The 57,671-nt window shown below is 69.0% G+C and carries 45 protein-coding genes and 1 pseudogene (1 of these 46 running past the window's edge); 21 read left to right on the plus strand and 25 right to left on the minus strand.

Annotated elements, in window-relative coordinates; all coding sequences use genetic code 11:
* Positions 1-37 precede the first annotated feature (37 nt).
* A complete protein-coding gene (locus OO63_RS29405; protein ID WP_078619433.1) occupies positions 38-2,341 on the plus strand; it encodes a glycosyltransferase in 2,304 nt (767 codons plus the stop codon).
* Complete coding sequence (locus OO63_RS29410) at positions 2,338-3,573, plus strand: acyltransferase family protein (protein WP_051811305.1); 1,236 nt, start codon at positions 2,338-2,340, stop codon at positions 3,571-3,573. Before OO63_RS29405 ends, OO63_RS29410 begins: the two co-directional genes overlap by 4 nt.
* Positions 3,574-3,829: 256 nt before the next feature.
* Here OO63_RS29410 and OO63_RS29415 read toward each other — a convergent pair whose 3' ends face one another.
* Positions 3,830-4,543, minus strand: coding sequence for a GntR family transcriptional regulator (locus tag OO63_RS29415; RefSeq protein WP_033264584.1), 714 nt, complete (start codon positions 4,541-4,543; stop codon positions 3,830-3,832).
* A gap of 548 nt (positions 4,544-5,091) precedes the next feature.
* Between OO63_RS29415 and OO63_RS45620 the strand changes: the two genes are divergently transcribed.
* Complete coding sequence (locus OO63_RS45620) at positions 5,092-5,622, plus strand: ATP-binding protein (protein WP_051811306.1); 531 nt, start codon at positions 5,092-5,094, stop codon at positions 5,620-5,622.
* Between the two features lie 18 nt (positions 5,623-5,640).
* Here the strand turns inward: OO63_RS45620 and OO63_RS47050 are convergent.
* Both OO63_RS47050 and OO63_RS29425 read right to left on the minus strand, forming a co-directional pair.
* Positions 5,641-5,752 (minus strand): annotated as a pseudogene (locus OO63_RS47050) (peptide ABC transporter ATP-binding protein); the annotation flags it as partial.
* 136 nt (positions 5,753-5,888) lie between these two features.
* Entirely contained in the window at positions 5,889-7,478 is a 1,590-nt protein-coding gene (locus OO63_RS29425) for a sigma-70 family RNA polymerase sigma factor (protein WP_346009342.1), read from the minus strand.
* Between the two features lie 705 nt (positions 7,479-8,183).
* Here OO63_RS29425 and OO63_RS29430 point away from each other — a divergent pair.
* From OO63_RS29430 to OO63_RS29470, 10 genes are all read left to right on the plus strand, one after another.
* Positions 8,184-10,151: a collagenase gene (locus tag OO63_RS29430; protein WP_234335488.1), complete on the plus strand. Its 1,968-nt coding sequence runs from the start codon at positions 8,184-8,186 to the stop codon at positions 10,149-10,151.
* A gap of 562 nt (positions 10,152-10,713) precedes the next feature.
* Positions 10,714-11,715, plus strand: a complete 1,002-nt coding sequence (locus OO63_RS29435; RefSeq protein WP_234311501.1) for a cation diffusion facilitator family transporter — start codon at positions 10,714-10,716, stop codon at positions 11,713-11,715.
* Positions 11,716-11,738: 23 nt separating this feature from the next.
* A complete protein-coding gene (locus tag OO63_RS29440) occupies positions 11,739-12,308 on the plus strand; it encodes a snapalysin family zinc-dependent metalloprotease (RefSeq protein ID WP_234335490.1) in 570 nt (189 codons plus the stop codon).
* A 61-nt stretch (positions 12,309-12,369) separates the two neighbouring features.
* Positions 12,370-14,091, plus strand: a complete 1,722-nt coding sequence (locus OO63_RS29445) for an HAL/PAL/TAL family ammonia-lyase (RefSeq protein ID WP_234311500.1) — start codon at positions 12,370-12,372, stop codon at positions 14,089-14,091.
* A gap of 55 nt (positions 14,092-14,146) precedes the next feature.
* Entirely contained in the window at positions 14,147-14,629 is a 483-nt protein-coding gene (locus OO63_RS47805) for a Rieske 2Fe-2S domain-containing protein (RefSeq protein WP_397622284.1), read from the plus strand.
* On the plus strand, positions 14,517-15,914 hold the full coding sequence (istA, locus tag OO63_RS29450; protein ID WP_234335491.1) for an IS21 family transposase: 1,398 nt from the start codon (positions 14,517-14,519) through the stop codon (positions 15,912-15,914). The genes OO63_RS47805 and istA overlap by 113 nt, the downstream gene beginning before the upstream one ends.
* Positions 15,911-16,678 (plus strand): IS21-like element helper ATPase IstB, encoded by a 768-nt coding sequence (istB, locus tag OO63_RS29455; protein ID WP_031192759.1) that lies wholly within the window; start codon positions 15,911-15,913, stop codon positions 16,676-16,678. Before istA ends, istB begins: the two co-directional genes overlap by 4 nt.
* A gap of 86 nt (positions 16,679-16,764) precedes the next feature.
* Positions 16,765-17,253 (plus strand): hypothetical protein, encoded by a 489-nt coding sequence (locus tag OO63_RS29460; protein WP_234311482.1) that lies wholly within the window; start codon positions 16,765-16,767, stop codon positions 17,251-17,253.
* Between the two features lie 183 nt (positions 17,254-17,436).
* Positions 17,437-18,354 (plus strand): RHO alpha subunit C-terminal catalytic domain-containing protein, encoded by a 918-nt coding sequence (locus OO63_RS29465; RefSeq protein ID WP_051811307.1) that lies wholly within the window; start codon positions 17,437-17,439, stop codon positions 18,352-18,354.
* Positions 18,355-18,595: 241 nt separating this feature from the next.
* Positions 18,596-20,158: an AMP-binding protein gene (locus OO63_RS29470; RefSeq protein WP_159025952.1), complete on the plus strand. Its 1,563-nt coding sequence runs from the start codon at positions 18,596-18,598 to the stop codon at positions 20,156-20,158.
* A gap of 170 nt (positions 20,159-20,328) precedes the next feature.
* Here OO63_RS29470 and OO63_RS29475 read toward each other — a convergent pair whose 3' ends face one another.
* Positions 20,329-21,741, minus strand: a complete 1,413-nt coding sequence (locus OO63_RS29475; protein WP_031192761.1) for an aminopeptidase P family protein — start codon at positions 21,739-21,741, stop codon at positions 20,329-20,331.
* A gap of 130 nt (positions 21,742-21,871) precedes the next feature.
* Between OO63_RS29475 and OO63_RS29480 the strand changes: the two genes are divergently transcribed.
* A complete protein-coding gene (locus OO63_RS29480) occupies positions 21,872-22,858 on the plus strand; it encodes a helix-turn-helix transcriptional regulator (RefSeq protein WP_031192762.1) in 987 nt (328 codons plus the stop codon).
* A 109-nt stretch (positions 22,859-22,967) separates the two neighbouring features.
* Here OO63_RS29480 and OO63_RS29485 read toward each other — a convergent pair whose 3' ends face one another.
* The 4 genes from OO63_RS29485 to OO63_RS45625 form a co-directional block, all read right to left on the minus strand.
* Complete coding sequence (locus tag OO63_RS29485; RefSeq protein WP_078619438.1) at positions 22,968-23,765, minus strand: S1 family peptidase; 798 nt, start codon at positions 23,763-23,765, stop codon at positions 22,968-22,970.
* 55 nt (positions 23,766-23,820) lie between these two features.
* Positions 23,821-26,277, minus strand: a complete 2,457-nt coding sequence (locus OO63_RS29490; RefSeq protein WP_031192764.1) for an RICIN domain-containing protein — start codon at positions 26,275-26,277, stop codon at positions 23,821-23,823.
* Positions 26,278-26,470: 193 nt separating this feature from the next.
* Entirely contained in the window at positions 26,471-27,424 is a 954-nt protein-coding gene (locus tag OO63_RS29495) for a helix-turn-helix domain-containing protein (protein ID WP_078619439.1), read from the minus strand.
* 13 nt (positions 27,425-27,437) lie between these two features.
* Positions 27,438-27,683, minus strand: coding sequence for a spore germination YkwD domain-containing protein (locus OO63_RS45625; RefSeq protein ID WP_157854071.1), 246 nt, complete (start codon positions 27,681-27,683; stop codon positions 27,438-27,440).
* Positions 27,684-28,523: 840 nt separating this feature from the next.
* Here OO63_RS45625 and OO63_RS29500 point away from each other — a divergent pair.
* A complete protein-coding gene (locus tag OO63_RS29500; protein WP_031192766.1) occupies positions 28,524-30,821 on the plus strand; it encodes a collagenase in 2,298 nt (765 codons plus the stop codon).
* A 920-nt stretch (positions 30,822-31,741) separates the two neighbouring features.
* Here the strand turns inward: OO63_RS29500 and OO63_RS29505 are convergent.
* From OO63_RS29505 to OO63_RS29520, 4 genes are all read right to left on the minus strand, one after another.
* Complete coding sequence (locus OO63_RS29505) at positions 31,742-32,458, minus strand: hypothetical protein (RefSeq protein WP_031192767.1); 717 nt, start codon at positions 32,456-32,458, stop codon at positions 31,742-31,744.
* A 63-nt stretch (positions 32,459-32,521) separates the two neighbouring features.
* Entirely contained in the window at positions 32,522-34,519 is a 1,998-nt protein-coding gene (locus tag OO63_RS29510) for a hypothetical protein (protein WP_031192768.1), read from the minus strand.
* Positions 34,520-34,608: 89 nt separating this feature from the next.
* Positions 34,609-35,040, minus strand: coding sequence for a hypothetical protein (locus OO63_RS29515; RefSeq protein WP_157854072.1), 432 nt, complete (start codon positions 35,038-35,040; stop codon positions 34,609-34,611).
* A gap of 634 nt (positions 35,041-35,674) precedes the next feature.
* Positions 35,675-36,055, minus strand: a complete 381-nt coding sequence (locus OO63_RS29520) for a hypothetical protein (RefSeq protein ID WP_157854073.1) — start codon at positions 36,053-36,055, stop codon at positions 35,675-35,677.
* Between the two features lie 467 nt (positions 36,056-36,522).
* Here OO63_RS29520 and OO63_RS45630 point away from each other — a divergent pair, with 467 nt between their 5' ends.
* The 3 genes from OO63_RS45630 to OO63_RS29530 all read left to right on the plus strand — a co-directional run bounded on the left by OO63_RS45630 (position 36,523) and on the right by OO63_RS29530 (position 38,488).
* Positions 36,523-36,690, plus strand: coding sequence for a hypothetical protein (locus OO63_RS45630; protein ID WP_157854074.1), 168 nt, complete (start codon positions 36,523-36,525; stop codon positions 36,688-36,690).
* 342 nt (positions 36,691-37,032) lie between these two features.
* Positions 37,033-37,233 (plus strand): hypothetical protein, encoded by a 201-nt coding sequence (locus tag OO63_RS45635; RefSeq protein ID WP_157854075.1) that lies wholly within the window; start codon positions 37,033-37,035, stop codon positions 37,231-37,233.
* Positions 37,234-37,681: 448 nt separating this feature from the next.
* Positions 37,682-38,488 carry a class I SAM-dependent methyltransferase gene (locus OO63_RS29530; protein WP_234335493.1) on the plus strand — a complete coding sequence of 269 codons (807 nt, stop codon included), beginning with the start codon at positions 37,682-37,684 and terminating at the stop codon, positions 38,486-38,488.
* A gap of 268 nt (positions 38,489-38,756) precedes the next feature.
* Here OO63_RS29530 and OO63_RS29535 read toward each other — a convergent pair whose 3' ends face one another.
* Entirely contained in the window at positions 38,757-39,830 is a 1,074-nt protein-coding gene (locus OO63_RS29535; RefSeq protein ID WP_346009343.1) for a hypothetical protein, read from the minus strand.
* Positions 39,831-40,110: 280 nt separating this feature from the next.
* On the minus strand, positions 40,111-40,491 hold the full coding sequence (locus OO63_RS29540; RefSeq protein ID WP_030363711.1) for a glyoxalase/bleomycin resistance/dioxygenase family protein: 381 nt from the start codon (positions 40,489-40,491) through the stop codon (positions 40,111-40,113).
* A 427-nt stretch (positions 40,492-40,918) separates the two neighbouring features.
* On the opposite strand from OO63_RS29540, the gene OO63_RS29545 reads away from it, so the two are divergent.
* Entirely contained in the window at positions 40,919-41,818 is a 900-nt protein-coding gene (locus OO63_RS29545; protein WP_031192773.1) for a GNAT family N-acetyltransferase, read from the plus strand.
* Between the two features lie 218 nt (positions 41,819-42,036).
* Positions 42,037-43,257 carry a metallophosphoesterase gene (locus tag OO63_RS29550; RefSeq protein ID WP_031192774.1) on the plus strand — a complete coding sequence of 407 codons (1,221 nt, stop codon included), beginning with the start codon at positions 42,037-42,039 and terminating at the stop codon, positions 43,255-43,257.
* 23 nt (positions 43,258-43,280) lie between these two features.
* On the opposite strand, the gene OO63_RS29555 is transcribed toward OO63_RS29550, so the two are convergent.
* From OO63_RS29555 to OO63_RS46115, 11 genes are all read right to left on the minus strand, one after another.
* On the minus strand, positions 43,281-44,513 hold the full coding sequence (locus OO63_RS29555; protein ID WP_033264586.1) for an alpha/beta hydrolase family protein: 1,233 nt from the start codon (positions 44,511-44,513) through the stop codon (positions 43,281-43,283).
* Positions 44,514-44,714: 201 nt separating this feature from the next.
* Positions 44,715-45,782 carry an alpha/beta hydrolase gene (locus OO63_RS29560; protein ID WP_051811312.1) on the minus strand — a complete coding sequence of 356 codons (1,068 nt, stop codon included), beginning with the start codon at positions 45,780-45,782 and terminating at the stop codon, positions 44,715-44,717.
* 343 nt (positions 45,783-46,125) lie between these two features.
* On the minus strand, positions 46,126-46,854 hold the full coding sequence (locus OO63_RS29565; RefSeq protein WP_078619441.1) for a thioredoxin-like domain-containing protein: 729 nt from the start codon (positions 46,852-46,854) through the stop codon (positions 46,126-46,128).
* Between the two features lie 106 nt (positions 46,855-46,960).
* The gene (locus OO63_RS42525; RefSeq protein ID WP_051811313.1) at positions 46,961-47,386 is read right to left on the minus strand and encodes a hypothetical protein; all 426 of its coding nucleotides are present in this window, start codon (positions 47,384-47,386) and stop codon (positions 46,961-46,963) included.
* 155 nt (positions 47,387-47,541) lie between these two features.
* Positions 47,542-48,006 (minus strand): SRPBCC family protein, encoded by a 465-nt coding sequence (locus OO63_RS29575; RefSeq protein WP_031192779.1) that lies wholly within the window; start codon positions 48,004-48,006, stop codon positions 47,542-47,544.
* A 36-nt stretch (positions 48,007-48,042) separates the two neighbouring features.
* Positions 48,043-48,372 carry a hypothetical protein gene (locus OO63_RS29580; RefSeq protein ID WP_030363799.1) on the minus strand — a complete coding sequence of 110 codons (330 nt, stop codon included), beginning with the start codon at positions 48,370-48,372 and terminating at the stop codon, positions 48,043-48,045.
* A gap of 104 nt (positions 48,373-48,476) precedes the next feature.
* Positions 48,477-49,820, minus strand: coding sequence for a tetratricopeptide repeat protein (locus OO63_RS29585; protein WP_234335494.1), 1,344 nt, complete (start codon positions 49,818-49,820; stop codon positions 48,477-48,479).
* Between the two features lie 201 nt (positions 49,821-50,021).
* Complete coding sequence (locus OO63_RS29590; RefSeq protein ID WP_031192781.1) at positions 50,022-52,142, minus strand: COG1361 S-layer family protein; 2,121 nt, start codon at positions 52,140-52,142, stop codon at positions 50,022-50,024.
* Positions 52,143-52,229: 87 nt separating this feature from the next.
* A complete protein-coding gene (locus tag OO63_RS29595) occupies positions 52,230-54,314 on the minus strand; it encodes a DUF11 domain-containing protein (protein ID WP_051811314.1) in 2,085 nt (694 codons plus the stop codon).
* Positions 54,311-55,174 (minus strand): DUF11 domain-containing protein, encoded by an 864-nt coding sequence (locus OO63_RS46110; RefSeq protein WP_031192783.1) that lies wholly within the window; start codon positions 55,172-55,174, stop codon positions 54,311-54,313. Before OO63_RS46110 ends, OO63_RS29595 begins: the two co-directional genes overlap by 4 nt.
* Before the next feature lie 211 nt (positions 55,175-55,385).
* A complete protein-coding gene (locus tag OO63_RS46115; RefSeq protein WP_031192784.1) occupies positions 55,386-55,928 on the minus strand; it encodes a hypothetical protein in 543 nt (180 codons plus the stop codon).
* Positions 55,929-56,228: 300 nt separating this feature from the next.
* Between OO63_RS46115 and OO63_RS29610 the strand changes: the two genes are divergently transcribed.
* Positions 56,229-57,671 carry the 5' portion of an InlB B-repeat-containing protein gene (locus OO63_RS29610; RefSeq protein ID WP_031192785.1) on the plus strand. 102 nt of this gene lie beyond the right edge of the window, so 1,443 of the gene's 1,545 nt are visible here — the first part of the coding sequence; the start codon lies at positions 56,229-56,231; its stop codon lies off the right edge, out of view.

Raw genomic sequence — 57,671 nt, forward strand, 5'->3', positions numbered from 1 at the left:
GAGATCTACACAAGGAGTATCGTCGGCAGCGTCAGATGTGTATAAGAGACAGACTCAGCTCACCACGGCGCTCCGCGCGACCGGCTACGAAGTCACCCACGCTGTGCCCCACGAGGTACGGCTGTATCTGAACCAAGCGGCTCCCGACGCGATCGTCGCGCTCGATGACGGGCCCCATGGTTGGCACGGAAGCGACGTCATCCGCGAAGTCCGGGCCGATCCGGTCGGTCAGGTCCTGCCCCTGGTCATGGTCACGGGTGCCGAAGCCGCCGTTCGCGGCCCCGCGACCACCACGGCCGACCTGCTGCGACACGGCGCCGACGACTGTCTGCCCCAGGGTTGTGATCCCGTCGAGCTTTCGGCGCGCATAGAGGCCAAGTTGAAGCGCGTCCCCGTACCGGTGGAGAGCCTGATGCGCGATCCGCGTACGGGGCTCTACTCGGCCGCGCACTTCCTGGACGAGCTCGATCGCGAGCTGCGGCGGCCGGTCTCCGCACGGCGCGGCGGCGTGCTGGCCGTCGTGGCAGTCGCCGAGATGAATGCCCTGGAGGCACGCCTCGGGCCCCGGGTACGCAGGGAGGTCGCCGAGCGCCTCGCCGGAGTCGCCGAGCGGCTCGGTGGCGCATGCGACCGGCTCGGCTGGGACGACGATGGGCACCTGCTCGTCCTGATGCCCGAGGTGGCCGAGGAGACGGCCACGCGCGGCCTGCGGGAGTTCGCTGAGTCGGTGGCCGGCACCCGCTTCGTCGTCGCCGACGAGAACGTCCGCCTCACACCCGCGATCGGCTGGACCTCCCTGGTGCCCTGTGACGGCCACGCACAGGCCGAGGCCCGCGCGCGCGACGCCACCGCCGAGGCCCTGCGCCACCGGGATCTGCGGCCGGTGCGGTACGAGCCGTGGATGCGGACGAGTGCACCTGCCCGTCATCGACGCGTCCGCGTCCGCCTGAGCTCGCTGAGGGCCGCACTCGTGCCCCTGCTGTCGTTGGTCCTACCCGTGGTGCTCGGCGTCGGGTTGCCGTTCGTGCTGTACCAACAGGCCTACGACACAGGCTGGGACGCCGCCGCGGTGGCGTACTGGGTGGTGGTCGCGGGACTCGTCCTGTCGGCGCTGCTCATCGTCCTTGAGTGCCTGTTCGCACTCGACGCGACACCGCGCCCTATGGAACCCGGCCAGCCGTACCCGGTGGCGAGCGCTGTCATCGCCGCGTATCTGCCGAATGAGGCGGCGACGATCGTCGACACCGTCGAGTCGTTCCTGTGCCTGGATTACCCGAACGAGCTCGAGATCGTCCTCGCGTACAACACCCCGCACCCGCTGCCGGTCGAGGACGCACTGCGGCAGATCGCCGAACGCGACCGGCGGCTCGTGCTGCTGCCCGTCGCCGGGTCGACATCCAAGGCGCAGAACATCAACGCGGCCTCGACGCGCGTGCGTGGCGAGTTCGTCGGCATCTTCGATGCCGACCACCACCCGGCACCCGACGCCTTCATGCGCGCCTGGGACTGGCTGTCCAACGGCTACGACGTGGTGCAGGGCCACTGCGTGATCCGCAACGGCGAGAGCTCCTGGGTCGCCAAGCTCGTCGGCGTCGAGTTCGAGGCGATCTACGCGGTCAGCCATCCCGGGCGGACCCGGATGTACGGCTTCGGGGTCTTCGGCGGCTCCAACGGCTTCTGGCGCACCGACCTGCTCGCGCGCACCCGCATGCACGGCTCGATGCTCACCGAGGACATCGACTCCACGATGCGTGCCCTGCACGCGGGCGCCCGCATCGCCATGGACCGCACGCTGATCTCACGGGAGCTCGCGCCCACAACGCTGCGGCCGCTGTGGAACCAGCGCTCCCGCTGGGCACAGGGCTGGCTCCAGGTGTCGCTCAAGCATCTGTGGGACGGACTGCGTTCACCGGCCTTCTCCCGGCGGCAGAAGGCCGGCCTCGTCGTGCTGCTGGGCTGGCGTGAGGTGCAGCCATGGCTGACCCTCCAGATCCTGCCCGTGCTCATGCACGCGGCCTGGCGCGCGGGCGGCGCCGATCAGCTCGACTGGGCGGTGCCGATGTGTCTCCTCGCCACGGCCCTTACATTGTCCGCCAGCCTGGTACAGGCCGCCTTCGCCTGGCGCCTCGCCGTACCCGAAATGAGCCGCCGCAAGGGCTGGTTCTGGCGCTACCTCGTCGTCACCACCGTCTTCTACACCCATTTCAAGAATCTCGTGGCCCGCCAGTCCCACCTCAAGGAGGCCCTGGGCGACCGGAAGTGGCGGGTGACGCCACGAACCAGGAAGGATGCCGCATCCAAGGCACAGCCGGACGCCACGAGTTCGGAAGGTCCGAAGTGAGTACGGCCTACCGGACGCCCTCCCGCAATGGCGCACGCCCTGGCGCGGCACCGAACAAGCGCCGAGGCAAAGCCCTTGAACTGCAGGGGCTTCGCGGGCTCGCCGCCCTGAGCACCGTCGTCTTCCACGTCTGGCAGCAGTACTACGTCTACGACGCGGCGGGCGCGCACCCGCCCGTGGACAATCCCTACCTGGGGGCGCTGATCTCCCTGGAGGTCATCGACCTCTTCTTCGTCATGTCCGCGTACCTGCTGACCCTGGCGTACGCGCGGGCGGCGATCGACCCGGACCGTCCTTCGTCCGTGCGGACAGGCCGCGACTTCCTCTTCCGCCGCGCCATCCGCATCCTGCCGCTGTACGTCCTCGCCGTGCTCATCGTGTGGGCAAGCCGTAACCCGACACTCCCCGGCGACTGGCGCGACCTGGTCGAGCACCTCACCTTCCTCCACATCTTCGACCGCGAACGGATCTTCTACACACTCGGCCCGACCTGGTCACTCCCGCTCGAAGTCGCCTTCTACCTGATCCTGATCGCGCTCGGCCCTCTGACGATCCGCGCGTGCCGAAGGCTGCACACGCGAGGAGCCCGCGTGGCTCTGTGCGCGTCGGGGTGCTCGGTCCTCTTCGTACTGCCTCTCTGCTGGATCGCCGTCGCCCACTACGTCCTTGAGATACCCCACACCAACTGGCCCGTGTACTTCGGCCCGCAGGCCCGGTTCAGCGGTTTCGCGGCGGGCATGGGCCTCGCGGTGCTGCTCGTGGCGCTGCGGGAGCGGGGCAGGATGAGCAGGCGCGTGGCCGTGACCGTGTCGCTGGCTTCGCCGGTGGGGCTGTACTACCTGTCGTATGCCTCGGCTCCGGAGAACTTCCTCTTCACCTACTTCCACCCGCTGGCCGCCCTCCTGTGGGTGGCGATCCTCTACGCCACGCTGCACACGCAGCCCCTGCAACGCGCCCGGCAGGGCCTGTTGCGTGCACGGTGGCTGACCTCGGTGGGCCTGATCAGCTACAGCCTCTACATCTGGCACGAGCCGGTCATGCTCCAGCTGGACAAGATGGGGTTGCTGCCGTCGGGCCAGGCGGGTTTCCCCCTCGCGGCACTGGTCGTCCTCGTGCTGGCCCTGGCGGTCGGGACGGCGAGCTACTGGCTCGTCGAGTATCCGGCGAGTCTCTTCGCGAAGACCAAGGACGGCCAAGGCGGGTCGCGGGACTTCTATCCGGGGGCGCGCTGAGCCACGGGGAGCCGGCCGGCGATGTTCCTTCCGCGGTTTCCGTAATCAAGGGACGCCCACTGACTCTCCTATGACGACCGGCGGAAGCGGAGCCGAGGAAGGGAGGTCGAGGATGGAGAAGGCAGTGGCAGATGCGGAGCTACTGGCGGCCACCCGAAACGGAGCTCGGGAGCCGCTGGGAGACCCCTGGGGTCAGCATCTGCCGCTGTTCCACCTCGTCGTCGTGCGAGTCCCACCGTGCACGGACCTATCCGGATCAGCCGCTTCGCCCCTTCCTCACCGAACGCCGGGCGGGCGCGCCCGCGTCACCCGCTGTGGCCCACAGCGAGCGGACATGCCCCAGGTGCCGGGTGATGCACTTCTCGGCACCCCTAGCGTCTCCCGCCAGCATCAGTTCGAGGAGTTCGACGTGCTCTTGCGCCGAGGGAACGAGCTGGTCTCGTTCGTCAAGGCCCCTCAGGCCATACAGACGAGAGCGCTTACGCAGGTCACCCACGGTCTCGACAAGTCGGTCATTGCCCCCCAGCTCCAACAGGGAGAGATGGAACCGACGGTCCGCCTCCAAGTAGCCGATCAAGTCGTGCTCACGGGCGGCCCGCACAATCTCCTCGGCAACCGCGCGCAGCGCCTCCAGATCGGCGCGGGCGGCGGTGCGCGTGATCCGCCGGATCATGGGCACCTCGATCAGCAGGCGGATCTCGGTGTATTCGTCGAGATCGCGCTCGTTCACCTCCGTGACGCGAAATCCCTTGTTGCGCAGGGGTTCAACGAGGCCCTCGCGGGCCAGGTCCAGGAGCGCCTCCCGCACCGGCGTCGGGGAGACGCCAAAGTCCTCCGCGAGGCCGGGAGCGGAGTAGATCTCGCCTGGGCGCAGTTCGCCGGAGATGAGAGCGGCGCGCAATGCGTGGGCGACCTGGTCGCGCAGCCGCTCACGTGGCGTGATCAGCGTGTGGTCCTTCAGGTGGCCCATGTGTTGCCCTCCGGTGCGCCGACGATGCCCCACCGTACGATGTCACGTTGTTTTAGCTGGTGACAGGGTGTAGTGCAGCTCTCTCCGCAGAGAACTCAAGGAGAGTGCGCCCCGGCTGAGTTCCGTCCACGGAGATCGTGTTCGCGGAAGCGGCAATCGTGTCCAGTGGTGCGGCCACGCCGAGCACAGTGCCCGAACACAAGGCCCAGCGCTGCGACGTGACAGGCGAGATGCCTCGATCTCCAGTTCCTTCACACTCCATGACCGATGAGCCACAAGTAATTCCGGGCCCTCGGCGGGAGTTTGCGCGTACGTCACGCGTGACATTGCACAAAGGGCTAAACTTCCACTCTGGAAACCAGCCACAGTCATCACCCGCGCTCTTCCGGTGGAGCCCCACCCTCCTCGTCCGACCTGCACCTACGCCCCACGCAGGAGCTCCTGATGGTCCAACGTGCCTTTCTGATCATGACGGCCGCCGCCGTTCGGGCGGCATCGTGCCGGGCCCCCGCCACCTCCCCACCCGGACGAAGGGCGGCGAGTTCGGAGTGAAACCCTCCTTCGCAGCGGTCGGCGTGCGGCTCGCGGCCACGCCCCGGGCGGTTGGCTCCGCGCGCACATTCGTGTCAAGTGCGCTGCGGGAGTGGGGACTCGACGACATCACCGACACGGCCGCGGTCGTCACCTCCGAATTGGTCACCAATGCCGTCCGTGCGGTACAGACTCAGATCCATTTCCTCCCGGTCCACGCTCCGCAGGCGTCACCGCTCGTCGAAGTGCAGCTTCAGGTGTCCGCTGGATCGCTGCTCATCGAGGTCTGGGACGACAGCTCCGAACAGCCCACCGTGCGGAGAACCGCGGACGACGCCGAGAGCGGGCGCGGTCTGGCCCTCGTCGAGGCGTTAAGTGATTGCTGGGGTGTATGCCAGTCCGAGACCCAGGGCAAGGTGGTGTACGCGGAGATATGCGTCGAGGACGCTCCAGCCGCGAAGTGGCCGGATTTCTATCATGCGCGGTCCGCTGAGGGAGCTCCTCCTCTGATGCCGGGTTCAGCGGCTCCGGAGGGATCACGGCACTGACGGGTCCGACTCGATGAAAATGAGGGTGAAAGGCACAGCCCGTCGGTGGGGCAGCCGGGCTCGGCGGATCGCCGGGCCGGACGATCCGCTCACGTCGGCGTTCGGCTGCCGGGGCAGGCAGATGAACAGCCCGGGCACCGCGACACCCGCTCAGCTTCGCGTACGAGGACTTCGGTATCGGAGTCAGCGTGAGCGCCCACGGTCCCTGGTGGGTGCAGGACTTCGGCACCAAGAGGTGACGGCGGTGCGAGCGGCGAAGGCGTGGGTCAGGATGAATTGGCCAGGTTCTGGACCCAGACCAGACCGTTCGGGCCGGACACGGCGGCAACCCCCGTGTCCCGGTACTCGCAGTTGAGCATGTTCTCCTGGTGAATCGAGCCGTCCATCCAGTGGTCGACGATCACCGCCGGGTCCGAGGTCCCGCGGTCCAGGTTCTCGGCCCATGCCCAGGTGGGGTAGCCCGCCTTGCTCATCCGCTCGTTGGGCTGGGTGCCCTCGGGACTGTCGTGATCGTAATAGCCGCGCTCCACCATGTCCTTGGCGTGGTCGCGCGCCGCTGCGCTGAGCCGTGGGTCGGTCCGCAGCGGCGCGCAACCTGCTTGGGCACGCCGCGAGTTCACCAGCTTGGTCAGCCGCTGCTCGCGCGTCAGGGGTTTCGGCGCGGGCGGTGACGGCTTCGTACTGCTCGGCTTCACCGTTCGCTGGGGAGTCGGAGGTGAAGTGGTCTTCGGCGGCCGGGAAGTGGGGGGTCGGGAGGTGGGGGGCGGGGTGGAGAAAGTGGGCGACGTGACGGGCCGAGTCGTGGGTGGCGGGGCTGCTGCCGGCGCCTCTGGAGCGTCGTGGCGGCCGAAGGGCCACAGCAGTGCCAGTAGGACCCCGCCCGCCGCCACGCCGCCACCAACCGTCAACGGCACGCGCCAGGGCCCTGCGGCTGTCGGGGCCGGGCCAGTGGCGGGGTGCGGAACTGTGACCGCCGAGCCGTCGGAGCCGCCCGGTCCGGTCGCACCCGCGGGGCCGGACGAGTCACCCGTGGCAGCGAAATGCCCCGTCTCACCGCGTGGTGTGGCCGCCGTGGCGTTCGCCGCGGTCGCAGTCGTGTCGGATAGCCAGGATGGGATGCCGAAGCCGTGCAGCGGGACGACCAGGGAGAGACCGACGAGCAGCCCCTCAGCGGGGACGAGGTTCGACCAGTGCCCCGAGCACGAGGGACAGGTCCGGACATGGCGGGCAATGCGCTTGCGCCAGACCGGTCGCGGATGGCCGTCCCACTCGGTGAGCAGCGAGGACAACGCGGTGCAGCGTGGCTCGGCGGTCAGTGCCCGCACAACCACCCGGCTGACCTCCAGTTGGTCCTTCATTCGCTTGATGCGGACGGCGGCATGTCTGGGGGTGATGGCAAGGACCGCGGCGAGCTCAGCACGCGTGAGCTCACCCGCAGCCTCTTGCCACCATAGGGCCAGCAGGTCCCGGTCGTCCTCGTCGAGCCACCGGGTGGCCTCGGCCACTTCGCGACGCTGTCCGGACAGGCCGAGGCGCAGGATGGTGAGGTCGACGAAGTCGCTCAGCGGGTCGGGGGTGTGTGCCACCCGGTCCAGGGAGGCGGCGGCCCTCTGTTGCTGGTCCTGCCAGCGGCGGCGTACGAGATTCATGGCGATGGCGACCAGCCAGGACCGAAACCGGGCGGGGTCGCGCAGACCGTCGAGCCCGTCAAGCGCCCGGAACATGGCCTCTTGCGTGACGTCGTCCACATCCGCATGACCGCCCAGAGCCCGGCCGACGACGTTGTAGATCAGAGGCAGATGCTCAGCGACAAGACGTTCCCGGGCCTGCGCGTCACCGGACTGAGCGGCGGTCACGAGAGCCGATATCCGCGTGTCATCATCCCTGTTCATACCGATTTTCCTCGTTCTATGCCCGTGAAGCCGTCATGGGGCCCGCCAGCGCCGACGGGATGGCGCAAATCCGGGCCCACTCCTGCGCGGAGCACGCGGACGACGCCCCGAGACCGCACGGCGCTGGCGGTAGGAATGCGCACCGCGGACCCGAGACGGGCCCGCGGAACCCTGTCCGAGCCTGTTGACATGTGCGCGAACCGGCTCCACAACATAGACACTCGACAATGCAATGTCACGCGTGATGGGTGGCAAAGCACCCTTCCGGTAGGCGAGTTCGGCACGAGTACGGTGCCGACGCCCCCGGCGGCGCACCCTGCTCCCGCGCCCCGGCCGGGCGTCGGCCGAATCCGCCACCTCCACCCGATGACCTGCACCCTTCCGTCCGTGCACATATTTTCCGTAATCCAGCGGACTCCAGCGGATCCCCCAGACGGGGCAGCCGATGGCACGGCGCCCCCGTACGGCCCGAAGTCCGCGGACCACAAGAAATGAGTTCACCCTTCCGCTGGCATGTGATGTGTGAAATGGTACATCACTGAATCGACGTGTTCATGACATGCCTGCGCTCGATTCGTGCACCTTGCTCCATCCATTCAACCCGCACGGTTCGCGCATCCCCCCACAGCCGAGCGCACACGCTCGGCTGCCGACCGACCGGAGGACACTTTGCATCACGAATCCCCCCCACCCACCACGCATCGCAAGTCCCGCAGGCTGCGAAGGGCCGTACCGGCCGTCACCGCCGCAGTCGCGGCCGCCTGTCTGGGATTCACCCTGCTCGCCCCCACCGGGGAAGCGGCACCGGCCGAGCGGCCCACGGCGAAGGCCGGCCAAGGGCCGCTGCCCGCCACCTCCGTCGCCGACGTCCTGGACCCCCATGCGGGACGTAACGACAGGTCCGTGGCGCCGATATCCGAGCGTGAGCCGCACGCCGCCACCCCAACTGAAGCTCAGCGCAAACGCCTTGCCGCTTCAGTCAAGCGCGAGGCAAAGGCGGCTGCGGACTGTGACGTCAACGACTTCATTTCGAAGACCGGTGACGAACTGGTCAAGCAGATCAAGTCGGTGGACAAGAACTGCATCAACTCGTTTTTCTCCCAAGTCGGCTCGAACGCCCAGGCTCTGTTCAAACAGGACCAGATGGTCACCGCGATGAACGCCTTGCGTGACCTCTCCGCCGACTACCCGGGCGACAACAGCACGTCGGCACTGCAGGTCGTCCTCTACCTGCGCGCCGGGTACTACGTGCAGTTCAACCACCCGGAGGACGTGGGCGAGTACGGGCCGGAGCTCAAGAGCGCCAGTCAGGCCGCGCAGGACGCGTGGTGGGCCTCGTCGCACGTCTTCGATGTCAGCGACGAGAACGGTGAGACCCTCAACGAGGCTGTCATCCTGATCGACAGCTCCAGCGAGAACGGCCGCTACCTGAACATCGTCAAGAAGCTGCTGACGTCGTACGACTCCTCGTACAACGAGTTCTACTGGATGCTGAGCTCGGTCAACAACGTCTTCAACGTAATGTTCCTCGGCCACGGCCAGGACGACTTCCTCGCCGCGGTGAAAGACGACCCGAGCGTCCTCAACAACATGCATGATTTCGCCGTCAAGCACGACGACGTGCTCGGGACCGAGAACGGCAACCTGGTGGCCAACGCGGGCCGGGAGACGGGTCGTTTCCTGCAGTACGACGAGCTGAAGTCCACCGTCAGCCCAATGGCCAAGGATCTCCTCGGACGCAGCGAGATCACCGGCCGCACCGCTCCGCTCTGGGTCAGCGTGGCCGAAATGACGGACGCGTACGACAAGGAGAACTGCACCGACTACGGCACCTGCGACCTCAAGGATCAGATTCGGGACGCCGTACAGACGGACAAGCACACCTGCAGCGACAGCCTGAAGATCGTCGCCCAGGAGCTCAGCGACGAGCAGCAGCAGGAGGCGTGCACCAGCCTCTCCGGGCAGGACGCGTTCTTCCACGGCGTGGTCAAGGACAACGGGCCGGTCAAGGACGATCACAACACCAGCCTGGAACTGAACATCTTCAATTCCGACCTTGACTACCGGACCTACGCCGGTGCCCTCTTCGGTATCGAGACGGACAACGGAGGCATGTACCTGGAGGGCGACCCGTCGAAGGAGGGCAACCAGGCTCGCTTCATCGCGTACGAGCAGGGCGGGGAGATCTGGAACCTCAACCACGAGTACACCCACTACCTCGACGGCCGCTACAACATGTACGGCGACTTCCAGGCCGGACAGACCACCCCCACCGTGATGTGGATCGAGGGCATCGCCGAGGTCATCGCGTACTCGTACCGCGATATCACCAACGAGGACGCGATCGCCGAGGCCGGCAAGAAGACGTACAGGCTCAGCACGCTCTTCGACACCACCTACGAGAACTCCGACACCACCCGCACCTACGACTGGGGCTACCTCGCGGTGCGCTACCTGCTCCAGTCGCACCCGGACGACGTCGCCACGCTGCTCGGGCACTACCGCGCGGGCGACTGGGACGCGGCCCGCACCCTGCTCACCGAGACCATCGGCACGCGCTACGACGCCGACTTCGACGCCTGGCTGGACAAGTGCTCCGCCGGCTACTGCGGCGAGCTGCCGAACGCGGCGCGCTGACACGCATGCGCCGTTGAACCAAGGCTCCAACTGGCGGTAACGGAAACGCGCACGGGATCCCGCGTCCAGGTCTGGACGCGGGATCTCCCGCTCTCCTCGGCCGCAGGTATCCGACCCCAAGTTCCGCGCTCCTCCCCCGTCCGGAAAGGGCGGCCGTGTGGGTTATCGAGGGCGGAGACGTACGATTTCCTTACGCCTCACTCCTGCTCCGATGCGGCGCTCATTGCCCGGCGATAGGCGCCAGCGAACCAGACAAGAAACCCCGTTGCTCAACTCGCCTGCTTTCTTTGGACTTTTACCTCGGCCTGCTTGTACTTCCAGCCCGCAACCGTCCATCGCCTGGACGCAATTGCAGGGTCGGCCCTTAAATGGATTCGGCACTTCGTAGCGCCGACAGCGGAGTTGCGTATCACTGCGACGAGGCGTGCCGATGCGACGAACGCCTCACAGATATCGTCCCCCCGTTTCCAACAGGTAGATGCGGCCGAGAGACCTTTACGTCTCATCGCATCCCTTACCAACGTCAGAGAATTCGACGCTCTCTCGAGCCAAGGAGATTCATGTGAGCCCAGGGCGGCACCAGCATGCGCACAGCCACGAGAGACAGGGGCACGGGAGCGCCGGGCACAGCCACGAGATATCTGCTGACGTGGACCGGCGTTGGCTCTTTCTCGCACTCCTGCTGCTCGGTGTCTTCACCGCGCTGGAGATCGGTATCGCCTTCGCCGCCGGCTCGCTCGCCCTGCTCTCAGACGCCGTGCACATGGTGACGGACGTCTTCTCGATCGTCCTCGCCCTGGTCGCGATGCGCCTGGCGGCACGACCCGCGCGCGGTGCCTTCACCTTCGGGTTCAAGCGCGCCGAGATACTGTCCGCTCTGCTCAACGGAATCACCCTCCTCCTCGCCGCCGTTTGGCTCGGCTATCACGCCGTGGAGCACCTCGTCGCCCCGCCGGAGGTCACCGGCCGGCTCGTCCTCGCCACCGCGCTTGTCGGCGTCTTCGTGAACCTGGCCGCCACGTGGTGTCTCTCCCGGGCGAACCGCTCCTCGCTGAACGTCGAGGGTGCCTACCAGCACATCCTCAACGACCTGTTCGCCTTCGTCGGAACCGTCGTCGCGGGCCTGGTCATGATGGCCACCGGCTTCGACCGTGCCGATGCCATCGCCACTCTCTTCGTCACCGCCCTCATGGTCAGGGCGAGCTACGGTCTGCTCCGCGACTCGGGCCGCGTCCTGATGGAGGCCGCACCCGCCGATCTGGACCCGGAGGACATCACCGGCCGACTCGCCCGCGCCGACGGGGTGTCGGCGATCCAGGACCTGCATATCTGGACCATCACCTCCGGCCGGCGCGCGCTCTCCGCGCACGTGCTGGTGGAGCCCGATGGCGACTGTCACGACGTGCTCCGTCGCCTCGACCGGCTGCTCGCCGAGGAGTACCAGATCACGCACACGACCCTCCAGGTCACATGTGTCCACGACGCGACGAGGGAAGTAGAGGGCGAACCCGTCGCGCAGTCACACATCACGCACGCCAACATGCCGACGTACACACCCCGATGATTGAAGGGAACACATCCGTGATCTTGCGACAGGCAACCATAGGCACCCTCGTCGGCGCGACCACGCTGGCACTTTCGATGGCCCTTGCTCCGGTCGCGTCCGCTGCCCCGGCCACACCCTCCGATCAGGACGAGCGCCAGGTCGTGCTCCATTACGACGACAGCAAGGCCGGGGAATTCAAGGGCACGATGGCCGCCGCTGCCGCGGCGTGGAACTCCAGCGTGCACAACGTCAAGGTCAAGAAGGCATCGCCCGGAGAGCACGCCGAGATCACCGTGCTCGCGTACGACGGATGGGCGCAGGCCGAGCTCGGGCCGGTGAAGCCGGGCGGGTCAGTGAAGCTGTGGATAGGCCGCGACACCGTGAACCAAGGCCATGACCAGCTCCGTGTCACAGCCCACGAACTCGGACACAGCCTCGGGCTGCGGGACAACTCACCGGGGCCGTGCTCATCGCTGATGGCCGGTGGCGGGGCGGGCGTGGACTGCAAGAACCCCTACCCCGACAGCGCGGAGCGGGCCGAGACCGAGTGGAACTATGCCTCCGGTGTCACGACACCGACCGACGGCCGGGTCCTCGTCGACGCACCGTAGCCACTCATGTGGTGGTGCTTCCCAGGAGCCGCGGAGTTCCCCCAACGGAACCGAGAGGACCATGCATGACCTGGAAAGAAACGGTGCGCAAACCCGGTCACCGCCCTGCCCTGCCGACGATCGGCAGGATGCCATGACGCAGCAGGCAGAGGATCAGGACGCGAAGCCCGCAACCGCTATCGCGCCGCCCGAACAACTGGTGGTCGGCTCGGACACCCTCACCGTCGAGGATGTCGCGCGGCATGCGCGCGACGGCCACGAGGCACGAGCGACGCTGGACGCAGCGGCGGTGGCACGCATGGATGATGCCGTCGCGCTCAAGCATCGGCTCATCGCCACTCGCCAACCCATATACGGCGTCACAACCGGCTTCGGTGACAGCTGCATCCGGCAGATCAGCCCGGACAAGGCAGCGCGGTTGCAGCGGAACCTGGTGACCTACCACCTGAATGGATCGGGTCCGCCCGCAGCGCCGGACGTGGTGCGGGCGACCATGCTCATACGCGCCAACTGCCTGGCGCGCGGGTATTCCAGCGTGCGGCCCGCTGTGGTCGAGTTGTTGTTGAGCTGCCTGAACGCAGACATCCTTCCGGTCATCCCGGAGCGAGGTTCGGTGGGGGCCAGCGGCGATCTCGTCCCGCTGTGCTACGTGGCCAACATGCTCACGGGGGACGGACAGGTCCACTTCCGGGGAGAGCTGTGCCCGGCGAGCCGCGCGCTGGCCGACGTCGGCCTGGAACCGGTGGCACTGGAGGCCAAGGAAGCCCTCGCCCTCATCAACGGCACCTCGTTCATGTCCGGGTTCGCCGCGCTCGCCATCGAGGCTTCCCGCGAGCTGGCAGCGGTCGCCGACATCTGCACCGCCCTCGCCGCCGAAGCGCTGCTCGGCAACCGCGGCCACTTCGACCCGGTGATCCACGAGCAGAAGCCGCATCCAGGACAGGTCCGCAGTGCGGCTCGGATCCGATTCCTCCTGGCAGGTTCGCAGCTGTCCCAGGACCATCCACAGGTGCTGCAGGCGAATCCCGAGATCGGTGACCGGGGCTACCTCCACCTCACCCATGCGATCCAGGACCGGTACTCACTACGCTGCGCTCCGCATGTCACCGGGGTGTTGCTCGACACCTTGGAGTGGGTCACCGACTGGCTCAACACCGAGATCAACTCCACGAACGACAACCCGCTGTTCGACGTGGACAGCCAGAACGTCTACTCCGGCGGCAACTTCTACGGCGGGCACGTAGGACAGGCGATGGACGCGCTCAAGGTCGCGGTGGCCAGCATCGGTGATCTACTCGACCGGCAGCTCGCCCTCGTCGTCGACGAGAAGTTCAACCACGGCCTCACGCCCAATCTCGTCGACCGTCACGCTGACGACGACCAGGAGATGGGTCTCCACCACGGCTTCAAGGGAATGCAGATCGCGTGCTCCGCGCTGACTGCCGAAGCACTCAAACTGGGGACGCCGGCGACGGCGTTCTCGCGTTCCACCGAAGCACACAATCAGGACAAGGTCAGCATGGGCACCATCGCCGCCCGCGACGCGCGCGACGTGGTGGACCTGGTGCGGCACATCGCGGCGATCCATCTCTCCGCGCTGTGCCAGGCCGCAGACCTGCGTGGCGCCGACCGACTCGGCCGAGGCACCGCGGCGGCCTATCGCCTCGTGCGCAAACATGTGGCGTTCGCGGACTCCGACCGGCGGATGGACTCCGACATAGCGGTGCTCACGGAGTTGATCCGATCCGGCGAGCTGCGCCGCTCGTGCCTCGAGGAGGCCTGACGTGCTCTCGGCCGAGCGAAACGAAACCCTCACCCGCTTCGAAGCAGGCACGCCGATGGGAGAGCTGCTCCGCCGGTACTGGTGGCCCGTGGCGATATCGGCGAACCTGCCCGGTCGCGACCGGCGCCGGGTCCGTCTCCTCGGCGAGGATCTGGTCCTCTACCGGCTGGCCGACACTAGCGTGCACCTGTTGGAGGACCGCTGTCCGCATCGGGGCACCGCGTTGTCCTACGGAATCGTGGAGGACATCGGGGTGCGCTGCGCCTACCACGGCTGGTGTCGGCGTACACCTGAACGTGCCCAGTCACGTACGGATGAACGTGCCCATTTCCTGACGTACCGAGGATTGATCGTGGGCAGTCTGCTGCCGGCCTGTGAAGGGTGGCGGAGGGCGGCTGACCGTGGTCTTGCACCCACAACGATGGATGGAGCTTCGACGCTTCCGAGGGCTGTTCGAGTCCGGGGCGATGAGCCTGTCGGAGATCGCGAAGGAGACCGGGCTCAACCGCCGCACGGTCCGCAAGTACCTGTCCTCTGAAGGCCCCGTTGCTCCGCCTCGACGGGCTGCGCCCGGACATGGCCGCCGGCGGAAGGTGGATGAGGTCGCGCCCCTGATCGACGCAATGCTGCGGTCGGAGATTCTGATCAAAGGAGCCGTGGTCCACGAGCGGTTGGTGGCCGAGTACGGCTTCACCGGCACCTACCAGCGGGTCAAGCTCTACATGCAGGAGGCCCGGCCTCGGATCGCGGAGGAACTGGGCATCAGCCCGGGCGAGCTGGCCGGCCTGCACCGCAGATTCGAGGTAGTGCCCGGGGCACAGGCCCAGGTCGACTGGGGCGACGAAGGGCAGATCCTCTCCCACGTCGGCATCCCGAAGGTCTACTCGTTCCACATGACCTTGTCCTACTCGCGAGATCCGTTCTGCTGCTTCACCACCAGCCAGGACCTGGCCACCTTCTTCGACTGCCACCGGCAGGCGTTCGCCCACTTCGGCGGGGTGCCGATGTCGATCGTCTACGACCGCACCAAGACCGTCGTCCGACGCCACGTCGCACCGGGCGAGGCCGTTCCGCTGCACCCGGAAGCGGTCGGATTCGCCGGGCACTACGACTTCGACATCGACGTCCTGGCCGCCTACCGCCCCACCGGAAAAGGCCGGGTCGAACGTCAGGTCCTGATCGTCCGCGACCACGTCCTGGCCGGACGGTCCTTCTCCTCCATCGAGGAGCTGGACTCCGCTTTCAACGCCTGGGTTCCGTTGCGCCGGGCGAAGTCCCACGGCACCCACGGCGAAGTCATCGGGCACCGCGCGATCCGCGACCACATGGCCCTCAGGCCCCTGCCGGCGACACCCTACGTGGTCACCCAGCGGCACCTTCGCTACGTCGGCAAGGACTGCCTGGTCGCCTTCGATGCGAACCTCTACTCGGTCCCGGCCCGCAAAGTCCGCCCGCGCCAGCTGGTGGAAGTCAGAGCCACGAAGTCCCAGATCACGCTGCATTCCACCGTCCCCGATGCCAACGGCGACACCCTGCTGGCCATTCACCGCAGGGCCGTCGGCCGCGGGGCCTGCATCGTCGACGAGAAGCACTGGGACGGTCTTCCCGACGGCCGGAACCGGCGGACCACCACCGGTGACATCCCTCCGCAACCCCGCCGTCAAGACGCCCTCGGCGAGGAAACGGCCGGCTCGCTGATGGCTCTCCTGAACCGGGCCGCGGCCGTCCGCGTCGAGGTCGGCCGCAGACCCCTGTCGGTCTATGACGAAGTGACCGGAACCCGTCCCTTCACCGCCCGCCCCACACAGGAGGAGCCCAGTTGAGCGAGCTGGTCAGCACTCGAATCCGCACCACTGCCGCCAAGCTGGGCCTGCCCCACCTGGCCGAGAGCCTGAACCAATACGCCGGCAGGGCGGACGAGGCCAAGATGGGCTACCTCGACTTCCTCGACCTCGTCCTGGCCGAGGAACTCGCCATTCGTGACGACCGGCGCTTCCGCCAGGGCCTGCGGCTGTCCAAGCTGCCGCACCACAAAACGCTCGACGAGTACGACTTCTCCTTCCAGCCCGAACTCGATCCCCGGAAGATCAAAGACCTCGCGACCCTCGCGTTCGTCGAGGCCAAGGCCAACGCGGCCCTGCTGGGACCGCCCGGGGTCGGTAAGACCCACATCGCTGTCGCGCTCTCGGTCGCCGCCTGCCGGGCCGGCTTCTCCGTCTACTTCACGACCCTCGACGACATGGTCCGCCAGCTCAAGGCCGCCGAGGCGGCCGGACGCCTCAACAGCAAGCTCCGTACTTACCTCCGGCCCGGAGTTCTCGTTGTCGATGAGGTCGGCTACCAGCCCCTCGAACGCGCTGAGGCGAACCTGGTCTTCCAGGTGATCTCGAAGCGCTACGAGAAGGGCTCGATCATCCTGACCTCGAACAAGACCTTCAGCGAATGGGGACAGGTGTTCGGTGACGAGGTCCTGGCCACGGCTATCCTGGACCGGCTCCTGCACCACTGCGACGTCGTCTCCATCAACGGCCCCAGCTACCGACTCAAGAACCGGCTCGCAGCCATCGATCGCGAGACCGCAGCCTAGACCCCGCTACCTCCGGATCTGGCCCTTGCTTGCACACCCCTGCCCCTCTGCTGCCGTCCGCCGGGCGGCAGGATGGGCGGATGGTAATGAGCGAGACGGAACTGCTGGCCCTCCTGCGCGAACTCGACGACCCCAACCGGCTGGAACAGCCGCAGCACTACGACCGCGCCGCGACCGGCCTCGCGTTCACCAGGCTGGTCCGCCGGCTCGAAGTGGACTTCAGAGCCCTTTGCGAGTCCGAGTGGGACACCCAGGACTCCAGTGAGTACGGGCGCATCCACGTGCCCGCGGACGCGACGATCTGCGGAACACGGATCGTGGTCTGTGTGAGCAAGTTCGGCTCCCTCGCCGAGGTATGCGCCGACAATCCGGGGGCCTTCCTCGGCACGGACGAAGCCCGTGAGGAGGGCGCGCTCGATCCCGCGGACCTCGCGACAGTGGAGCAGGCCCTGACCGAACTCGGCTACGTGAGCGTCCCCGAAGAACTACTGGAGAGCAGCTACGAGGGCCCCAGCGCGCTGGAACACTTCGCCGCGCGGCCCACGTGGTGGACGCGGTTCTTCGGCAGCATGTGATCCGCTCACCGAGCCGAGCGAACAGCCCGTCATCTCGCTGAGCACGTTCATCCGTACTTCACTGGGCACATTCTCGAGTACGCCGACAGCTGGCTCTTCGACGGCACCGGGGCCTGTCTGGAGCAACCGGGCGAGCCCGCCGGGTCGACGTTCGCACACCGCGTCAGGGCCACCGCCTACGAGGTGCGGGAACTCGGCGGCCTGGTCTTCGCCTACCTCGGCCCGCAACCCGCACCCGCGCTTCCCCGCTATGACCTGTTCTGCTGGGACGATGCCATCCGCGACATCGGACACACCATCGTGCCGTGCAACTTCGTGCAGATCATGGAGAACGCGGTCGACCTCGACCACGTCGCCTGGCTGCACGGGCGCTACAGCGAATGGCTCGCCGACCGTGACGAGGCGGCGCGCATTCCGGCGACGTTCTCGAAGCTCAACCGCGAGGTGGCCTTCGAGAAGTTCGAGCACGGTATACGCATGCGGCGCCAACTGCACGGCCAGGGCACCGACGCGGACGACTGGTCGGTGGGACATCCACTGGTCTTCCCGCACATGTTACGCCTGGGCGGAGGAGGAAGCTCGCACTACCACATCAGGGTGCCCATCGACGACGAGAACACCTGGGTGCTGTGGTACACCGCCTGGCGACCCGGTGGCCTGCCAGTCCCTGACCCCGGACCGGTCACCTCGTTCGAGGTTCCCTGGCGATGGTCCGACGGCGAGCACAGACTGGATCACGTCGAAGGCCAGGACATCATGGCCTGGGTGACTCAGGGAAAGATCGCCGACCGTTCACGGGAACATCTCGGCACGGTGGACCGCGGTGTGATCCTGCTGCGTCGGCTCTACTTCGAGGGGATGAACGCGGTCGCCGAGGGACGCGATCCGCTGGGTGTGCGGCGTACCGCGAGCGAGGTGATCAACATGCCTCAGGAGAACGAGAAGTTCGGGTCCGGCATCGACTTCGTCCGGGATTTCCTTTCCTCCGCCTATCCCCGGTTCAGCGGTCGGCGAGCCGAGATAGCGCGCCGCTACACGGAAGTCGGCCTCGACCTCGGCCTCGACCTTGATGAGCCGAACCTCGCGGAGTCGCCGCTATGAGCACTCCGACACACTGCCCTTGGTGTGGGTGGGGATATCAAGACGCCGCGCTGGTACAGGAATTCTGGTCCGGGGACGAGCAGTGGTTCTGCTGCTGGTGCTCCCGCTGCGAGCGGGTGGCCGACGTCGGCGCCATCGATCGGATCGTCGTCACAGAGGCGGTGATGGCCTGATGGGGACATCCGCGTCGCTGACGCCTACCTGCCACATCGATACGTTCACCCGGAGTCGGATATTCGCCTTGGATCCATGGCCGGAGCTCGTGCACACCCTGCCGGAACTGCGCTATCCGTCACGGCTCAACGCGGCCACCACCCTGCTCGACCACACCGGCGCACAGCGCGGCTACCGGCGGACCGCTGTGGTGACCAGGTCGAGTGAGTGGACCTACGCCGACCTCCTGGCCCGCGCGAACCAGACTGCACACCTGCTCAGCCGCGATCTCGGGGTGGTACCAGGCAACCGAGTACTGCTCATGGGCCGGAACTCCCCCTGGTTCGTCGCGTCCTTACTGGGGATCCTCAAGGCCGGTGCGGTCGCCGTGCCGCTGCCGCCGAAGGCGAGCCCGTACGAGCTGGCCCGGATGACCGACGCCGTACGCCCCCTTGCCGCCCTCGGGGATGCCGACGACCTCGACGGCCTGACCACCACCGGGGTGCCCACCGTCTCGTACGGCACCGGTGGCGTGGAGGACCTGCGGCGACGGAGCGCCCGCTATCCCGACACCTACCACCAGATCGACCTGGCGGCCGACGATGTCGCGCTGATCCTCTTCAGCTCGGGAACGACCGGAATCCCCAAGGCAACCCTGCACTTCCACCGGGATCTGCTCGCCGTCGGGGACACCGTGGGACGCCACCTGCTCCGCCTCCACCCCAACGATCTGGTCACCTGCAATCGCAGCATGGCGGGCACCTACGGGCTGGGTGGACTCGTGCTTTCCCCTCTCCGTGCTGGCTCGGCCGTGCTGCTGCCGGAAGGCAGCGGGCCCGATTCGCTGTACGAGGCCCTCACCCGCCACCCGGTGGACGTGCTCCTCGCCTCACCCTCCGCCTACCGCGTCGGGATCGCCCACTCCATGACCGACAACCTTGGCAATCTCAGCCGTTGTGTGTCCGGCGGGGAGCGGTTGGACGGCCGGCTGTGGCAGCACTGGCGAGACGCCACCGGTTTACGGATCATGGACGTGCTCGGAGCCACCGAACTGACCAACGGTGTGCTCGGCACGGCCGTGGACCGCGCCCGACCGGGTTTCATAGGGCCACCGGTGCCCGGCTACCAGGCACTGGTCCTCGATGCCAACGGCCGTCCCTGCCCGGACGGAACCCCAGGTCGACTCGCGGTGCGTGGCCCCACTGGTTGCCGTTACCTCGGGCACTCGAAGCAAGCAGACGCCGTGCGGAACGGTTGGACGCTCACCGGCGATCTCTGTCTGCGGGCCGAGGACGGCTACTTTTCCATGAGGGGCCGCACCGACGACGCGGTCATCGTCGACGGGTGGAACGTCCTGCCCGCCACGGTGGAGTCCGCCCTGCTGAGCCATCCCACCGTCACCGAGGCGACGGTCGTCGGATTCACCACTCCCACGGGCGACACCTCTCTGGCGGCCTACGTCGTCCTCGCCGCCGGTGTCGGTCCGCGCGCGACCGAGGACATCGAACGGTCGCTGTCTGCCCGGCTCTCCGCGTACGAGCGCCCCAGGACACTCATAGTGGTAAGCATGATTCCCCGCACAGCCAACGGAAAGATCGACCGTACTGTGTTGCGCCGCAGGGCCGAGATGACGGCGAGCACGGCCAGCTGACGGCATCTGGGCCGACCAGGGTGCCGTCGCGCGAGGCCGATCACAAGCAACCACGACGAGCTCGCTGATGCGATGCCACGGGGTGGGGGCTGGACCACGACGCCGCCGTTCCTCCCGCACGGCGGAACGGCTCCGGCGTCGGACGGGGCCGCTCCGGCGTGGCCTGCTGCTCAGCCCGCGAACTCCGCCATCCATGCCTCCACTTCGTCCGCGGACCGGGGCAGGCCCGCCGACAAGTTCTCGTGGCCGTCCTCGGTGACGACCAGGTCGTCCTCGATCCGGACGCCGATACCGCGCCAGTCCTCGGGCACGGTCAGATCGTCCGGCTGGAAGTACAGCCCGGGTTCCACGGTGAGCAACATGCCCGGCTCCAGCACGCCGTCGACGTACTCGCCGTTGCGGGCCTGCGCGCAGTCGTGGACGTCCAGGCCGAGCATGTGGCCGGTGCCCGCCATGGTGAAGCGGCGCTGCAGGCCGAGTTCGTAGGCGCGGTCGGCGGGGCCGTCGATGAAGCCCCACTCGACAAGGCGCCCTGCCAGGGAGCGCTGGGACGCCTCGTGGAAGTCGCGGTAGGCGGCGCCCGGCTTGACCGCGGCCATGCCGGCCTCCTGGGCCTCGTACACCGCGTCGTAGATCTGCCGCTGGAGGGGCGTGAAGGTGCCGCTGATCGGGAGGGTGCGCGTGACATCGGCGGTGTAGAGGGTGTGTGTCTCCACGCCGGCGTCGAGCAGGAGCAGGTCGCCGGGGCGCACCGGGCCGTCGTTGTCGGTCCAGTGCATGATCGTGGCATGCTCGCCCGCGGCGCAGATGGTGCCGTATCCGACGGCGTTGCCCTCAAGGCGGGCACGGCGGAAGAAGGTGCCCTCGATCCACCGCTCGGACGAGGCGACCGCCCGCGACAGCTCCCCCACGACGTCGGTGAATCCGCGCACCGTGGAGTCCACGGCCTTGCGCATCTCGGCCAGCTCCCAAGCGTCCTTGACCAGGCGCAACTCGCTCAGCGCCTCCTCCAGTTCCGCGTCGCGCTCCGCGTCCGTGACAAGGACGGCCTCCAGGGCCGCGTCGTGGCCGCGGACGATGCGGGTCGGCGCGCCGGAGCCCGCGGCCAGGTCGTCCGTGGCCGTACGGACGTCGCGGCAGGGCAGACCGAGGACGCGTTCCGCTTCGGCGAGCGAGCGGCGTCGGCCCATCCACAGCTCGGCCGTGGGCCCCGTCCAGAACTCGTCGTTGTCCCGGCTGTCACGGGGCAGTTGGAAGCAGAAGGCGTCGTGGCCGCCGTCCGCCCGGGGTTCCAGGACGAGGGCGCCGTCGCGGGCCTGGTCCCCGGTCATGTGCACATATCCCGAGTACGGTCGGAACGGATAACTGTCGTCGTTCGAACGGACCTTGAGGTTGCCGGAGGGAATCACCAGGCGCTCGCCGGGAAAGCGCGCCGAGAGCTCAGCCCGTCGCCGGGCCGCGTACGGGGCCTGTTCACCAAGCACGAGATCACGCCGCTCGGTGTCTGCCCACCCCGTCCGCATCAGGGTGGAGAGCTCTGCGGATATTCCTCGGTAGAGGCCGTTCTTGCGACGCTTCGCCACGTCGTGCACCTGCCTTCTCGTAAATTCCTCAGGGGTTGGGTCGGTGCCAGACCGTACCCCGTACGCCTCTCGCCGATGTCCAGAAACTGCCACTGTCACGAATCAGCCACCACAGCCGATAATGCGGCCCATGGCGAACGCGAAGCTCGGTGAAGCCCTTCGGCTTCTGGGAATCGGTCATGCGGCCGGACGGATCTACCTCGCCCTCCTGGAAGTGGCGCCTGCTCCACTGAGTACGGTCGGAGCCGCTGTCGGCCTCGGCGGCTCGGACCTCGCCACGGCCTACGGCGAACTGGTCGCCGCCGGGCTGGCCAGCGCCGCCGCCACCGGACAGGACGTGGTGGCACCGGTGCCGCCGACCGCGGGTCTGGAGATCCTCGGTCGGCACCGCGCCGTCGAGCTCGACGAGTCCCGGATAACGGTCGGCGGGGCGTTCGAGGCGTTCCGGCGGCAGCGGCTGGCCGCTCACAATGACGGCCTCGTCGAGGTCGTCACCGGTGATGCCATCGGACCCAGGATCCGTCAGGCCTGGGCCAGCGCCCGAGAACAGATCCGCCAGTTCGACTCACCGCCGTACTTCCCCATCCCCGGCGCCACCGCTGACGCGCTGGCGACCCTCGCCCGCGGAGTGACGCAGCGTGTCGTGTACTCGCGGGAGTCGCTGGAGCACCCGGGCCACCTCGCAGCGGTCATCGAGCCCTGCATCGAAGCCGGTGAACAGGCCAGGGTCCTGCCGTCTGTACCGGTCAAGCTCGTACTCGTCGACGATGCCTACGCATGCGTGTCGTTGTCTATCGAGGAGGCCGATGTCCACAACACCATGCTGATCGTGCAGCCGTGCGGACTGTTCTCCGCACTCGTGGCCCTGTTCGAGCAGGCATGGCAGAACGCGTTGCCCTTGCACAGCCAAGTCACTCCGCGGCCGCATGGCCTGACGCCGGCGGATCGGCGCCTTCTGCGCCTCCTCGCGGGCGGTGCGCGCGACGAGGCCATCGCGGAGGCAATCGGCGTCAGTCGTCGCACACTGTTCCGCCGGGTGGAGGTCCTCATGGCCCGCCTCGGCGCCACGACGCGCTTCCAGCTCGCGCTCCACGCACAACGCCGCGGTTGGCTGTGATCAGGCCGAGCGAACAGGCCGACCCGGGAACGGCCGAAGGCCGTCTCGGAACGCACCGAAACGGCCTACGGCCGGGTGACCGAATCTCAAGGCCAAGGCCACACGCCCACTAGACGCCGGCGGTTTCCCTGATCCAATCGCGGACTTCGACGATGTTGGTGTAGCCGCTCCACCACCCGGAGGGCTTTGGTCCGACCGCGCTGATGCCTGCCTGCACCCACTCGCCGGTCTGACGGCTTTGCACCCTCATGGGTCCGCCGGAGTCACCGCCGGCAGTGGTGCCGTTGCCCTCGCCGAAGCACAGCACGGCAGGGCTGGCAGGAGTGCAGTCGGTGCCGATGTTGGCGCCGGTGGCGTACTTGAGGTTGATGGGCAGGGGATGTCCCCAGTCGGGCCGCTCGGAGCCCCAGCCGTAGACCTCGGCCGGCTGCCCCTGCTCGACGTCGTCGGCTTCGGCCAGAGGGGAGTAGGTGGTCTCGATGTCCCGGTCCAGCTCGATCAGTGCGGCGTCGTAACCGGGCCAGTTGTAGTCGGGGTGCTGGATGACCCTGACGCCATGGGCGGTGAAGCCGCCCTGGGTGCGGTCCAGGGAGCCGATCCGCAGGAAGGGAGTATCGCCCGGTCCGACGCAGTGAGCGGCCGTCAGCGCCCAACGCTCGGCGATGATGGTGGCGGTGCACCGGTGGCCCTCGCCGCCGATCGACGCGATCCACGGCTTCTCCTCCGTGACCACCTCGCCGTCGACGATGCGCTCGTGCACACCGGAGGGGCGGGGAGACGGACCGCTGGCGGCAGCTGCGCCGGCCGGGGCGCCCAGCGCGCCCGCCGTCAGGGCCAGCAGGCCCGCGCCCAGCAGCACCCGCCCACGTATGAGCGAGCGTCCTCGTGCCGGTGAGGTTTCATGCATGTCTGGTCTACTCCTTTGCTTGCCTGAACGTTGACATCGTGTGCGGTGCGTGGAGCTAGGGAACGGGAACCAAGGTCCACTCCTGGTTGCGGCCGCCGCTGGACGGCCATTGGATGACGTTCGCGCCGTCGGCGGTGGATCCCCCCGCGAGATCGGCGACCATCTTGCTGTTGCGGTTCGTCAGCGTCGTGTCGTCGCCGGAAGAACTCAGTAGCCATTGCTGGTCGGCGCCGTGGTCGACGGTGGCCTGGACCAGCTGGGTGCCCTGGGTCGTGGACGCGTCGGGCACTTCGAGGGCCTTGCCGCTGCCCTCGTTGAGGAGTTGGTGGGCGCCGCCCACGGCCTTGAGCCGCCACCGCTGCGCGGGCGTTCCCAGGTCGCGCCACTGAACGACGGGGGCGCCGTCTGCGGTCGAACCTCCCCTGACAGCAAGCGACTTGCCGCTGTTCCGATTGACGATCTTGTACCGGTTGGTGGCGGGCGCTCCAGGCCTGACCTTGAGGTTGTCGAACTGGGCGCGGTCCCACTCGCTGACGCCGTACCCGATCATTCCGGCCGGATGGGTCGTGTCGTTCACGGTCCCGACGGTCGTGCCGTCGATACGAGCGGTGATCTTGCTGCCTTGGAAGCCCAGCGACAGCTTGTGCCACTGCTTGATTCCCAGCGGTGCGACGGTGCCCTTGGCGAGTGTGGTGAACGGCCACTCTTCGGTGCCGTTGACCCCACTCTTGAGGATGGACCACTTGCCGCCATCGCTGACGCGCAGGTAGTAGGCGTTGAGGCCGTTGTTGTTGCGGCCCTGCCGTCCGATGCGGCCGAGCAGCTGGACGTAGCCCGGCTCCTCGAGCATGGCGTCCGAGCTGACCGTGTAGTTGGTCCATCCGGCCTCGCCCATGTACGTGTACGGGGCGGGGTAGTTCTCACCGGTCCAGCGGATGGGCTTGGTGGTGGTCATCTGCCTCAGACACCGCCCCTTGCGACCGCCGCCGCATCGGGCGACCTCGAAGGCGCCGTTCATGTCGCTGAGGTACTTGCCCGGCCGCACCAGGCCGGTGGAGTCGAAGGAGTCCGCGTACGGCAGGCCGAGCTCGCCTCGGGGCGGTGCGGTCGCCGTGCCCTTGCCCTGCCCCGTGGTCGTGGTCAGGCTGTAGAGATGGCCGGGCTTAAGGGTGAGCGAGAACGATCCGCCGGACGGCGTGACGTCGGCCTGACGAACAAAGTGCTCCGCCGGGTCGTCCGACTTCATGTTGGTGGCCCAGACGTGAACGGTACCGGTGGAAAGGCCGCCGGAGACCGTGAAATCCGCGGTCTGTTCGCTGGTCGCGTCCATCGTCTCGATGACGCTGCTGTAATCACGCTTGTTGGGTGACTTCAGCGTCACGTAGCTGCCCTTCTCTCGGTCGTCCTCCAGGTAGCCGCTCGCGGCGTCGATGTACTGCCAGCCGGGCTCGGTGAACTGAGCCGTGTGGGCCATGGCCCAAGAGACCTTGCCGACCTGGTAGTTGCCGGACCAGGGCTGGTCGGCGAGCAGCATTCCGTAGGTGGAGAAGTTCATGTTCTGGTGGAGTGCGGCGACGACCGGCCAGCTGATGAACGAGGTCATCCTCCCGTCGAGGTAGCAGCGATTGACTCCGCGCGCGATCGAGGCGCCGCCCTTCATGTAGTCCACCGAGCCGCTCTCGCTCGCCGACAAGGGCTTGCCGAGCCCGACGGCGTCGTCCGTGCTCGGGCACTTGGCACCGGTCCCCATACCGTCATTGGTGTAGCCGCCCGGGTAGTGCGCACCGACGATGTCGATGGCGTCTCTGAACTCCGGGTCGTTCTTCATGTCGGCGGCTACGTCCCAGTTGGTCTCGGCGCCGACGATCTTTGTCGGGAGGCCGTCCGCCGCCAGAGCCTTCTTGAGGTCGACGTACCAACTCTTGTCGTAGCCGCGTTCGTTCCAGCCGCCCAGGTAGTCGATGGTCAGCCCGTGGTCGGACTTGGCATGGCGAACCCACTTGAGCAGGTAGTCGATCATGTCCTGGGACCAGAAGTCACCGCCGCCGATCCAGCCGGGGGCGCCCCATGCCAGACCGCCGAGCTTGATCTTCGGATTGCGCTTCTTCGCCTCCTTCATCAGCCACCATTCGTAGCCGCGCTGGTAGTTCTCCTCCTTCCGTGTGCGCATATGAGTGGGCTCGGCACCGTTGGTCGAGTTGGTGTCAGCGCCGATCTCGACCTTCAGCACCTGAAGGGAGGCTCCGTAGCCTGGTTTGAACAAGTAGTCCAGGATCTGGCTGCGTTGTGGTTCTGGATAGTCGATCAGCAGACGTGAGTTGCCGCCACCGCCGCCGACGGCTCCGACTCCGTCGAAGACCCGCCCTCCCTTGGCACCGTCGACCGGGATTGTTGTGGCGGCTCTGGCTGGTGTCGCGCCCCAGGCAACGTGCAGGAGGGCAGCCATCACTGCCAGCGCCGTGATGACGGCGCTCCAGCCACGAACCGCGCCTACCTCTGAGCGGATGGACATGGGACGGTTCCTTCCTGGCCTGTCCGGCCACGTCGGCGACCTCTTTCGCCGCTGCCACGCGGAGCCACTGATGCGCCCCGCTCACCAGTGCCGTACACGGAAGTCAGCTTCGGCCGAGAGCTGAATTGCCGCTTCACTTCCGCAGGTTGCCAGCCTGTTCACCGTCACGGTCAACACATCCGTCCCAGCGCCCTCACATCCGCGCAGGTGACGGGCGCAAAAGTGCATCCTGCCCACGGGAAGAGTCCATGAGATCCGGGGTTGCCGATGTGGTGGTGACACGGCGGAACTGCTGCTCGCGGAAGAAACTCGGCGACATCCCGCTGCGCCGGGTGAACGTCCGAGTGAAATAGGCAGGGTCCTTGTACCCCACCCGGCGTGCGATGGCCGCGACCGAGAGGTCGGTGGTGGCCAGGAGATCCTTCGCCGCGTTCATGCGGATACCGAGAAGGTATTCCTTTGGGCTGCAACCGGCGCTGTGGCGCACCAGGTCGCGCAGCTCGTCCGGGGTGAGCGACAGTCTCCGCGCGTGTTCGGGGATGGACAGGGACAGGAAGGCGTCGCGAGCCAGCGCGGCGAGCAGCGACCGACGTCCGTCGTCCTGGTCAACTCGGCTGCGATGCAGAGTAACAAGCAGTTCGTGAACGCCGGCCGCCACCTCCACCTCGAACTGGGGCAGAGCTTCGTCGGCGGCCAGAGCCATCTTGCGGACGATCCGGTGCGCGGGTTCGGCCGAGGACAGCGGGACGACGGGGTGCTCCTCATCGACGTAACCAAGCCGTTGGTACGCCTCAGCGGTGGGCCCCGTGAAATCGACGAAACACTCCGCCCAGCCCGGCTCGTACGGGCCGTAGCAGTGCTCGACGCCAGGCAGCAGCCACAGCAGCACCGGCGCCACGACATCGACCGGAGGCCGACCGCCCCAGGAGAACCAGCCGGAGCCGGACAGCACGATCACAGCGACATGGAAGTCCTGCGTGCGAGGGCCCACGATGGGAAGCCGTCCATGCTGCATCCCCACAGCAACGCAGGAAAGCCCCAGCTTCTCCTGCTCCGGCGAAGGAGTGAGAAAGCGCCACCAGTGCTCCCAGTGCTCATGACCAGGGATGAAGTCGATGTGTCCGACTGGACGCCGGGAGCTACCCATGGATCCTCCGGATCTACGTGACGTCGAGCTGCGAGGACGTTGGAAGTCCCGCCTCGGTGGAGTGTCCGTCCGCCCAAGAGAGGACGGCTTCGGCCGGTGCCCGTCGGCCATGCACCGGCATGGCCGACCTCATCGAGAACTGCCAGATCAGCGTCTCCGACGGGCCGTTGGCCTTAAGGCTCACGCCGGCACCGAAGTCCTTGTACGCGAAGTTGAGGACGTCGGCACGGTGCCCCGGACTGCGCATCCAGTCACGCATGGCGCTCTTGGGGCCCTTCAGCTACTTGTGAAGGTTCTCGCCCACGCCCCGTGGGATGGCCCGCCTTCCGCATACGGGCGTCGGCGTCCAAACCCTCGGCCTGACGTGCTGGTAGTCGCTCGTAGTTGTTGCGCGCCGCCATGTCCCGGGCGGGCGCCCGCGCGGCCGCTCGCACCCGTCGGTTCATACATACGGGGCTGCAACCCGCCTTCCTCCGTTCGGCGTTGACGAGCACCAGGATCTGACTCTCACACTCCGCTGCTTTGCGCGGCGTCGGGCGCCCGGGCGGCGCCTCAGGTGGATGAATCCGGGTCCGCTCGTCGTCACCGTCCAGGTGCATGTCCGCTCCACTCTCTGCTGCTCGTCGGGCAGTCCGACGCATAGGAGAGCGGGGGTCACCAGGGAGACAACACTTTTCTGCGGACATCGTCGCGACGGCCTACGCACCCTCCACACATCGAGCCACATGCGGCCGGATACGAGGAGCGGCAGGTGCTTCGCGCGAGGGGCCGGACGTGGCACAGCTCGCGAGAGGGCCGCCGAGGGTCCTTCTGATGGATCCGCGATGCGTATTGATGACCGGTCAGCGGCATCTTCCCGGAAGCTGAAATCTCACGAATCGATGACCACCAAGGGGTTGTCAGTGCAATGTCACATTACTACGTTACGCGTCATGGCGACTCGGTACATGTCAAGTGTCGTCAGGGGCAGGGCTGTCGGGTCGTCCATGCCGCCGCCTTGCCCTCGTTCGTCCGCACCCCCACACAGGAGTCCGTTGTGTTTCCATCGAGAACAACCAGACCAAACCGAAGAACGAGACCATCGCGCACGACGAGCACCGTGCGCAGAACCCTGCTCACCCTGGCCACAGCCGTGACGCTGTGCGTCACCGCGGCCCCGCTCGGGCAGGCGAACACCCCGCCACCCGATGCGATACGCCCGACCGCCGCCCCCGGCCCCGCCGCGCCCAGTCCCTACGACCACGCCGACCGCCTGGCCACCGCGCCCAAGCCCGGGGCCCGTGTCGTCCCGGCACCCGGCGGCCTCGCCGACGGCCGCATCCCCGGCCCGCGCACCCCCAAGCCCAAGTCCAAGGCCAGGGCCGCCGGGTGCACGCTCGACGACCTGACCCGTCTGTCCCCGCAGGGCCTCGCGGACTTCCTCGCTGATCCGGCGGTCACCGCCGACGGCTGTCTGCGCTCACTGATCTGGACCTGGGACCGGCGCCTTGCCCCGGTGATGTCCGACGCCCACGTCCAGGCTGTCTCCCGCCGCGTCAGCTCGCTCGCTCCGGGCCACGACGGCAAGAACGGCAGCCATCTCCTGGAGATGTTCACCTACCTGCACGCCGTCGCGTACCACGACTTCATCCGCGACGAGATCGACGTCACCGACCCGCCGACGGTCGCAGCCATGCGCCAGGCCGTGGATGCCTTCGGCACGGCCTCGCGCACCTTCGATGTCACCCGCGCCAACGCGGAGACGCTGCGCGAGGCTCTCACCGCGGCCGGTGCCCCCGGCCTGCGCCAGCACCAACTGGCTCTGGTGCAGCGGGTACTGAGGACCATGGACGCCAACCGCCCTGACACCTACAAGGACCGCTCCTGGGGCCAGGCCGTGCTCTCCGCCCTCACTCTCAACTATCTGGGCGTCTATCCCGGCAACCAGGACGCTGCCTTCCACGCCGCGGTAGCAAGAGATCCCTCCTACCGCGCCGCCTTCAAGGCGTTCGCGAACCACACCCACCTCAAGGGCACCGAGAACGAGAGGATGGCGCGCGACGCCATGCTCGAATACGGCCGCATGGGCCAGGTCGACGCGATCCGCGCCCAGATCGTCTCCGACCTCGGCCCTCTCCTCGCCGTCACTGCGCGCAACTTCGGCGACCTCAGCGGACCGTGGGCGAAGGTCGCCACCTGGCTGGTTCACTTTGACGCCTGCGCTCCGTACCGGGTGTGCAGGGAGGACATCGAGAAGCGTCTGTTCCGCCGCACGGACACCTACGGCAAGCGGGGCACGGACGGAATCATCGTCCGTTCCGCTCTCGACCGCGCTACCGTCGACCAGCTCTACTACGCCAGCCAGCAGGTCAAAGCCCAGTTCCATCGGGTCGTCGGCTCCCAGAAGCCGCTGCAGGGCGACCCCAACACCAACCTGAACGTGGTCCTGTACTCCTCCCGCGCCGAGTACGAGAACTTCCAACCGCTCCTCACCGGCCTCGACACCGACAACGGCGGCATGTACATCGAGCGGGGCGCCACCTTCTACACCTACCAGCGTCGCGTACCCCAGGACTCCTCCCTCACCCTCGAAGAGCTCTTCCGGCACGAGTACACGCACTACCTCAACGGCCGCTGGGCGGTGCCCGGCTTCTTCGGCGAGGGCCCCTGGTACCAGCGCGACCGGACCACGGCGATGGACGAGGGCACTGCGGAGTTCTTCGACGGCGCCACCCGCGACGACGGCATCAAGGTCCGCAAGTCGCTCGTCCAGGGCATCATCGACGACACCGCGGGCGGCGGCCCGCGCATGAGCGTCTACCAGATCCTGCACGCCACCTACGAAGGCGACGGCTTCCGCTTCTACGACTACGCCGGCACGTTCTTCGAGTACCTGTGGACCAGACACCCCTCCCTGCTCAAGGAGATGTACCGGCACCTGCGCGCCGACAACCCGGCGGCCTTCGACGCCTGGCGCGACCGGCTCGGCAGGGACAGGAACCTGCAGCAGAGCTACGACCGGTTCCTCGACGAGCAGATCGCACACGTCGACGACCTGTTCGTGCCGGACACCAAGTACGTCCCTGTGGGCCAGCTCCGCGACACCACGGCCACCCAGGTCCGCGACTCCATCCGAGCGACGACCGGCTACACCCCGCAGTGCGAGCCCGGCGGCTCAAGCGACCGCCCGCGCTTCACTTGCACCGGCGGCATCACGGCCCGGCTCACCGACGGCAGAGACCCCGACCTCGTCTTCAAGGAGATGTCCGAGACGGTCGACCACTTCATCCTCGACCGCGCGAAGGGCGGCGACAACAACCTCATCGACATGAACTGCTCCTTCGGTGAGGTGGACGTCTGGCCCGACGGACGGGCCGGCACGGCGGACTACCACTGCGACGGGCCGTTGCGCGGCTGACCTCCGCCACAGCACGCCAATGCCCGCGGCCCACCCGACCGTCCGGCACCCCCGGGTGCGCCGCAGGCCAGGCGTACGGTCGCGCTGATGTCTGAGCGGGGCGGGCGGCCTTGACGTCCGCCCCGCTCGGCAGGTCCGTTGTCCGTCGCGAGGCTGTGGATGAGATTCCGGCAGCCAGCGCGAGGGACGTACTCACTGCGGATATCAGGACGGCGCGTGGAAGTACACGCATCGTCGGATCTCCAAGACTGAGGTTGGTTGCGCAACGCTGGTCGTCAAGGACGACTGCGATGCGCCGTCCCCTGCAATGAGCGTGTCCGCGACAGTCCATGCCGGCGCCTTGCCCAATTCGCTACACCAGCCCTACGGCTGTGCCGCGAGCACCACCGCAGTGCCCCGAAGGCCCCTCCCTAGAACGTCACGCTGACGGCAGGTCATTCCGGCGGCCACCACGGCTCGCCGCGTGAACAGCAGCTCCCGTGCGCGATGTATGCCCTGCCTGGCAGGCATGGCGGGCGTCGGCTCGTACTCCTGGGTTCCCTCTGACTTCAGAGCGAATGCGGCCATGGCACAGCCCGGGCCTCGCCGAGCAACCTTCGGCGATTACTTCGGATCATCCAATCGTTAGCCTGGGCGTGTCGTTGAATGACGCCATTCGCCTTCACTTAGCACACCGGGGCACCGTGGATGGACCTGTCCAAGCACGTCGACTGATTCACTCCGCGTGTCGTTCAGGGAGATGCCCCTGTTGACGATAGGGCATCTCCTCCGGATGTCTGTCGATCCGAATTCGGCGCCACGCTGCATCGAATGTGACGTTTCCACTGCTTTCCCGGACAAGCTGGCGAGCACACCAACTAGTCCGAGGAGAGAGCAGCCACCGCAGAGCGGTCGTCTTCACTTTAAGGTCGCTTGCGTCGTCATGCGTCACCAGGCAGCGGGTGACTGGGCGACGTGTGGCCGTTGAGCAGGGCCTGCGCCTTGGCGGCGTGCTGGGGACGGTCGGCACCGCGCATGCCCGCAGCCAGGTACGCGTATAGCATCCGCTTCTGGGCGGGTTCAGGGAAACTGGAGAGAAACTCCCGTAGCAGCTCGAGAACTTGATGCTCAGTGCCCTGCTCGTGTGTAGGACGGTACCCCGCGAAGATCTCGGCGATGTCCTGCACTCTTGCCGTGTCCGGGAGTTCATTCCAGTCCGTGCCCCCACGCTCGAACCACCGGGCCAGGACAGCGGCGGGGTCAGCCAGTTCCTCGGCCAGCGCTTGCGTCATCTGCTGGCGCAGTGCGTCGGCCACGGCTTGACGGCGTTGGGCGTCGAGCAAGGTGGCGATCGCGGCCCGGTCGTCGTAGGACAGGGCGAGGCGGAGGTCAGCGCGGAACTCAACTGGTGGTTTGGTGGCCAGTGAGCGAGAGCGCGAGAGATGGCGCGTGCATATGTCGGATGCGGAGACGAGGTCGAGCGGGTCGCATTGGCCTGCGATGTCGTATGCCGCTTCGCGCAACGCCGCCCGGATAAGGCCCGCGACTTCCTCGGGAGTATCCGGATAGGGCGGTCGGGTGAGCACGGTGGCGGTGATCCGCGCGGTGAAGGCGATGCCAGGCCGGGAACTGGGCAGGCGGACATCGAAGCGAGACACGGCGCGCCGCAGTGTTCTTCGCGTGCTGCGGCGCGCCCACCGAGTGGACAGGGCAGCCACGGATCACGGCTCCAGAAGTTCGTCGCCGAAGGCCGATTCCGGCAACTGAGAGGACCGCCTGAGGTCCTTGCGTAGTTCGATGACAGACTCCTCGTACGCCACCCCTGGTTCTCCGAAGATGAGTGCCGAGATCGGAGTCGTGGACAGATGCTCGACGACGACTTGGTCGAGGATGCCGGTGACCACAGCCTCCGGAACCTGTCCGACTGCCCGGGCGCGGGCCCAGGCGGTCAGTAGTTCGCGGCATTCGGCATCCACGCGTTCGTCGACCAGGGCAGCGCTCCACCCCGCGATCAGCGCCCCCTTGATCTCTTCATCACGTTCCGCGGCCGTCAGCATGACCTGCAGGACATACGGATCAGCGCGCGGATCGAGCAGCGACAGGAAGGCGCGGTGACCGGCCACCTGCTTGTTGGCCAGCCACTTCCTGATCGTGCTCCACACACGCGGCAGCTGTCCATCACGGGTCGCGATGTCGCGCAGCGCCTCCTGCGCCGTGCGGACGGCACGGTCCACAGAGGGGCGGTTGAGGATGTGCCGCAGGCGCACAAGCGCCTGCCTGGGATAGCGGTCGGCGAACTGACCAGCGCAGACGAGCGCGACGACGGTGGCCACCGCATCCGACTCGTCCTGAGCCCAGTCGAGCAGCCTGGCGCGTACAGCCGCGCCCAGCGAATCCGCCTCAGCAGCGACTGTGAGCACACGGGCGATCAAGCCACGGTGCTCCTCGCTGTCGTGGCCGCTGCCGGTCCACGCGTGGATCTGCTCGATGACTCGGATGTCATTCTCGGCGATTGCCAGATGGACCAGGAGGTCCCCGATGGAGCCGAGGCGCCCCGCCCCCGGCTGCTTGGGGGACGTGATCGCGTCGACCCAGTTCAGCAGCGGCCGGTGGATGTCGGCCCGCTGTTTCCACAGATGCAGCAGGACGGCGCGGGCGTAGCCGGGCCGATAGTCGACACTGACCGTGCGCCCCTCTACTTGGGCTCCGACTTGGGTGAGCCGGGTAGTCAGATCGGGACCGGTGAGGATGGTGCGGACCTTTGTCTCCTGCGGTTCGTCCAGCAGAGTCCGTGCAGCCTCCTGAACGCTCAGCACGTCACTGCCGCTGAGGAAGACGGAGGCGATGAGCAAGGCTCGGTCGTCAGGGTTGTCCTGAGTCGCTTTGAAAGCGGCGTCAACTTCGGTATGCCATTCCTGGAAAGAATCCAGGGCGGTCTGCAGACTGCCGGGCACCTCGTCGTCGACGTCGCTGAGCATCGCGGCAAGTCGGGCCCCATCCGCCGGACTGCTGCTTTCGGTCAGCAGGTGCGCGGCCTCTCCAATCGGATCGGAGCCGACGGTGGCAGTGTTGAGCCAGCGGATCCGGTCGGGGCGACGGTGAAGAAGTTCCAGGTGCTTCTCCGCCACACGGTGTGAGGACGGCCGGGTCTTCGCCCGGACGAGGACGCGTGTCAGTGTGCCGGACGAGCCTTCCGGCCAGGTGCGTTCATCGGCGATGACGACGAGGCAGGACCCCACGCGCCGGAGCGCCTCGGCATGGGCCACCAGGGCCTCGGCGATCCGGCCAGGACTCTTCCACGAGCCGATCTCCGCTGCGACGTCCAGCAGGTAAGCGGTGCCGGCCGCGTCGGGAAGCACTGATGTGTCCGGGGAATCAGGCGTGTCCCAGTCAGGCCGAATTTCCCGCAGAGCCAGCGACTTGCCGGTCGCGGCCTGCACGGAACGGGCCGTGTCCCACATGGCTTTGATCCCTGCGGTGCGCTTGCCGTGGTCGGCGGGCCCGGCGATCACAGCGAGCCCAGGACCGTCGCCCCCGAGCAGGGCGGCAGCGTCTGCCGCGGTCGGTACGGACTCTCCTTGCGGGCCGAGCTGCACCCAGGCCAGCCGCACCACGCGGAGTTCGGCCTCGGAGATGTCCACAACCGGGAGCAGCGGCTTCTCGGTCAGCGTCACCGATCCCGCCGCGACAATAATCCTGGAGCGGTCGTTGTCCCTCACTTCCACACGGAAGGGAGCAGAGGGTGGGCCCGGTGCTGTTGCTGGTGGGTCGGGAATGGGTGCGGCGAGTCCGTACGTGGCTTCGTCGGTCACTTTTCACGCTCCGGCGGGTGGTAGTGGAAGCCGCCGCCGGCACTCAGCGATCCGCCAGTGATGATGACCTGGCTGTTGCTGTTGTTGTTCGCAGCCAGGTGGGGCTGGGCTCCGTCCCCATCCTGCTGAGCCCCATCCACCAGGGCCTGTAGCTCGTCGGCTGCCTGCGGGTGTTTCTGCAAGAAAGCGGCGAGCTGGATCGTCAGGTCGCGCTGCAACTGCTCGGCGACGGCATCCCGATCGCTCTCCGCGCTGTCGGCCAGCCGCTGCCGACCGGCGTCTACGAGGCGGACCTCCTCCTCGGCCGCGGCCTCTCCGCCCTTGCGAAAGAACCGGAGAACGGCCTCGCGCACGGACTCCCACCCGCTCCTGACCATCTCGGCAACGAGCGCCGTGGCTCCAGCACCGGCCAACTGCAACATGTCCAACGCATCCCCCATGAACGTGTGCCCCGTGCGAAGGGCAGCGGCATATTCGCCGCTTCAGAGTGAGGGCCCCCGCAGACCTCGACAATCGAACAGATTCACTGCACTGGCGAACCGGAGATTCCGGGAAGTGGTAATCGAGCCACTAAAGCCGTAAGCATCACGGACGCACCAATTAGGCGATCAAGGGACGCGCAGGCAGATATATGATCAACGTGCATGAGAGATGCAAGTAAGTCAAATACGGACGACAATAGGTTGGCTGGTTGACGCCGTAGCGCAGTTTCAGGAATGCTGGAACTGTGCTACCGCAGATCCGAGCGGGCGACTTACGAGTGATCCTTTCTGTCGCCTCGCCGCGTGTGAAATCAGGCAGCAATGTGTTGAGCCGCGAGGACGTCTGGGATTCTCGGGATCACCGGCTTCTCGCCAGCCACTCCGCGATCGCCCGTCGCCTTACCATCTCCAGCCCGGCCGAACCCGGCTTCAACACTGAGGCCGTAGGGGAAGGTCCACGTCCGGTTGATGCTCCCGCAGGAGCCGCCAGCACCGTCAAGTACGGGCCTCGCCGAACGGCTCCGAGCGACGCACCCGCAGGGACTCGGCCGCCGACTGGATCTGTGCCTCGCCGGCGTGTTCATCGTCCACGCCCAGTAGACGTTCCGTTTCCGAACAAGTCGTCGCCCTCAGCGCCGAGAGCCACAAGCACCCCCTCGAAGCGCAGCCCTCTCACGTTCAGCAGCCAGCTCTTCCCGGCGCGCGGCCTGCAACTCGCTTTCCTGGGAAGCCAGTTCCCGGTATTCCACCGCCGACAGCGCCGCCCGCTCGTCTTGACTTCCCTCTGCGTGGTCACGAAATCGGAGAGAGCCTTCGGGCTGTCTAACCCGAGCGTGGACAACAGGCGCTTGATCGCGGCGCGTTCGCCCTGAGCCTTCTCCCGCGTCAGCAACTTCCCCAGACGGTCCTGGGTCACAGTGACCTGCTCATCCTGCCCACCCGTGTCGATGCCCTCGCCCAACTGCTGGTCATGCGTCTCACCCTCCGAAGAGGCGTCGAGAATCGGATAGATCGGCCGCCCGTCCGGGCGGAAGCCGACAGGACGGCAAGGCAGTGAGGGCCAGACCGCAAACTCCCCCAAAGCGTGCCCCCGCGCTGCCGATCATTGCAATCAAACCCATCACCGGACCAAAAGATCAATCCGCCTCTGACACTCAACCACCTTTGCCTGTAGGCCAATTACGTTAGTATGAGCACTGAGACGCCCTGGCTTCGGCCACGGAGTGGCACCCGAGGGCAACCGGTGCCCCCTGCGACTACTGACCACCGACGCTGGACAGCACGTGCGCAGGGTCTCGCTCGGAACCCACGAGACGGAGAATTCAAAGTTTCTGGCGTCGGCAGGAACTCAGGTTGGCCATATGAACGAATGGCCGGGCTGAGTCCTGCTATGCCTCAGTCCGGCTCCGTACTCGAAATTGGGGAGCAATGGACTGGAACACCGCCACCCTCCTGGCGCTTGCCGCCTTCGGGCTTCTGGGCCTTCTGGTGAAGCTGCTGACCGGTTTACTACACCAACTGCCCGAGCTCTTCCGGGCCCTTCATGAGGCCAAGAGGGCGATGCGGGAAGACGCTGATGGCGATCATGCCGATTAGGCCGCCTGAGGCTGTCCTCGTCCGTGGTCTCCGCAGAACTACGAGTGGCTGCCGCCCGGCCCCATCCTCCTCGCCACCCTGGCCCTGCCGCGCAGCGGCCTACGCCATCCGCACCGCGGCCCCCTGTTCTGCTTTCGCCCGGATCCGCTCCACCTCCTGCGACACATCCTTGATTGGATACCGGCCTCCAGCAGCAACATCACCACCGTCTCCGCCTTGACGACCTCCTCCAGCACCGCTCCCCGGTCCGTCGGCGTGTGCGGTGGCCACGGCAGCCGCATCAGCACCGTTTCCCCAGCCGCCCAGCCCTCTGCCAGCCCAGCCTGGTAGAGCCGCTGCACCATGAGCAGCAACCGGTACTTGCACTCCCGCGCAGGCCGCTTCATGCCGATCAACGCGTCCAGCGGCCCCAGCGCCAACTTCAGCGCGTACCCGGACGGCACCTCCGTGGCGTCCAGCGTCCCCGAGCCCGGCCGCCGTCACCCGCGAGTTCGCCGCGATCCTCTCCACCAGGTGATCCACGCTCACCCGCAGCTCGGCTAACTGCGGCGACATGTCCAATGCGTCCAGGGTCGACAGCCACCACTACCCGCTGAAGGTCCGGCAGATGCTCGGGCAGAGGACGGAACCACTGAGCCGCGCCGGGCATGGCCTGCTTCGCGGGCCAGAGGCCGAGATCCCTGGGCCCGGGCCAGTTCCGGACCGAGTAGCCGCCCCCTGCCGACATCAGTCCTGTTTCCGCAGGTCAGTGCGAGTACAGAGTGTGCACCACCAGCAGACGAAGAACCTTCTGGTGTCGTACTCGCCGAAGAAGCTCGGCTTCTTCTAGAGGCACGAGCGAAGGCGCCTGAGCTGGGCTCTTGCCCGTCAGGCGCCTTTCGCTCGGCCCGCCCCACTTCCCGCCCCTGTTTCTGAGCGGCCGCTGTGCTCGGTGTCGAGTGGGGCCGGGGCGCGCGGCGGAGCGGCTGGCTCCGGGTGCGGCGCTACCGTCATGAGGGTGACGGGAATCAATGCCGGCCAGCGGTGGTCCGAGTCCATGTCGGCTGCCTACGAGCAGTACCTGGTGCCGGTGGTCTTCCGGCCCTTCGCCGAGGACATGGCCGCGCGGGCAGCGGTACTGCGACCACGGCGGATTCTTGAACTGGCGGCGGGTACAGGTGTGTTGACGTCGCGGCTGCTCGCGGCGGTGCCGTCGGCCGAGGTGACGGCCACCGACCTCAACGAGGCCATGGTCGCCTTCGGGTCGTCACGGGTCCCGGGCGCGGTGTGGCGGACGGCCCCCGCGCAGCGGCTGCCGTTCCCGGACGGCGGCTTCGACCTGGTGGTCTGCCAGTTCGGCGCGATGTTCTTTCCCGACCGGGTCGCGGCCTTCACCGAGGTCCGGCGCGTGTTGGGCCCGGGCGGCCGGTTCTTGTTCAACACCTGGGGCCCGCTCAGTACGCACGGTTTCGAAGTCGCGTTGCAGGCAGGTCTGGAGCGGGCCTTTCCGGCCGACCCGCCCCGGTTCTTCCCGACGGTTCCGCACGGCTACGCCGACCCCGCTGCCGTAACCGCTGATCTGACGGCCGCCGGTTTCACCGTCGAGGAGGAGCAGAAGCTGACGCTTCAGGGCCGGGCCGCCTCGACCGCCGACCTCGCCACCGGATACCTCACCGGGACACCGGTGCGCGCGGCCGTCGAGGAGCGCGGCGACGGACCGGCTGTCCGGGCCACCGTCATCGACGAGATGACGTCCCGACTGGGCCCGGGGCCGGTCACCGCCCCGATGACGGCGTACGTCTTCCGCGCCGCGGCGTGACACACATGTCGCACCCGCGCCGAGGTCGGAAGGCCCCTGCTCGGAGCACCGCTGCTCGGAGCACCGCTCTTCGGAAGGCCCCTGTTCGGAGAGCCCCTGTTCGGAGAGCCGCCGTTCGGAGAGTCCTTGCTGCGCGCAGGGTCCTACCGTCATCAGCAGCGTGGCGATGCTGTCCGGTCCGGTGGCCACGCGCGCAGAATGCTGCCGCACCGCTCGCGCATGGGTGCGGGAGCGGTGCGGCAGCCGCAGAGCGCGGCAGCAGGAGCGATCAGGCGAAGCGGCGGACGAACACGTCCGACTTGCCGTTGGTGTCACCGGGCACGATGTCGTCGGCCTTGGACGCGAAGACCACGTCGCGTCCGCCCGTGCTGACCGCGTCGACCCCGGCCGAGGCGGGCTGGTTCGAGACGACCTCGTCGGTGCCCGCGCCCAGGTCGCGCAGGACGAGCGACGGTCCGGTCGTGTCGTTCGGGGCGTACAGCAGATGGTTGCCGGTGGGGTCGATGGCCAGGCCCTTGACGTCCGGGACTCGTTGGGCGGTGCCCGAGCTCACGTCGTGGACGTAGGTGTCGGAGCCGGAGAGGTAGACGACCTTGCTGCCGTCCTCGCTGATCTGGACGATCGTCGCTTCCTTGGCCGGGCCCTCGATCGGGTCGGAGGTGGAGCCGTGGTCCCGGTCCCACACGAAGACGTCCTTGGCCTTGCCGTCCTGGTAGGCGACGAAGCGGCCGTCACCGCTGATGGAAGGACGGGACGGCGCGGTGTGGTCGAACCAAGCCAGCTCCTGCTTGGTGTTGGCCTGCCAGTCCCATACGTCGATGCGCTGGCTGGACGACGGTCGACCGATGGTGGCCACATTGGCGACATAGCGGCCGTCCCCGCTCAGCGACGGCTGACTGCAGTTGAGAGCATCGCAGTTGAGGCCGATCGAACTGCCCGCGGTCCATTGGGCCAGCTTGACCTTGGTGTCCCTGAACAGCAGTACCCAGTACGCGGAGTACTCCCCGTCACCGCTGATCACCGGGGAGCCGATCGGGTGGCTGCCCACCTGCTTGAGCTGCCCCGACGGCTCGTCACGCAGATACACCCTGTCGCTTCCCGCAGCGTTGCCGGGCGTGAAGTTCTTCGCCGACGACGTGAAGGCGATGCGGCGTCCGTCGGTCGTGATCGCGCCTCCGGTGGAATCGCCGTCGGACTGCGTGCCGTCGGCCGCGACACTGATCCTCTCCACACCCGCTCCGCTGTCTCGCGCGGCGCCCGCGGGCTCGGCCGAGGCGGCGGCTCCGGGCAGCACCGCGGTGACCGCGCACAGCGCGATCGCCGCGCCTGACGCACCCCACACGCGTCTGGTGGTTCTCCGGCTGGTGTTTCCCCTCATTTTTCCCCCACTCAGAAAGGTCTCGCCCCCGGTCCCCTACCGGAGGTCCCCCAGCATGCAACCGCGACGGCGCTGAGGGGTCAATGAGGCACATGACATGTGAGAGGCGGCGTTTCGGTCATAGGGGATCGGGACCCGAACTCCACCCGCAGTTCCTCGGTGTCGGCCCGGCCACGCCACGTCCGCACCCTCTGATCCCGAGCACACCCCCACCAGGGCGGAAGTGCCCGCCAGCCACACCCGGTCACCGGGGAACAACGCGTCGGACCAGTTCCGGCGTCCATTCCACGTATTCCACCTCCGGCCCTCCGGCATGACGTGCGTACAGATAACGGCCTGTGGGTGCGGGCGTGGCAGCCTCGGTGATCACGGCTCCGGCCGCAAGCAGAGTCTCTGTCAGATCATCCAGATCGGCTACGACGACCGTCGCGGAGCCGTGCATGTGCCTCGCGCGCTCCTCTGGAGGGCCCGCGAACAGGAGGAAGTCACCGATGCCCACCAATTGCACCTCGCCGTCCGTGAAACGGAAGTCGGGCTCATCGGAACCGGTCAACTGCTGGAGCAGAGGGAGGGACTGCTCGACGCTGTCCGCATAGAGGCGGGCATATGTCTTGAGGATGCTCATTGCGCTTCCTATAAGGAGGGACTAACGGAAACCGGCCTCTTTCTTCGGGTTTCTTCGGGCCTCCTGGAACCGTAAATGCCCCTTGCTCACCTCACAAGAAGGCACTTTGAGGCGAGAAAGGAACCGGGAGGTAACCGTCCCCAGGAAGTTGGGGGGGCGACCTGGCGACGCCCATGGTGGAGGTGAGGTTGGGCTGGGCGCCAGCCACCGGCCACCAGCCACCAGCCACCAGCCACCAGCCGAGGAAAAGCCGTGGACGGGCCCCCGGCAGATCACTTACTGTGTGGCTCCACGCCCTGAGACGGATGGAAGGAGGCGAGTGCCGTGCGGTTCACACCTTTCCAGCGCTCCCTCTTGCCGCTGTCCCGGCGTGGTTCGTGAGTCCTGACCGGGAGCGCTTTAAGCAGCACGCATCCCGGAGGAATCCATGACCGATCCGGTCATCCACGCGCTCTCCTCGCGCGACGCTCATCTCTTCGACGCACTCCCCGACCCCCTGGACGCCCGAGAAGCCCATCGGCGTACCCAATTCCGCACCGAATGGAAGCGCGTCGCCCTGCGCGACGGCGAGGTCGTCGCACGCGGCGCGTGGTGGGGCGGCCCCGACGACTCGGAGCCCGTCAACGTCAACTGGTTCGACGTGGCCGAGGGCGAGGAGGAGGCAGGGGCCGCACTCCTGCGCTCCGCTCCCTGGCAGGTCGAACTGGAGATCAACCTGCCCGGCGGCTGGCGGGACAAGCCCGACCTGCGCGCCGCCGCCGAGGCGCGCTTCGCCGCCGCACGCGCCGCGGGGTACGAACTCCTGGTGGAACGCTTCCTGTACCGCTGGACCCCGGAGCGAGGTCTCCCCCAGCGGCCCGGACGCCTGCGCTTCAGCGCCGAACCCGACGACACCGTGTTCTTCGACGCGTTGCGCCGCATCCACTCCGTCACCCTGGACGCCCACGCGCTCAGGGCCATCGAGGAGGGTGGCCCCGACCGCGCCGCACAGGAGGAACTCGACTTCTTCCACTGGTGCCCCTCCCCACGGGAGTGGTGGCAGGTCGCGCACACGCCCGAGGGCGACCTGGCCGGCATCCACATCCCGGCCCACAACCCCTCCGGCCCGACCGTCGGCTTCATCGGAGTCGTCCCGGAACAGCGCGGTCACGGCTACGCCTACGACCTCCTGGTGGAGTGCGCCCACCTCCTCGTCGAGCACGGCGCGGAGTTCATCAGCGGGGCGACGGACCAGGGCAACTTCCCCATGGCCGCGCACTTCGCCAAGGTCGGCTTCCCTGTCGTCAGGGAACGCATCAACTTCCACCCGACGGGCCAAGCGGCCTAGCGGCTAGCAAGGGGTAGCACGCGGTGAGGGGTCCGGTCCGAGGGCAGGTCCGGACCCCTCGTCGGCGAGGACTCCGCACCGCCGTTCACAGCGTCCGTCGCCGCGAGACCGGCATGATCACGCCGCCGTCCGCACCCACCACCTCGACCGACCGGCGGGAAGACGGCCGGATACAGTGCGGTCGACGGCAGCCTGGCTGCTCGACAAGGAGGGGAAGCGTGACCGGCACCAGCGAGACCCGAACCGCCGACAGTGCGGAGCACGAGACCCGGCAGAGCCGACTGCACCGCCTGATGCGCCACCTCCCCCTGATCGCTCCCGTCCTGCTGTGGACCGTGCCCTGCTGGTTGCTGTTGCACACCGGCCAGCACTGGCCGCTCCCCGTCACGCTGGCCGGCACCGCGCTGTTCGCCCTCGGCCTCATCGGCATGCCGCTCGCGATGGTGCGCGGCCACGGCCGCCGCCAGCAGGACTGGGCGGCGATCATCGGGGACACCCTGCTGGGCGCCATCTGGACCGTGTTCACCTGGTCCGTTCTCCTCGGCGCCCTGCTGCGGCTCACCCTGGCCATCACCGGTGTCGGTGACGGCCAGGACCGTGCCAGGGCCGTCACCTGGGCGGCCCTCGGCACCGCCGCCGTGCTGCTCGCCTGGGGGTACGCCGAGGCTCGCCGGGTGCCGCGGGTGCGCCGGCTCGACGTAGAGCTTCCGCGCCTGGGGGCCGGGTTGGACGGTACGCGCGTCGTCCTCATCACCGACACCCACTACGGCCCGCTCGACCGCGCCCGCTGGTCGGCGCGGGTCTGCGAGACGGTCAACACCCTGGAGGCCGACCTGGTCTGCCACACCGGGGACATCGCGGACGGCACGGCCGCACGCCGCCGCGCCCAGGCCGCACCGCTCGGCACCGTGCGGGCCACCCGGGCCCGGGTCTACGTCACCGGCAACCACGAGTACTACAGCCAGGCCCAGGGCTGGGTCGACCTGATGGACGAGCTGGGCTGGGAGCCGCTGCGCAACCGCCACCTGCTCCTCGAACGCGAGGGCGACACCCTCGTGGTCGCCGGCGTGGACGACGTCACCGCCGAGTCCTCCGGCCTGCCCGGCCACCGTGCCCACCTCGCCGGAGCCCTGCACGGCGCCGACCCCGACCACCCCGTCCTGCTCCTGGCCCACCAGCCCAAGTTCATCGACCGGGCGGCGGCCGGCGGCGTCGACCTCCAGCTCTCCGGCCACACCCACGGCGGCCAGATCTGGCCCTTCCACCACCTGGTCCGCATCGACCAGCCCGCACTGGCGGGCCTCAGCCGCCACGGCACCCGCACCCTCCTGTACACCAGCCGCGGCACCGGTTTCTGGGGCCCGCCCTTCCGCATCTTCGCGCCCAGCGAGATCACCCTGCTCGTACTCCGCTCCTCCCACGGCCCCACCTCGCCGTAGCGCGGGCCGGGCCGCCGGTTCCGTCAGCCGACACCCCGCGGGGTGTGGAAGCGCACCTCGGGGTACCGCGCCGACAAACCGTCGAGGAGCGGCCTCTCCCGGCCCCGCAGGTGCGTGTCGAGGAACGCCGTGACGTAGGCGCGCACGATCGCGTCGGTGCGGTCGCCGTCGAGGTTCTGCAGAGGAATGTCGAACTGCTTGGCCAGGGGTGCCAGGTCGGTCAGGGAGTTGTGCTCGATGCCGTCGACGGTCAGCCAGCGCTTCCACCCGGTCAGTTCGGTCCAGGTCTCGTCCCAGGTGCCGTCCCTGCCGCCGGGTACGTGACTGGGCCTGCCCAGCATCAGCAGCGGGCGGTCGACAGGGGTGTCGTTGGGGAAGTGATAGTTGCCGTCCATGTTGACTGCGGCCTTGATCCGGGTGTCGCGCAGCATCGCCGGGATCGTGCTGAAGCCTCCGGCGGAGTGGCCGACCATCGCGACGCGGCGGGTGTCGATCCGGGGGCCGCCCTCCCAGGGCAGGGCCCAGGGCCGGTGCTTGGACGGGGTTCGGCCGGAGGTGTCCGGCGCGGCCCTGCCTGTCAGCTTGTCGAGGACGAAGGTGATGTCCTCGGCGCGTACGGCGCCGACCTTCGGGAAGTTCCTGTCCGCGCACGCCACGCAGGACGTGGTGCGTCCGTCGGGGAAGGAGATGCCCTCCGCTTCATGGTTGTGCCCGACGGCGGCGACGGCGTAGCCGCGGGCGGCGAGTTCCTCGGCGAGCCCGGTCAGCGTGGCACGCGGCATGCCGAAGCCGGGAGAGAGCACGACCAGCGGGAGCCCGCCGGGCGCGGGGACCGGCTTGGCGCCGACCGTCGCGTGTGTGCCCACCTCGCTCAACGCGGTCGGCGGGACCGGTATCCGATGGGCCGCGACGTACTGCTGGGACTCCTCCGCGGTCATGTACGGAGCGGGCGTGCCCGAGGGCTTCCTCGCCGGGTACCAGACGGACACCATCAGTTCGCGGCGCTCCTTGGGCACCCAGGGGTCGGCCCGGTCCTCGTCCTTGAGGTGCAGGGTCGTCCGGCCCACCGGCCTGTCGCCCGAAGGCTCGGGCAGAGCCGGTGCGGGCCGGTCCGCTGGCGTGGGCGTGGCGGTGTCCGCGTACGCGACGGTGGTGCCTCCACTCGCGGCGGCACCTCCGGCGGAGCTCCCGGCGGAGACGAGCAGGGTCACGACGGCTGCCGCACTGGCCAGGGGCACACCTTGCCTTGCCTTCATGTGGGTCGCTTTCTGTCGATGGTTCGGTCCGGTCCGGCACGCGGGACGGCGCGCCGTGACGTTCGCAGGCCTTGCACGCTACGAGGCCGACACCGCGCGCGGCGTCGGCCCAGGGGTGACAACTGGCGACCTGTGGTGCACCTGTACGGCGACAGCCAGGGGTGACACCGGCTCGTGCCGCCCGGTGCCGACGGCCGGGGTTCAGGACGCCGGTGCCAGCGCGCGCAGCAGCGTCGGCAGGGACCTGTGGAACTCCCTTGCCCAGTAAGGCGGGGCGTGTGTGCCCGCGTAGAAGTGGGTGGTCACCGGGACGCCGACGGCGTGCAGGCGGTCGGCGAGCGCGCGGGACTGGCGGGCCATGAGTGTCTCGGTCGGGGAGACGGCGTCCTCGGGGAACGGGTCCGCGGGGTCCTCCAGGCCGGGGATCACCGGGTCGGGCTCCACGCCGGGAGGGTCGAGGGGGCCCGCGGTGCCGTCGCCGGCGGAGAGGTGGACGGGGACTCCTCGGAGGCGTTCGGCGAGGTAATAGGGGTCGTGCGCCCGCCAGTTGGCGCGGTCGGCGACAGGATCGCCCCACAGGGCGCGCCAGTCGAGCCCCAGGTACGTCATCGCGGCCCTGATCGCGTGCGGATCCCGCGAGGGGTGCACGAAGCCGCTGTAGCTCGCGACCGCGCGGAACAGTCCGGGGTGACGCGCCGCGTACGACAGAGCACCGAATCCGCCCTGCGACTCGCCCGCGGCGGCACGACGCGTCCCGGCGCCGTAGCCCCGCTCCAGAAGGGGGCGCACCTCGTCCAGGTGGAAGGTCTCGACGGCGGGCGGGCCACCCTCGCCGCGGTTGAACCAGTCGGTGTAGAAGCCGAACAGCGGCATCTCCGGCATCACGACCAGGACGTCGCGCAGCGCGGGCAGCTCCTGGATGCGGGAGGCGTAGTCCTCCGTCCACGCTTCGTGGTTGCCGTCGCCGCCGACCAGGAGGTAGAGCACGGGCCAGCGGTCCCGGGGCCGGCGCTGCTCCCAGCCGTCCGGGGTGAGCAGCCGGACCGTCGCGTCGCGTCCCAGCGCGGGCGAGGAGACGGTGAGATCGCGCAGGCGCGGGCCGAGGCGCCGCTCCGCGATCACGCGGGCGCCGTCGGGTTCGGCCGTCCGCGCGCTCGTGCGCGCGTGCTCCCCGGCGGCCGGGGCGGCGGCACCGGCCGGGCCGGGCAGGAGAAGGACGACCAGGGGCAACAGGGCCAGCAGGGACCTGAGATGAGGCTTCTCGCGCATGATCGTGACCAGTCGGTGGTGGCGGGTGGGTGAGAGGGGGCGGGAAGGTCGGGCACCCCGCCCATGTCCTCGACGCTAGGCACGGCAGTGCGGCATGCCATCCGTCGCCGGGAGTCAGGCGCTACTCCCGTGGGAGCAGTCGCCCTGGTGGGGGCATGGGGCGGCGGGATCGGCGCGGGCGGGTTTCTTCTCGCCGTGACGTCGATGGAGAAGACGATGCGCGAGATCGAACAGGCGCGGCACCCCGCGGTACGACCAGGGGCGGCAACTCCCGGCCGTACCCGGCGGTGCCAAGTGGTGCGACGAGCCGTTCACCGGCGCGTCGCACCACCCACGCCTCCGCTCAGGCCGCCCCGACTCCCCCGGTGCACGCCGCCCCGGGCTCTGGTGTCTGCGGGCCCTGGACGTACTTGTCCAGGAACTGGTCCACCCGCGGGTCGGACGCCTCGGTGACGGACAGCTGCCGTCCCCACGCGGTGAGCGTGATGGCGCCGCGCTGTTCCACGACGGGGCTCATCAGTGTGTAGGGCGTCCCGCTGACCTTGTCGCCGAGCCGCTTGATGTCACCGGCGGCGGCCTTGTCGTTGTACGTGATCCAGACCGCGCCGTGTTCGAGGGAGTGCACGGCGTTCTCCTCGCCGACCGGCTTGTCGTACACGTTGCCCTGGCAGTTGGCCCAGGCCTGCGCGTGATCGCCGCCGACCGCGGGAGTCATCGGGTAGTCGACCGCCTTGTCCACGTGGTTGCGGCCGAGCTTCTCGGCGTCCCAGGTCTTCTCGCCCTTGACCGGGGCCGCCGCCGCGGCGTCCTGCTTCTCCTGCTTGTCGTCGTACGACATCAGTGCGTACGTACCGAAGCCCACGAGCCCCACGACCACGGCGACGCTCGCCGCGACGGTGAGGACGCGGTTGCGTCGCTCGCGTGTCCGCTCGGCGCGGCGCAACTCCTGGATGCGGGCCTTGCGTTCGGCGGCGGTCGCGGCGCTCTTGCCCCTCTTGGAGGGCGACTTCGCGGAGGGGCGCGCGGACGCCGAGGACTTGGCGGTGGGTCTGGGGGACTTCGAAGTGCTCATGGTGTGCAGGTCCTTGTCCCCGCTGTGCCGGGCACAGCGGTGGTCGCAGGTGAGGGAAGGAAGGCAGCGGTGCGCGCGCCCGTGGCGGGGCGCGCGTGGGCCGCCCTCAGGTCCGCTGCACCTGAAGGACGTGGAGGTCGGGGGTGTGGCGACGCGTGGGGCCGCGCGGCGCGGGCCGCGCGGTCGGGGCGTGCCGGGGCTGTCCGGCGTGCTCGTCGGTGACGGGGGCCGGGGGCTCGGGCGCGGGCAGCGTGAGCGCGGCGTGGTGGGTGGCGGCTGCGCAGCGCTCGCTGGGCGGGCAGTCGTGGCCGAGGGCCGGTCCCGTCTCTCGTTCGGGTACGGCGGCGGGGCTCGCGACGCCGGGGACGGGCGCCGCCGGGGCGGCGCGGCCGCCGCCGTCCTCATGGTGTGTCAGGGACCCGAAGCACACGCAGAGGACGGCCAGGACCGAGGCCAGGGCACAGGCGAGCACGGCACCGCGGCGGACGGCCCGCGCCGTGCCATGCCGTGTGTTCCGTACGCCCAGGGTCATGGCCGCAGATAGTACGTCCCCTGCGCCGTCGCCGGTACGTCGGCTCGGCCACCGGGGCCGCCCCACGCCGGTCCGCGGGCCACGACGGAGGGCCGCGCGGAGGGCGTCTCCGCGCGGCCCTTGGGATGTCGGTGCCTGATGACGGCTTTCAGATGTCAGACGTCCTCGGGCCTGATCCGGCCGCGCCATGCCCCCGATTCCTGCGCGCGGTGTTCGATGTAGTGCTTGAACCGCTGCATGTCGCCCTTGATCCGGCGGTCGATGACGCCCGTGACCTCGGCGGCCTTCTCCGCGAGGCCCTCGTTCTCGACCTCCATCACGAGTTCCACGCGGGTCCGGGACGCGTCCAGGGCCTGGAACCGGACCATGCCCATCTGTTTGATGTCGCCGCTGGTCGTACGCCAGGCGATGCGTTCGTCCGGGAGCTGGTCGATGATCTCGGTGTCGAACTCCCTGCGCGCACCGGCGACCTTGGTGGTCCAGCGGTTGCGCCGGTCGTCGAGCTGGACGACTTCCTCCACGCCCTCCATGAAGTGGGGGAACTCCTCGAACTGCGTCCACTGGTTGTAGGCGGTGGAAGCGGGAACCTCGACGTCCACCGTCTCCGTGACCGTGCTCATCAGCGTGCCTCCTCCGGCCCGCGGGGTGCGGGCCTCTCACTTCTCCTTGCGCCGGAACACCAGCCACAGGACGGTGACTCCGACTGCGGTGGCCAGCAGCAGCCCGCGGTTGTTGCGCGCCGCCTCGGCTCCCTGGCCCGCCTTCTGCCGCAGGAGTTCGGGCGTCTGCTCCTGGATCCTGTCGCCGGCCTGACTGGCCATCACCTTGGCCTGGTCCGTGGTGTGGGCGGCCTTGGCCTTCACGTCGGTCGTCGCGGCCGCCAGCGCGTCGACCGTCCGGCCGAGCCCCTGCTTGGTCTCCTCGGCGTGCTTGCGCAGCCGTTCGGGGGCGGCCGGGCTCTTCGAGTGGTGCGTCCGCCGGGTCATGGATCCGTACTCCTTCGGTCTCGGCCACGCCGTCTTTCGATCTCCGTCACTCCGGGTGCCCCCGAGCGGCGATCTCACACAGGCGGCCGCGGATCCCGGCCGTGCTACGCCATGGAGCGGTGGGCCTTGGCGGCCTTGGCGAGGCGGGCCCACGCGTCCTGGTCGTAGGGGCACCGGGGGCGCAGGTTGACGCGCGCGCTCAGGAGCGTGCGGGCCAGGTCGTGCCGACCGGCGTGCAGCGCCGACTCGAGCAGGGTCTTCTGCACGGCGTCCCGCTGCGCGTGGCTGCCGCCGAAGGTGTGGAGGCGGTGCCGCAGCGGCAGCAGGAGGTCGACCGCGTCGGCGTGGCGCCCCTGCCCGTAGGCCACGAGGGCCCGGCACACCGGAAGCCCGATCTCGGCGGTCATCGGAACGTTCGAGAGCCCCGGACGGCCGGAGCCCGCGTCCCGCAGCCAGCCCTCCCGGTCCCGGATGAGCTGCTCGGCGTCCGCGAGGCGCCCCGCCCCGACGTGGGCCATGACGGCGTGGACGTCGTTGAAGGCGTAGTACGCGCCGTCGCCGCGCCGCGCCCAGGCGTCGGCGAGCGCGGCCCAGCGGTCACCGGTGTCGGTGCCCGCGAGATGGAGCCGCCACAGCAGGGACGCGGCGTCCAGGAGCTCCATCGCGGCCCCGCCCGAACCGTCGTGGTGCACGGCGGCGTCGTACACGTCGAGGACCTTGTCGGTGTCACCCGTCTCCATGACGTACAGGGCGTAGTGCCACCAGTTGTGCACGTTGAGGTAGTTGCCGGTCGACCAGTCGGCGGCGCGGGCGTCCAGGTAGCGGATGCCGTCCTCGTACCGCCCCTGCATCTCGTAGGCGTGCACGACGGCGTGGATGCCCCAGACGTCGCGCGGATCGCGTGCGACGGCGTCCAGGCCCACGCCCTCGGCCTGCGTGTAGTGCCCGGCCTCCTCGAGGCCGAACGCGTACATGCCCTGAAGCAGGCCGTAGTGCGGGTCGTCGGTGTCCCAGGCGCACAGCGCGCCGCCGACGCGGTCGCGCAGCAGCACGGCGTTGCCGGTGAAGAAGTCGATCTGGTGGCCGACGGCGAGGGCGAGGGCGTCCTTCGGGTGCGCGACGACGAGTTCGGCGAGGACGCGGCCCGCCGCGTGCAGGTCGCCGTCGAGCCAGAGCGACGCGGCCTCGACGTGCATGCGCTCGCGCGGGGTGAGCTCGGCCGCGTGCACGTCCGCGCGGTACGCCTCGAAGGCCGTGGCCGCCTCCGCCGCGTCCTGCTCCTCCGTGCCGAGGAGGCCGAGGTACGCGCCGAGTACGTGCCCCATGGCGGAGCGGGGCGATGCGTCGAGCACCGCGCGGGCCTCCGGCACCACCTCCTCGCGGAAGTGGAGCAGGTGGTCGAGCGCCGCCTCGTAGTGCCGCGCGGCGTCGGTGCCGGTGTGGGTCATCGTGTGTGCGTGCCGGTCCGTGACCACTGTGTCCTCCCGACGGGTCGCGTCGTGCCGCAGTGATCTCTGCCCGTCTGCGGCAGGGCGGACACCACAGCGGGGCGAGGACGGCCCCGGCTTCTTCCGGAGGTCCATGAGGCAGGCGCCTGACCGGGGAGTTCACCGGTCAGGCGCCGTTCGCTCGATGGCGTCCGGAGGACGTCAGGGAATCTGCTTGCTCACCTCCAGGTCGGCCTCCGGCTTGGTGACCTTGCCTCCGGGCGGGCCCGTGGTGCTGGAGTTGTTGTCGGTGACCGGGTCCTTGGTCACCGACGACACCGTGGCCGTGTTGTCGAGGTCGTCTCCGTCACCGGTGTAGGTGGCGGCGAGCTTCACCTTGAACACCCAGCTGACCGAGGCGCCGGGCGCCAGGGTCGCGAGCGGCCCGCAGGTGACCGTGCGGCCCGCGGTGCACGGGTCGTCGGAGGAGACGAAGCTCAGCGCCGTGGGCAGGACGTCGGACACCTGGACCTGTTCGGCCTGGGAGGGGCCCTTGTTGGTGACCGTGACCGTGTAGTCGAAGGTCTGGCCGGGGGCGACGGGCTTGTCCGTGGTGGGCTTCTTCACGATCGCGAGGTCGGCGGCGGGCGCCGCGATCGTGCCGTCGGGCGGTCCCGCGGTGTCGGTGTCGTTGTCGCTGCTCGGGTCGATGTTGTCGGCGGTGACGTGGGCGGTGTTCTTGATGTCGCTGCCGTCGCCCTGGTAGGCGGGGTCGACCTTCACCGTCAGGGTGTACTCGGCCGTCTCGCCGACCTTGAGCGGGGCGGTGCGCCGGCAGTTCACGGCCTGTCCGGAGACCGTGCAGCCCGCGGGCGACGAGGAGACGTACGACAGGCCCACGGGCAGGTCGTCGGTGAGCTTGACGTTGTAGGCGTCGGCGGACGGGCCCTTGTTGGTGATGGTGATCCTGTAGTCGAAGGTCTCGCCGGGGCGCGGCGCCCGGTCGCCGACGGCGGTCTTGGTCACGGCCAGGTCGGCCGTGGGCTTGTTGACCTTGCTGCCCGGGAGGCCGGCCGCCGCGCTGGTGTTGTTGGCGGGGACGGGGTCCGTCGTGTCCGAGGAGACGGTCGCGGTGTTGCGGATGTCGCTGCCGTCGCCGGTGTACTCGGAGTCGAGCCGGACGGTGAACTTCCATGTCTTCGACGCGCCCGGTTCGAGGACGGCCTGCGGCCCGCAGGTGACGTCCTGGCCGGAGGCGGTGCAGCCGTCCGCCGAGCCCACGAAGGCGAGGCGTGCGGGCAGGGTGTCGGTCGCCTTCGCGTCGAGCGCGCGCGACGGTCCGTCGTTGGTGACGGTCACGGCGTACTCGAAGGTCTCGCCCGGCGCGATGGGCGTGGTGGTCGTGGGCTCCTTGCCCGCCCAGAGGTCGGCCCGGGGCTCGGTGACGCCGCCCGGCGGGAGCACCGCCTTGCTGGTGTTGTTCGTGGGGTCGGGGTCCTTGGAGTCGGACGTCGACGTCGCGGTGTTGCGCAGATCGGAGCCGTCGCTCTGGTAGGCGGCGCTCAGCTTGACCTTGAACGTCCACTTCACGGAGGCGCCGGGGGTGAGCTTCGCGTGCGGGCCGCACGCGACCCGCTGCCCGGACGCCGTGCAGGGGTCGGCCGACGACACGAACGAGACGCCGTCGGGCAGCGTGTCGACGGCGCTCACGTTGCGGGCGTCCGAGAGACCGGCGTTGAAGGCCTCGATCTCGTACTCGTACTCCTCCCCGGGCACGATCGGCCCGGTGCCGAGTGCCGTCTTCACGGTCGAGATGTCCGACTCGGGCGTGAAGGGTCCGGGCGGCGTGACCGGGTCCGGCTTGTTGTTGTCCGGGTCGGGGTCGGTGGCGTCCGACGTGCCCTCCGCGCTGTTGCCGAGGTCCGAGCCGTTGCCCTGGTAGGAGGGGCTCAGCCGGGCGAGGAACGTCCACTTCTTGGTCTGGCCCACGCCGAGCTGCGGCTCGGGACCGCAGGTCACCGTGCGGCCGCTCGCCGAACAGCCGTCGGCGGACGACACGAACGACATGCCTTCGGGGAGCGTGTCCGATGCCGTCACGTTGCGTGCCACGGAAGGCCCGTTGTTCTTCGCCGTGAGGGTGTACGTGATCAGTCCGCCGGGCGGTGTGTCCGCCCGGTCCGCCACGGGCAGGGCGCGGCTCAGGTGCGTGGTCACCCGCGGCGCGGAGCCGGAGGGGCCCGCCGCCCGGGCCGGGTCCTGGCCCGTCCACTGCGGCAGCGCGCAGACCAGCACGGCGACCGCGGCGCCCACTAGGGCGCGTCGGCGATGTCGTGTCGTACTCATCTCACATCGGTTCCGTTCGTGCTCCGGTCACGTACACCGCTGTACGGACGTGCGAGGGGAGGTGTCCGCCACTGCGGCGGGACACCGTCAGGAGGAGGCGTTCTCGGCCTTCTTGCCGAACTCCAGGTCGGCCGTCGGCGGCTTGACCCGGCCGCCCGGCACGGTGGCGCTGCCGCTGTTGTTGCCGGTGTCGGGGTCGGCGGTGTCGGCGTCGGCCGTCGCGACGTTGAGGACGTCCGTGCCGTCGCCGCTGTATTCCGCGTCGAGCTTCACCCGGAACGTCCACGAGGTGGTGGACCCGGGCCCCAGGGTCGCGACGGGTCCGCAGGTGACCGTGCGGCCCGTCAGGGTGCAGGAGTCGGCGGACGACACATAGGTGAGCGAGGTCGGCAGGGGGTCCGTGATCCGCACGGCGCGCGCGACGGACGGGCCTCTGTTGGTGACCGTCACCCGGTAGAAGAACTCCTCGCCGGGCGCCACCTGCCCGTTGGTCGTCGTGCGCTTGACGGTCACCAGGTCGGCCGCGGGCGCCCGCACCCCGCCCGGGGGCTGGGCGGCGGCGCTGGTGTTGTTGGCGAGGTCGGGGTCGGTCACGTCGTGCGTCACCTTCGCGACGTTGCCGAGGTCGGAGCCGTCGCCCTGGTACGCGGCGTGCAGCTTGACGCGGAACGTCCAGGACACCGAGGCGCTCGCGGCCAGCCTGCCCGCGGCGGGGCAGGTGACGGTCTGCCCGGAGGCCGTACAGCCGTCGCTGGAGGACACGAACGTCAGGCCGGTCGGCAGGGTGTCGGTGACGCGCACGTCGGCGGTGTCGGACGGCCCGTTGTCGCGGACCGTGATCCGGTAGTCGAACTCCTCGCCCGGCCGCACAGGGCCCTGCCCGACCCCGGCCTTGGTCACGGAGGCGTCGGCCCGCGCGGTCACGGTCGTGGCGGCGGTCGCCGTGTTGTCGGCAGGGTCGGTGTCGGAGCGGTTGCCGGGGGCGATGACCGTCGCCGTGTTGGTCAGGGTTGTCGGCTGCGCGGGGGCCGTGCCGGTGACGGTGTACGTCACGGTGCCGTCGCGCGCCAGGTCGGCGGTGGTGTCGAGGGGACCGGCCCCGGACGCCCTGGCGCACGCGCTGTCCGCGCTCGCCGAGCAGGTCCAGGTGACGTCGGTGAGGCCGGGGGCCGCGTCCTTCACGGCCGCTCCGGACACCGCGTTGGCGTTGCTGTTGGAGACGGTGACCGTGTACGTGACCGGTCTGGTCCCGGCCGCCACGGTGGCGGGCTTGCCGGACTTGGTGACCGACAGGTCCGCCGGGACGTTGATCTTGAGGTCGCCGATCTCGTGGTTGTTCGTGGCGCCGCCGGTGCCCGCGGAGAATCCGACGCGCAGGGTGGAGGGCAGCGCGGGCTGGCCGCTGACGGTGGACACGTCGTAGTCGCTGATGAGCTTGGTGGAGGTGGTGCCGGGTCCGGAGTCGGACCAGACCGACACGAGGAGCTGGCTGCCCTTGGGCTGCACGGAGATGCGCACCGTGCGGTGGTTCGCGCGGCTGCCCGTCTCGACGGTGCGGCCGGGGCCGTCCGCCGCCGTGCCGTACTTGTAGCCGGACGTGCCGTTGCCGCCGCCGCGCAGCACGATCTTGTTGGCCTGGGTGCCGGGTCCGCTCGCCCCGGTCGAGTTGGCCGAGAAGTTGCCGAACTCGTCGATGCCGACGCCGAGGAACGCGCCGGGCACGCCGTTGCTGGTGCAGCGCGTCGCGATCCCGGCGCAGGCGTAGCCGAGGGCGCCGCCGGTGGCACCGGTACCGGCCGCCGCGGAGCCGTCGGCGAGGAAGAACGCGAGCCCGTCCCCCCGCTTGCCGTCGAAGGTGCTGCCGCCGTAGGTGGCGTACGTGAACTCCGCGACGATGCCGAGGTTCGTGGAGAAGGAGTCCTTCATCCGCCACGACCCGGCCCTGGTCGCCTGAGCGGGCGTCAGACGCAGCCAGCCGTCCTGATAGGAGGCGCTGCCCGTGGCGGTGCCCAGGTCGTTGCCGTTGTCGAAGCTCTCGTGGACCGGGAACGCCACCTCCGCCCGCGCGGCCGAGGCCGCCGGTGCGAGGAGTCCGCAGAGCAGGGCGCCGAGCACGAGCAGCAGGGCGGCCAGCCGTCGCGGGCCCGCCGGGTGCCGTGATTCCGTCGTCACCGCGGCCCCTCCCCCGCCCCGCGCCGCCTGGCCACCATCACGAGGAGGCCGCCGCAGGTCACCGCGGCGCCCGCGACCCAGCCGAGCCAGGCGGGCACGTCACGGCCGGTATCCGGCAGTTCGCCGTGGTCGCCGGTCCTGACGTACACCGTGTGCGGCGGGTTCTGGTTGTCGCTCGGGTCCGGGTCCTTCGTCGTGGAGGTCACCGTGGCGACGTTCTCGATCCTGCCGAGGTGGCGGGTCTGCGCCGTCGCCACCCGGACGGTGAGCGCGTACGCGACCGATGCGCCCGACGCGAGCCGGTCGGGCCCCGCGCAGACGACGAGGCGCCCGCCGTCGTCCGGGGCGCAGCCGTCCGGGGAGCCGACGAACCGCAGGCCCGCGGGCAGGGGGTCGGTCACCCGCAGTCCGCGCGCCGTGCCGGGACCGTGGTTGTGCACGGTGATCCGGTACGTGAAGGTCTCGCCGGGCCTGACCCAGGAGCGGCCGCCTGGCAGCTCGGCGGTCTTGGTCAGCGAGAGGTCGGCGCGGCCCCAGTCCGGCGGGACGGGCAGGCCGGTCACGGACGCCGTGTTGTTGCTCGCGTCGGGGTCGCGGGTCTGCGAGGACACCGAGGCGAGGTTCACGATGTCCCGGCCGTCGCCCTCGTAATCGTCGGCGAGGCGCACGGTCACGACCCAGGTGTGGGACGCGCCGACGGCGAGCCGGGGCAGCGGGCCGCAGGTGACGGTCCGTCCGCTCGCGGTGCAGCCGTCCGCGGACGACACGAAGACGAGGGAGTCCGGCAGCCGGTCCTGGACCGTGACGCCGACGGCCTGCGAGGGGCCGTGGTTGACGGCGGTGATGCGGTAGTCGTACACGCCGTCCGGCCCCCGGGCCGAGCCCGCGGCGCGGCGACCCGGTGCCGCCCCGGGTCGGGACCGGACCTCCAGGTCGGCCCGGGCCGCCGACGCCGGGCGGCTACGGTGCTTGCGGGGCTGCGGGGACGGTGAGGACGAGGCGGACGCGCGGGGGGCGGTGCGACTGGGGTCGGTCTCGTCGCGTGGGGCGCGCTCGTCGTTTGTGGCGCGCTCATCGCCCGGGGCGCGCGGGGGCGGGCTCGTCCGGGCGGGGGCGGAGGGTGGGGTGGTGGCCGTCGGAGCTGTGGGGGCCGTCGGGGCCGTCCTGGCCGCGGGAGCCTTGGACGCCGTGGGAGCCGTCGTGGCCCTGGGACCTGCCGGAGCCGTGGGGGCCGTGGCCGGCCGAGCCGAAGTGGTTTCGCGGCGCGGCGCCCGCGGGCCCTGCTGCGGCGTGCCCGCACGGGGCGCGGAGGCCGAGGGCACCGGCGTACCGGAGGACGTTCCCGAGGCGGAGGCCGAGGTCGAAGCCACCGGCGTGCCGGTAGGGGCGCCCGAGGGAGAGGCCGGTGTCGGCGAGTCGGACGCGGCCCCCGAGGGCGACGGCGACACCTCCGCGCCCGCCGAGCCGGACACCGGACCTGCTGCCGGGCCAGGATGCGGACTCGACGGCGAAGGGGCCGGCGATGCGGCGAGCGCGGCCGCCGTGACCGCGGCCGCGGGCGGCGCGACCAGGGCCGCCGCACCGGCCGCGAGGGCCACCGCGCCCCGTGGCCAACGGCGGGCCGCCGCACGCCGTCTGAGTTTGTGTCGCATCGAGAGACCCCTTCACATCGGGCACGGCACAGCGGCACCGTTCCGGCCCAGCCGAAACGCAGGATCTTCTTATCCGACTTTTTCCGTCTTTCAATGATCATGAGGTGCGAACGAGTGAGAGGAGGTCACCGAACAGCCCAGCAAGGGCCCATGCCGCCCTTCCCGGGCGTGGCCGCCAAGTGAGTGCCGGGCGCTGCGCACTCGAGTGACGTGCGCACGACGTCCGCTTGCCGGGTGCCGGTGCAGTGGAACGGCTAGCGCCATGTTCTCGACGCGACGCCTGCGCCTTCGCGGCACGGTCTGCTCGGCCTTGGTCTGCGCCACCGCGCTGTCCCTCGCCGGGACCGTGGCCGCGGCCCCGCCCCGGTCGGCGGACCCTGGACCGCCCGCCAACGAGAAGGACGTGCTGCGCGAGCGCACCGTCGACCTCGATGCCGCCGACTACCAGTGGCTGTGCGGCTCCGGCGGCTTCAGCCAGGCCACTGAGCACACACTTGAGCTCTTCCCCGACGTCCGCGTCACCGTCGTCCAGGACAGCCGCGAGGCCGAAGGGAACACCGTCACCTGGACCGGCCACGTGAAGGGGGCACCGGAGGACCAGGCGGTGATCTCCGCGAGCCATGTCTGTCCGCCCGCCACGAAGGACGTACCGCCCGCCGTCGACGCGCTGATCGACCTGGAGACGTACGCCTACCACCTCACCACCCTGCCCGGGAAGCAGCCGCGGGTGCGGATCACCGAGGAGGATCCGGACGCGCGCCGCCGCCCCAAGCCCGACAACGCCGCCCTCGGCAAGGAGGCCGCGCGCACGCTGCACGACTCCCTCAGGAACCGTGCGCCCGCGGACCCCGCCGACCCCGTCGTCATCGACGTACTCGCCGGATACACCCCGCCCGCCGTACGCCGCCTCGGCAGCGAGCAGGCCATGCTGGCCCGGATCCGGCTCGCCGAGTCCTACATGAACCAGGCCCTGGCAGACAGCAACATCGCGGCCAGCATCGACATCGTCGGCAGCTACAACACCCGGTACTGGGGCGACCAGACTGCCACCGTGATGCACAACAGGCTCTCCAACCCCCAGGACCCCGTCCTCGGCGCGACGGCACACCGCTACCGCGAGCAACTGGGCGTCGATCTCGTCACCGTCATCAACGACGTCCCCAACGGCTCCTCCGGACAGGGCAGCCTGCCCACCCGGGGCCGGATGGACAGCGAGCTCGCCTACTCCGTCGTCGACGTCCAGTCCCTCGTCGACTGGTACAACCTCGGACACGAACTGGGCCACAACCTCGGGCTGTTCCACGACCGCACCACGCTCGACAACCAGGCACCCGGTGGGTACCAGCACCTGCTCAACGCCCCCTACGGCACCGGCTGGATCACTCCGCGCCGCGACTACCACACCGTGATGGCGTACGCCGAGTACTGCGGCCGCCCGTGCGGTCCGGTCAACCAGTACTCCAACACCGAGAACACCGTCGACGGCCAGCCCCTCGGGGACGCGAACAACAACAACGCCGCCCTGGCCCGGCTGACCGCCCCCATCGTCGCCGACTACCGCGCCCTGAAAGTGAATCGCCCCCGGCACCGGCTCACCCTCGAAGCCAGCCCGAACGGCACGACCCGCCCCGCCGTCCACGGGCCCTACGCCCCCGGCACCACCGTCGCCGTCACCGCCAGGCCCGCACCCGGCTACCGCGTCAGC

The sequence above is a fragment of the Streptomyces alboflavus genome (assembly GCF_000716675.1).
Taxonomy (GTDB): Bacteria; Actinomycetota; Actinomycetes; order Streptomycetales; family Streptomycetaceae; genus Streptomyces; species Streptomyces alboflavus.

What these genes read in the sequence shown, in the direction of transcription:
- OO63_RS29415 (WP_033264584.1), bottom strand. Translation starts at nt 4,543, where the DNA reads ATGGGCCACCTGAAGGACCACACGCTGATCACGCCACGTGAGCGGCTG.
- OO63_RS29445 (WP_234311500.1), top strand. Translation starts at nt 12,370, where the DNA reads ATGCATGACCTGGAAAGAAACGGTGCGCAAACCCGGTCACCGCCCTGC.
- OO63_RS47805 (WP_397622284.1), top strand. Translation starts at nt 14,147, where the DNA reads ATGGGAGAGCTGCTCCGCCGGTACTGGTGGCCCGTGGCGATATCGGCG.
- istA (WP_234335491.1), top strand. Translation starts at nt 14,517, where the DNA reads ATGGAGCTTCGACGCTTCCGAGGGCTGTTCGAGTCCGGGGCGATGAGC.
- OO63_RS29460 (WP_234311482.1), top strand. Translation starts at nt 16,765, where the DNA reads ATGAGCGAGACGGAACTGCTGGCCCTCCTGCGCGAACTCGACGACCCC.
- OO63_RS29480 (WP_031192762.1), top strand. Translation starts at nt 21,872, where the DNA reads ATGGCGAACGCGAAGCTCGGTGAAGCCCTTCGGCTTCTGGGAATCGGT.
- OO63_RS29485 (WP_078619438.1), bottom strand. Translation starts at nt 23,765, where the DNA reads ATGCATGAAACCTCACCGGCACGAGGACGCTCGCTCATACGTGGGCGG.
- OO63_RS29490 (WP_031192764.1), bottom strand. Translation starts at nt 26,277, where the DNA reads ATGTCCATCCGCTCAGAGGTAGGCGCGGTTCGTGGCTGGAGCGCCGTC.
- OO63_RS29495 (WP_078619439.1), bottom strand. Translation starts at nt 27,424, where the DNA reads ATGGGTAGCTCCCGGCGTCCAGTCGGACACATCGACTTCATCCCTGGT.
- OO63_RS45625 (WP_157854071.1), bottom strand. Translation starts at nt 27,683, where the DNA reads ATGCGTGACTGGATGCGCAGTCCGGGGCACCGTGCCGACGTCCTCAAC.
- OO63_RS45630 (WP_157854074.1), top strand. Translation starts at nt 36,523, where the DNA reads ATGGACTGGAACACCGCCACCCTCCTGGCGCTTGCCGCCTTCGGGCTT.
- OO63_RS45635 (WP_157854075.1), top strand. Translation starts at nt 37,033, where the DNA reads ATGAGCAGCAACCGGTACTTGCACTCCCGCGCAGGCCGCTTCATGCCG.
- OO63_RS29530 (WP_234335493.1), top strand. Translation starts at nt 37,682, where the DNA reads ATGAGGGTGACGGGAATCAATGCCGGCCAGCGGTGGTCCGAGTCCATG.
- OO63_RS29540 (WP_030363711.1), bottom strand. Translation starts at nt 40,491, where the DNA reads ATGAGCATCCTCAAGACATATGCCCGCCTCTATGCGGACAGCGTCGAG.
- OO63_RS29545 (WP_031192773.1), top strand. Translation starts at nt 40,919, where the DNA reads ATGACCGATCCGGTCATCCACGCGCTCTCCTCGCGCGACGCTCATCTC.
- OO63_RS29555 (WP_033264586.1), bottom strand. Translation starts at nt 44,513, where the DNA reads ATGAAGGCAAGGCAAGGTGTGCCCCTGGCCAGTGCGGCAGCCGTCGTG.
- OO63_RS29560 (WP_051811312.1), bottom strand. Translation starts at nt 45,782, where the DNA reads ATGCGCGAGAAGCCTCATCTCAGGTCCCTGCTGGCCCTGTTGCCCCTG.
- OO63_RS29565 (WP_078619441.1), bottom strand. Translation starts at nt 46,854, where the DNA reads ATGAGCACTTCGAAGTCCCCCAGACCCACCGCCAAGTCCTCGGCGTCC.
- OO63_RS42525 (WP_051811313.1), bottom strand. Translation starts at nt 47,386, where the DNA reads ATGACCCTGGGCGTACGGAACACACGGCATGGCACGGCGCGGGCCGTC.
- OO63_RS29575 (WP_031192779.1), bottom strand. Translation starts at nt 48,006, where the DNA reads ATGAGCACGGTCACGGAGACGGTGGACGTCGAGGTTCCCGCTTCCACC.
- OO63_RS29580 (WP_030363799.1), bottom strand. Translation starts at nt 48,372, where the DNA reads ATGACCCGGCGGACGCACCACTCGAAGAGCCCGGCCGCCCCCGAACGG.
- OO63_RS29585 (WP_234335494.1), bottom strand. Translation starts at nt 49,820, where the DNA reads ATGACCCACACCGGCACCGACGCCGCGCGGCACTACGAGGCGGCGCTC.
- OO63_RS29590 (WP_031192781.1), bottom strand. Translation starts at nt 52,142, where the DNA reads ATGAGTACGACACGACATCGCCGACGCGCCCTAGTGGGCGCCGCGGTC.